The organism is Microcella sp. (assembly GCF_025808395.1).
Lineage (GTDB): Bacteria > Actinomycetota > Actinomycetes > Actinomycetales > Microbacteriaceae > Microcella.
In genome coordinates, this window is record NZ_CP075524.1 from 281638 (window position 1) to 339308 (window position 57671).

General features: G+C 68.1%; 51 protein-coding genes and 1 tRNA gene (2 of these 52 only partly in view). 37 read left to right on the forward strand and 15 right to left on the reverse strand.

Going from position 1 to position 57671, the window contains the following annotated elements:
• The 3 genes from KIT89_RS01445 to KIT89_RS01455 all read right to left on the reverse strand — a co-directional run.
• On the reverse strand, window positions 1-1270 hold the 5' portion of the coding sequence (locus KIT89_RS01445; protein ID WP_297602693.1) for a TPM domain-containing protein. It extends 749 nt beyond the left edge of the window; only the first 1270 of its 2019 coding nucleotides appear in the window; the start codon lies at window positions 1268-1270; its stop codon lies beyond the left edge, outside the window.
• 109 nt (window positions 1271-1379) lie between these two features.
• The gene (locus KIT89_RS01450) at window positions 1380-2138 is read right to left on the reverse strand and encodes a hypothetical protein (protein ID WP_297602694.1); all 759 of its coding nucleotides are present in this window, start codon (window positions 2136-2138) and stop codon (window positions 1380-1382) included.
• Window positions 2131-2652, reverse strand: coding sequence for a sigma-70 family RNA polymerase sigma factor (locus KIT89_RS01455; RefSeq protein ID WP_297602695.1), 522 nt, complete (start codon window positions 2650-2652; stop codon window positions 2131-2133). The genes KIT89_RS01450 and KIT89_RS01455 overlap by 8 nt, the downstream gene beginning before the upstream one ends.
• Before the next feature lie 230 nt (window positions 2653-2882).
• Between KIT89_RS01455 and KIT89_RS01460 the strand changes: the two genes are divergently transcribed.
• A complete protein-coding gene (locus tag KIT89_RS01460; RefSeq protein ID WP_297602696.1) occupies window positions 2883-3389 on the forward strand; it encodes a hypothetical protein in 507 nt (168 codons plus the stop codon).
• Between the two features lie 25 nt (window positions 3390-3414).
• Here KIT89_RS01460 and KIT89_RS01465 read toward each other — a convergent pair whose 3' ends face one another.
• Window positions 3415-5283 carry a phosphoenolpyruvate carboxykinase (GTP) gene (locus KIT89_RS01465; RefSeq protein ID WP_297602697.1) on the reverse strand — a complete coding sequence of 623 codons (1869 nt, stop codon included), beginning with the start codon at window positions 5281-5283 and terminating at the stop codon, window positions 3415-3417.
• A 140-nt stretch (window positions 5284-5423) separates the two neighbouring features.
• Here KIT89_RS01465 and KIT89_RS01470 point away from each other — a divergent pair, with 140 nt between their 5' ends.
• The gene (locus KIT89_RS01470; RefSeq protein WP_297602699.1) at window positions 5424-6866 is read left to right on the forward strand and encodes a helix-turn-helix domain-containing protein; all 1443 of its coding nucleotides are present in this window, start codon (window positions 5424-5426) and stop codon (window positions 6864-6866) included.
• A gap of 2 nt (window positions 6867-6868) precedes the next feature.
• Here KIT89_RS01470 and KIT89_RS01475 read toward each other — a convergent pair whose 3' ends face one another.
• Window positions 6869-8056 (reverse strand): RimK family alpha-L-glutamate ligase, encoded by a 1188-nt coding sequence (locus KIT89_RS01475; RefSeq protein WP_297603876.1) that lies wholly within the window; start codon window positions 8054-8056, stop codon window positions 6869-6871.
• A gap of 24 nt (window positions 8057-8080) precedes the next feature.
• Here KIT89_RS01475 and KIT89_RS01480 point away from each other — a divergent pair, with 24 nt between their 5' ends.
• The gene (locus KIT89_RS01480) at window positions 8081-8557 is read left to right on the forward strand and encodes a RimK/LysX family protein (RefSeq protein WP_297602700.1); all 477 of its coding nucleotides are present in this window, start codon (window positions 8081-8083) and stop codon (window positions 8555-8557) included.
• 15 nt (window positions 8558-8572) lie between these two features.
• Here KIT89_RS01480 and KIT89_RS01485 read toward each other — a convergent pair.
• Window positions 8573-8645, reverse strand: a tRNA-Arg gene (locus tag KIT89_RS01485).
• Between the two features lie 54 nt (window positions 8646-8699).
• Here KIT89_RS01485 and KIT89_RS01490 point away from each other — a divergent pair.
• The 3 genes from KIT89_RS01490 to KIT89_RS01500 are packed head-to-tail and all read left to right on the forward strand — an operon-like array spanning window position 8700 to window position 12044.
• Entirely contained in the window at window positions 8700-9521 is an 822-nt protein-coding gene (locus tag KIT89_RS01490; protein ID WP_297602702.1) for a transglutaminase family protein, read from the forward strand.
• A gap of 43 nt (window positions 9522-9564) precedes the next feature.
• The gene (gene argS, locus KIT89_RS01495; RefSeq protein ID WP_297602703.1) at window positions 9565-11223 is read left to right on the forward strand and encodes an arginine--tRNA ligase; all 1659 of its coding nucleotides are present in this window, start codon (window positions 9565-9567) and stop codon (window positions 11221-11223) included.
• A gap of 2 nt (window positions 11224-11225) precedes the next feature.
• A complete protein-coding gene (locus KIT89_RS01500; protein ID WP_297602705.1) occupies window positions 11226-12044 on the forward strand; it encodes a DUF2993 domain-containing protein in 819 nt (272 codons plus the stop codon).
• 7 nt (window positions 12045-12051) lie between these two features.
• Here the strand turns inward: KIT89_RS01500 and KIT89_RS01505 are convergent, their stop codons facing one another.
• Window positions 12052-13434: an MBL fold metallo-hydrolase gene (locus tag KIT89_RS01505; protein WP_297602706.1), complete on the reverse strand. Its 1383-nt coding sequence runs from the start codon at window positions 13432-13434 to the stop codon at window positions 12052-12054.
• Window positions 13435-13607: 173 nt separating this feature from the next.
• On the opposite strand from KIT89_RS01505, the gene lysA reads away from it, so the two are divergent.
• The 7 genes from lysA to prmC all read left to right on the forward strand — a co-directional run bounded on the left by lysA (window position 13608) and on the right by prmC (window position 22496).
• Window positions 13608-15029 (forward strand): diaminopimelate decarboxylase, encoded by a 1422-nt coding sequence (gene lysA, locus KIT89_RS01510; RefSeq protein ID WP_297603877.1) that lies wholly within the window; start codon window positions 13608-13610, stop codon window positions 15027-15029.
• Window positions 15026-16357, forward strand: a complete 1332-nt coding sequence (locus KIT89_RS01515; RefSeq protein WP_297602707.1) for a homoserine dehydrogenase — start codon at window positions 15026-15028, stop codon at window positions 16355-16357. Before lysA ends, KIT89_RS01515 begins: the two co-directional genes overlap by 4 nt.
• Window positions 16358-17440: a threonine synthase gene (thrC, locus tag KIT89_RS01520; protein WP_297602708.1), complete on the forward strand. Its 1083-nt coding sequence runs from the start codon at window positions 16358-16360 to the stop codon at window positions 17438-17440.
• A complete protein-coding gene (gene thrB / locus KIT89_RS01525) occupies window positions 17437-18399 on the forward strand; it encodes a homoserine kinase (RefSeq protein WP_297602710.1) in 963 nt (320 codons plus the stop codon). The genes thrC and thrB overlap by 4 nt, the downstream gene beginning before the upstream one ends.
• 172 nt (window positions 18400-18571) lie before the next feature.
• Window positions 18572-20524 carry a transcription termination factor Rho gene (gene rho / locus KIT89_RS01530; protein ID WP_297602711.1) on the forward strand — a complete coding sequence of 651 codons (1953 nt, stop codon included), beginning with the start codon at window positions 18572-18574 and terminating at the stop codon, window positions 20522-20524.
• 9 nt (window positions 20525-20533) lie between these two features.
• A complete protein-coding gene (gene prfA, locus KIT89_RS01535) occupies window positions 20534-21616 on the forward strand; it encodes a peptide chain release factor 1 (RefSeq protein WP_297602712.1) in 1083 nt (360 codons plus the stop codon).
• Between the two features lie 22 nt (window positions 21617-21638).
• On the forward strand, window positions 21639-22496 hold the full coding sequence (gene prmC / locus KIT89_RS01540; protein WP_297603878.1) for a peptide chain release factor N(5)-glutamine methyltransferase: 858 nt from the start codon (window positions 21639-21641) through the stop codon (window positions 22494-22496).
• A 28-nt stretch (window positions 22497-22524) separates the two neighbouring features.
• Here prmC and KIT89_RS01545 read toward each other — a convergent pair whose 3' ends face one another.
• Complete coding sequence (locus KIT89_RS01545) at window positions 22525-23148, reverse strand: HAD family hydrolase (protein WP_297602713.1); 624 nt, start codon at window positions 23146-23148, stop codon at window positions 22525-22527.
• A gap of 34 nt (window positions 23149-23182) precedes the next feature.
• On the opposite strand from KIT89_RS01545, the gene KIT89_RS01550 reads away from it, so the two are divergent.
• The 13 genes from KIT89_RS01550 to KIT89_RS01610 all read left to right on the forward strand — a co-directional run bounded on the left by KIT89_RS01550 (window position 23183) and on the right by KIT89_RS01610 (window position 33877).
• Window positions 23183-23860 (forward strand): L-threonylcarbamoyladenylate synthase, encoded by a 678-nt coding sequence (locus KIT89_RS01550; RefSeq protein WP_297602715.1) that lies wholly within the window; start codon window positions 23183-23185, stop codon window positions 23858-23860.
• A complete protein-coding gene (locus tag KIT89_RS01555; RefSeq protein WP_297602716.1) occupies window positions 23857-25095 on the forward strand; it encodes an MraY family glycosyltransferase in 1239 nt (412 codons plus the stop codon). Before KIT89_RS01550 ends, KIT89_RS01555 begins: the two co-directional genes overlap by 4 nt.
• Window positions 25092-25565: a hypothetical protein gene (locus KIT89_RS01560; protein ID WP_297602717.1), complete on the forward strand. Its 474-nt coding sequence runs from the start codon at window positions 25092-25094 to the stop codon at window positions 25563-25565. Before KIT89_RS01555 ends, KIT89_RS01560 begins: the two co-directional genes overlap by 4 nt.
• A 91-nt stretch (window positions 25566-25656) precedes the next feature.
• Window positions 25657-26499 carry a F0F1 ATP synthase subunit A gene (gene atpB / locus KIT89_RS01565; RefSeq protein WP_297602718.1) on the forward strand — a complete coding sequence of 281 codons (843 nt, stop codon included), beginning with the start codon at window positions 25657-25659 and terminating at the stop codon, window positions 26497-26499.
• Window positions 26500-26555: 56 nt separating this feature from the next.
• Complete coding sequence (gene atpE / locus KIT89_RS01570; RefSeq protein ID WP_297602719.1) at window positions 26556-26792, forward strand: ATP synthase F0 subunit C; 237 nt, start codon at window positions 26556-26558, stop codon at window positions 26790-26792.
• An 11-nt stretch (window positions 26793-26803) separates the two neighbouring features.
• A complete protein-coding gene (locus KIT89_RS01575) occupies window positions 26804-27361 on the forward strand; it encodes a F0F1 ATP synthase subunit B (RefSeq protein ID WP_297602720.1) in 558 nt (185 codons plus the stop codon).
• A 2-nt stretch (window positions 27362-27363) separates the two neighbouring features.
• Window positions 27364-28155 carry a F0F1 ATP synthase subunit delta gene (locus KIT89_RS01580; RefSeq protein WP_297602722.1) on the forward strand — a complete coding sequence of 264 codons (792 nt, stop codon included), beginning with the start codon at window positions 27364-27366 and terminating at the stop codon, window positions 28153-28155.
• A 60-nt stretch (window positions 28156-28215) separates the two neighbouring features.
• Window positions 28216-29850, forward strand: coding sequence for a F0F1 ATP synthase subunit alpha (atpA, locus tag KIT89_RS01585; RefSeq protein WP_297602724.1), 1635 nt, complete (start codon window positions 28216-28218; stop codon window positions 29848-29850).
• Between the two features lie 78 nt (window positions 29851-29928).
• Complete coding sequence (locus tag KIT89_RS01590; protein ID WP_297602725.1) at window positions 29929-30828, forward strand: F0F1 ATP synthase subunit gamma; 900 nt, start codon at window positions 29929-29931, stop codon at window positions 30826-30828.
• A 29-nt stretch (window positions 30829-30857) separates the two neighbouring features.
• Window positions 30858-32321 (forward strand): F0F1 ATP synthase subunit beta, encoded by a 1464-nt coding sequence (atpD, locus tag KIT89_RS01595; RefSeq protein WP_297602727.1) that lies wholly within the window; start codon window positions 30858-30860, stop codon window positions 32319-32321.
• Window positions 32322-32323: 2 nt separating this feature from the next.
• Window positions 32324-32584, forward strand: a complete 261-nt coding sequence (locus tag KIT89_RS01600) for a F0F1 ATP synthase subunit epsilon (protein ID WP_297602728.1) — start codon at window positions 32324-32326, stop codon at window positions 32582-32584.
• Between the two features lie 16 nt (window positions 32585-32600).
• A complete protein-coding gene (locus KIT89_RS01605) occupies window positions 32601-33110 on the forward strand; it encodes an AAA family ATPase (RefSeq protein WP_297602729.1) in 510 nt (169 codons plus the stop codon).
• Window positions 33110-33877 (forward strand): YaaA family protein, encoded by a 768-nt coding sequence (locus tag KIT89_RS01610; RefSeq protein WP_297602731.1) that lies wholly within the window; start codon window positions 33110-33112, stop codon window positions 33875-33877. Before KIT89_RS01605 ends, KIT89_RS01610 begins: the two co-directional genes overlap by 1 nt.
• 45 nt (window positions 33878-33922) lie before the next feature.
• Here KIT89_RS01610 and KIT89_RS01615 read toward each other — a convergent pair whose 3' ends face one another.
• A complete protein-coding gene (locus KIT89_RS01615) occupies window positions 33923-34510 on the reverse strand; it encodes a DNA-3-methyladenine glycosylase I (protein WP_297602732.1) in 588 nt (195 codons plus the stop codon).
• Window positions 34507-35010 (reverse strand): methylated-DNA--[protein]-cysteine S-methyltransferase, encoded by a 504-nt coding sequence (locus KIT89_RS01620; protein ID WP_297602733.1) that lies wholly within the window; start codon window positions 35008-35010, stop codon window positions 34507-34509. Before KIT89_RS01620 ends, KIT89_RS01615 begins: the two co-directional genes overlap by 4 nt.
• A gap of 93 nt (window positions 35011-35103) precedes the next feature.
• Here KIT89_RS01620 and KIT89_RS01625 point away from each other — a divergent pair, with 93 nt between their 5' ends.
• Window positions 35104-36084 carry an aldo/keto reductase gene (locus tag KIT89_RS01625; protein WP_297602735.1) on the forward strand — a complete coding sequence of 327 codons (981 nt, stop codon included), beginning with the start codon at window positions 35104-35106 and terminating at the stop codon, window positions 36082-36084.
• Here the strand turns inward: KIT89_RS01625 and KIT89_RS01630 are convergent.
• The 5 genes from KIT89_RS01630 to KIT89_RS01650 all read right to left on the reverse strand — a co-directional run bounded on the left by KIT89_RS01630 (window position 36081) and on the right by KIT89_RS01650 (window position 41153).
• On the reverse strand, window positions 36081-37130 hold the full coding sequence (locus tag KIT89_RS01630; protein ID WP_297602736.1) for a hypothetical protein: 1050 nt from the start codon (window positions 37128-37130) through the stop codon (window positions 36081-36083). The two genes, KIT89_RS01625 and KIT89_RS01630, sit on opposite strands and share 4 nt — an antisense overlap.
• A gap of 28 nt (window positions 37131-37158) precedes the next feature.
• The gene (locus tag KIT89_RS01635) at window positions 37159-37722 is read right to left on the reverse strand and encodes a TspO/MBR family protein (protein WP_297602737.1); all 564 of its coding nucleotides are present in this window, start codon (window positions 37720-37722) and stop codon (window positions 37159-37161) included.
• 112 nt (window positions 37723-37834) lie between these two features.
• Window positions 37835-39097: an FAD-binding oxidoreductase gene (locus KIT89_RS01640; RefSeq protein ID WP_297602738.1), complete on the reverse strand. Its 1263-nt coding sequence runs from the start codon at window positions 39095-39097 to the stop codon at window positions 37835-37837.
• 98 nt (window positions 39098-39195) lie between these two features.
• The gene (locus tag KIT89_RS01645) at window positions 39196-40617 is read right to left on the reverse strand and encodes an aspartate aminotransferase family protein (RefSeq protein WP_297602739.1); all 1422 of its coding nucleotides are present in this window, start codon (window positions 40615-40617) and stop codon (window positions 39196-39198) included.
• A 68-nt stretch (window positions 40618-40685) separates the two neighbouring features.
• Entirely contained in the window at window positions 40686-41153 is a 468-nt protein-coding gene (locus tag KIT89_RS01650) for an Lrp/AsnC family transcriptional regulator (protein WP_297602740.1), read from the reverse strand.
• A gap of 123 nt (window positions 41154-41276) precedes the next feature.
• Between KIT89_RS01650 and KIT89_RS01655 the strand changes: the two genes are divergently transcribed.
• The 10 genes from KIT89_RS01655 to KIT89_RS01700 all read left to right on the forward strand — a co-directional run.
• Window positions 41277-42713, forward strand: a complete 1437-nt coding sequence (locus KIT89_RS01655) for a gamma-aminobutyraldehyde dehydrogenase (protein ID WP_297602741.1) — start codon at window positions 41277-41279, stop codon at window positions 42711-42713.
• A 20-nt stretch (window positions 42714-42733) separates the two neighbouring features.
• Window positions 42734-43213, forward strand: a complete 480-nt coding sequence (locus KIT89_RS01660; RefSeq protein WP_297603879.1) for an FHA domain-containing protein — start codon at window positions 42734-42736, stop codon at window positions 43211-43213.
• Window positions 43214-43240: 27 nt separating this feature from the next.
• A complete protein-coding gene (locus tag KIT89_RS01665) occupies window positions 43241-44026 on the forward strand; it encodes a protein phosphatase 2C domain-containing protein (protein ID WP_297602742.1) in 786 nt (261 codons plus the stop codon).
• Window positions 44027-44076: 50 nt separating this feature from the next.
• Complete coding sequence (locus tag KIT89_RS01670; protein WP_297602743.1) at window positions 44077-45474, forward strand: serine/threonine-protein kinase; 1398 nt, start codon at window positions 44077-44079, stop codon at window positions 45472-45474.
• 4 nt (window positions 45475-45478) lie between these two features.
• A complete protein-coding gene (locus KIT89_RS01675; protein ID WP_297602744.1) occupies window positions 45479-51394 on the forward strand; it encodes an Ig-like domain-containing protein in 5916 nt (1971 codons plus the stop codon).
• A complete protein-coding gene (locus KIT89_RS01680) occupies window positions 51391-52359 on the forward strand; it encodes a MoxR family ATPase (protein ID WP_297602745.1) in 969 nt (322 codons plus the stop codon). Before KIT89_RS01675 ends, KIT89_RS01680 begins: the two co-directional genes overlap by 4 nt.
• Complete coding sequence (locus KIT89_RS01685) at window positions 52359-53756, forward strand: DUF58 domain-containing protein (RefSeq protein WP_297602746.1); 1398 nt, start codon at window positions 52359-52361, stop codon at window positions 53754-53756. Before KIT89_RS01680 ends, KIT89_RS01685 begins: the two co-directional genes overlap by 1 nt.
• Window positions 53750-56065, forward strand: coding sequence for a transglutaminase domain-containing protein (locus KIT89_RS01690; RefSeq protein WP_297602747.1), 2316 nt, complete (start codon window positions 53750-53752; stop codon window positions 56063-56065). The genes KIT89_RS01685 and KIT89_RS01690 overlap by 7 nt, the downstream gene beginning before the upstream one ends.
• Window positions 56062-56898: a zinc-ribbon domain-containing protein gene (locus KIT89_RS01695; protein WP_297602748.1), complete on the forward strand. Its 837-nt coding sequence runs from the start codon at window positions 56062-56064 to the stop codon at window positions 56896-56898. The genes KIT89_RS01690 and KIT89_RS01695 overlap by 4 nt, the downstream gene beginning before the upstream one ends.
• Before the next feature lie 95 nt (window positions 56899-56993).
• Window positions 56994-57671, forward strand: the beginning of a protein-coding gene (locus tag KIT89_RS01700) for an FtsK/SpoIIIE domain-containing protein (protein WP_297602749.1). Its footprint extends 1950 nt past the window's final position; 678 of the gene's 2628 nt are visible here — the first part of the coding sequence; the start codon lies at window positions 56994-56996; the stop codon falls past the right edge of the window.

Consider the following 57671-nt stretch of genomic DNA (forward strand, 5'->3'; position numbering starts at 1 on the left):
CGGCGAGTCGCCCTGCGGCCGCGGTCGACTGGGCGAGCTGGGTCAGGGCGAGCTGCGCCGCACGCACATCGATCGCCGCCTCGGCGGTCGACCCCGCCTGCTGCTTCTCGACCGCTTCGGCGAGCTCTGCATCGGCAAGCTCGAGCAGCCTCGCCGCCTGCGTGGGGCTGTCGGCCACGCTCGCGATCGCGGCAGGCGCATACTGCGTGCGCAGCCGAGTGACGATCGCTTCGGCGTCAGCGATGAGCGCGGGTGCCGCCTCGCGCTCACTGCGAGCGGCGGCGAGCGCTGCGGGCAGATCTTGCTCGACGTCGCGCAGCGCGTCGAAGGCTTCTTCTTGAGCTGCGAGCAGCTCGTCGGCCTTCTCGCACGCTGCCACGATGCTCAGCAGGCCCTCGCGCTTCTGCTCGTCGGTCTTCGGGTTCTCGTCGTCGAGTTCTCGACGGGTGCGAAACGCCGCGGTGACGAGCGCGCGCGCCTCGTTCAACGCCGAGCGGAAACCGGCCGTCGCCGCCTCGCCGAACTGCGCCTCGGCGAACCCCAGTTCTTGCTCGCTCGTCGTGAGCGCGTCATCGAGCTGCACGAGGCGTCGCGACGCGGTCTGGTCGAGCTCGGCGACCGATTGCGAGGCGACGTCGGCGATGACCGGGTTCTTCTTGCGCCGAGCGCGAGAGATGAAGAACCAGGCAGCGCCGACTCCGCCCACCCCGAGAGCGATCGGAAGAATCGGTATTCCGCCGCCGCTGGTCGCGCCACCCACACCCCCGCGCAGAGCGTCTGCGTACGCGACGATGCCGTCAGCCCAGCGGCTGTCACGAAGTGCAGGAATCAGTGCGTCGAACAGCGCATCGTCGAGTTCAGCATCCGTCGCCGGAAAATCGACCCCGACGCTGGTCGCGTACTCACGGTCGTCGATCGCGATCGCCAGCAGGGCATCGCGGTCTCCGAGTCCCGAGAGCTGGGCCGTCTCGTCGGCCCACGCCGAGGCGTCGAGGGTGCCCTCGAACCGGTCGACGATGACCACGAACAGTGGTGCGCCCTTCGCATCGAACAGCGCATCGAGCGCCGACTCGACCCGGGCCGTGCTTGACCCCAGCACGCCCGCGCTATCGAGCACGTAGGCGCCGCCCAGATCGAGGGGGCGATCGGCGTGCGCCGGGCCGGCACCCATGACCAATGTCGCCGCCGCGAGCGCGGCGGTCGCCGCCCACGCTGAGAGTGCGCGTCGCGCGCGGCCCGGCGAGGAAGATCGCGGTGCGCCAATCGCCATGGACAGACTCCCTCGTGCTCTCGGGTCGGTCGCGCGAGTGCACTCGACGCTCCGTGCCGCGATTCTAGCCATGCAGGGCCAACAGCGGGCGGGTCGATTCTCGATCGAGCTACTCGAGCCGCACGGTCTGCCGAGGCGACGTCAGACGCTGCTGGCTCGCGTCGTCGTCGACCATCACGCCGATCGTCGCCGACAGGTCGTATTCGCCCGGGGCGACGATCTGCAACCCGCTCGCGTTGAGTGGCCAGCCGTCTGAAGCGGGGTCGCAGACGACCGCCGCGAGCCGCACCGCGAAGTCGATGCTGTCTCCGGGCGCGAGTTGGCGGTCGATGGCCGCGCTGCCGATCAAGGGCGTGCGCCACAGCACGAGTCCGTTCTGCGACAGGGTCACGAACGGTGACATGTCGGCAGTGATGCGCACGGTCGACGAGCCGACGTTGAGCATGCGCACGTCGCCCGTGATCTCGCCGTCGACGATCACCGTCGTGGGGGCGAACCGAACTTCGAGAGTCAGCGGCGCCGATGTCTCGATGACATCGCCGAGCGGCTGCAGGCAGTCGTACTGCGCCACCCTCGAGTCGGGCAGCGAGCCGCCGTCGCTCTCGAGCGAGAACACGTCGTCGCCCGAGGCTTCATCTGCGGCTTCGCTGGCGGCAATCAGGTCGGGCGGCGAGGTCACGGCGGCGATGGATGCTCCTCCGATGCCGGCCGCGGCGACGACCACCACCGCACCGAGCGCCCACTGGCGCGGCTGACGCCGCGCACGGCTCGCACGAACCACCGCATCCACATCGATGTCGGCAGCCCGCGGGGCATTCGCTGCTGCATCGGCGCGCAGTGCGCGCCCGAGGTCGTCGAGACTAGACATGGTGCTCCCTTGCCGGTTCGGTGAGAGCCCGCGCCAGCTTCGCGAGTCCGTCGCTGAGGTAGCGCTTCACGGCGCCGGCGCTGATGCCGAGGTCGGCCGCGATGTCGTCGACCTTGTGGTCGCCGTAGTACCGCAGCACGACGCAGGCGCGTTCGCGCGGGCTCAGCGAGCCGAGTTCAGCCCTGAGATCGATGCGCTGATCGACGCGTGCGCTCGGCGACTCGATCGACTGCTCGGCCAGGTGCAGGTGCGCCGTCGACCGCCACCGACTCGCCTTGCGCCCTCGGTCGATGTGCGCCGACGCAATCGCGCGACGCACATAGGCCTCGGCGCGATCGATCTCGAAGCCGTTGCGCACGCGCCCGAAGGTGGCCACGAGCGCTGATTGCACGAGATCGGCGGCTTCGTCTCGATCGCCGCACAGCACGTAGGCGTAGCGCGCGAGAGCGTCGCCGCGCTCGGCGACGAGCGTCGCGAGCACGGCTTCCCACGCCGCCCGAGGTGCATCGGCCACGCGCCTCGCCCCATCCTGTCTCGAGTGATTCGTGTTGCTCTCACTCTCTCAGACGCACCGCTCGCGTGAAACGTTGGGGGCGCCTGTATCTTTCTCGCCCGAACACTGCCACGCTGTGCCCGTGCGTCGGTGCGTGTCGGCCGATGCCGACACCCCAAAAATAGGAGTCAACAATGGTAGGTCGAGTAAACGAACGTTCCGCGAACTGGCGGATTTTCGGTGGCGGAGCGATGCTTGCCGGTGCGGTGCTCTGGCTGATCGCACTCGTCGTCGCCGCTGCCGGTAGCGGCGGGGCCATCACCTCGTGGCTGACGATCCTCGGCTTCCTGTTGCTCGGAGCGAGCGGTTTCTTTCTGGCGTTCGGGCAGACAGGCTCCAATGGAGTCGTGGGTGGCTCGGTTCTGGGCAAGCTCGGCTTCGTCGCGTTCGGCGTCGGCTTCATTCTGCTGGCGCTTGTTCCGTTGCTGAGCGTCTTCGGCACCGCGCTTCCGGCAGAGACTGGCACTGTCGGCACCGTGCTCGTGGTGATCGGCGGCATCATCGGCGCCATCGTCACCTACCAGAAGGGTGTCGCGCGCGGCGCGGCACGGTGGTTCTTCTTCGTACCCGTCGCCATCTCGATCGTCTGGTTGTTCTCGGCACTCGGTTGGCTGGCCATCGGCGGCAACATCCTGGTGACACTGCTCGCGCTGGCCTTCGCCATCGCTGGCACGCTCTTCCTGCTTAACCGCAAGTAGCTATCGAGCGGTCTGCTGCCGGCGTTCAGTCGGCGGCAGACAGCCTCGAACGGAAGAGCTCGAGCTGTCGACTCAACTCGGGGGGCAGCCGATCACCGAACGATGCGAAGAACTTCTCGATGTCGTCGGCCTCGTGCGCGAACGCGGCCGGGTCGACCCGGAACAGTTCGGCGAGCGCGTGCTCGTCGAGGTCGAGGCCGTCGACGTTGAGGGCGCCCGGTGCGGGCAATGACCCCAGCGGCGAGTCGATCGCCGCGCGGGTGCCGTCGAGCCGCCCGACCATCCATTCGAGCACGCGGGCGTTGTCGCCGAACCCCGGCCACAAGAAGCTGCCGTCAGCGTCTTTGCGAAACCAGTTGACCTGGAAGACGCGGGGAACCCGAGCCGAGCGGCGCAGTCGTCGACCGAAGTCGAGCCAGTGCGCGAAGTAGTCGCCCATGTTGTAGCCGGCGAAGGGCAGCATCGCGAACGGGTCGCGGCGCAGCTCTCCGACGGTGCCCTCGGCGGCCGCCGTCTGCTCTGAAGCGATCGTGGCGCCCATGAAGACACCGTGATCCCAGTCGCGCGCCTCTACCACCAAGGGCACGTTGCTGGCTCGGCGGCCGCCGAAGATGATGGCGTCGATGACGACGCCGTCCGGGTCATCCCAGTCGTCCGCGATGCTCGGGCACTGTCGGGCTGACACGGTGAACCGTGAGTTGGGGTGTGCGGCGGGGCGCCCGCTGTCGGGGTTCCACGACTCGCCGCGCCAATCGGTGAGGTGGTCGGGAGCCTCGTCGGTCAGTCCCTCCCACCAGACGTCACCGTCGTCGGTGCGCGCGACATTCGTGAAGATCGTGTTGCCCCAGAGCGCGTCGACGGCGGTCGGGTTCGTCGTCACGCCGGTGCCGGGGGCGACCCCGAAGAACCCTGCCTCGGGGTTGATCGCGCGAAGTCGGCCGTCTGATCCGATCCACAACCAGGCGATGTCGTCGCCGATCGTCTCGACCTTCCACCCGGGAAGGCTCGGCGCCATCATGGCCATGTTGGTCTTGCCGCAGGCGCTCGGAAACGCGGCGGCGAAGTGGAACGAGCGCCCGGCGGGCGGGGTCACCTTGATGAGCAGCATGTGCTCGGCGAGCCAGCCTTCATCGCGTGCCATCACCGAGGCGATGCGCAAGGCGTAGGCCTTCTTCGCGAGAATGGCGTTGCCGCCGTAGGCAGAGCCGTATGACCAGATCTCGCGCGTCTCAGGAAACTGCACGATGTACTTCGTGTCGTTGCTGGGCCATGCCACGTCGTCGTCGCCGGGTGCGAGCGGTGCACCCACGCTGTGCACGGCCGGAACCCAGAATGCGCCTCGGGCGATCGCGTCGAGTGCAGCGTCGCCCATGCGGGTCATCGTGCCGATGCTCACGACGACGTACGGCGAGTCGGTCACCTGCACCCCGTAGCGCGCCATGGGCGACCCGATCGGGCCCATCGCGAATGGCACGACGTACATCGTGCGACCTCGCATGCTGCCGGCGAACACGGTGGCGAGCTCGTCGCGCATTTCGGCGGGGTCGCGCCAGTTGTTGGTCGGGCCGGCGTCGGCCTCGTTCTCAGAGCAGATGAATGTGCGGCTCTCGAGCCGAGCGACATCGCCTTCGGTCGAGCGGGCGAGAAACGAGTAGGGGCGCAGGTCAGGGTTGAGCTGCTCGATGGTGCCGTTGGCGACCAGCAACTGCAGCAGCTCGTGCCGCTCGCGAGTCGAGCCGTCGACCCAGTGGATGTCGGCGGGCTGCAGTCGATCGGCGAGATCGGCAACCCAGGCCGCGACCTCGGCGGGGTACGAGCGAGCTGACGTCGGAGTCGCGGCCGAGTCGTCGATGTCGTCGTTCAGTGTCGCGGGTCGTCTCTCGAGCAGCGTCATGGTCGTCTCCCGTTCGGTACCGTGGTCTGCGGCCGCACATCTCGAAGAATTGCGCCGTGTCTCCATTCTTGAGACCCTCAGCGGGTGTTTGAGGACTGATCGAGTGGAAAGAACCGCGGTTCTTTCGCTATGGTCAAGGCATGAGCGATCTCGTGACGCTGGGGCAGCGCATCCGGCACTTCCGAACGACCGCGGGCCTGACGCTCGACCAGTTGGGCGAGCGGGTCGGTGTGGCCGGCAGCCAGCTCTCGCTGATGGAGAACGGGCGACGCGAGCCCCGCGTCACGCTGTTGACCGCCATCGCCGACGAGCTGGGAGTGGCGCTGACCGACCTGCTCGACGCCGCCCCTCCCTCGCCCCGGGCGGCGCTCGAGATCGAACTCGAGAAGGCGCAGCGCGGAGCGCACTACGCGTCGCTGGGCCTGCCGGTCGTGCGCGCGGGTCGGTCAATGCCCGACGACGTGCTGACGTCGCTCGTCGGTCTGCATCGTGCACTGCACGAGCGCGAGCGTCAGGCGATCGCGACACCCGAAGAGGCGAGGCGCGCGAACACCGTGCAGCGCCTGCACATGCGCACCCTCGACAACTACATTCCCGAGCTCGAAGAGCTCGCTCAGCAGATCGTCACCGAGTCTGGACACGTGAGTGGTGCCTTGACGCACCGCGAAGTGGGCCTCATGGCCCAGAAGCTGGGGTTCGAGCTGGTCTACGTCAACGACCTGCCGCACTCGGCCCGATCAGTCACCGATCTCGACAACGGCCGCATCTACCTGCCGCCTGCGTCGATTCCGGGCGGGCACGGCTTGCGCTCGATGGCCCTGCAGGCGATCGCCCACCGCTTGCTGGGGCACGAGATTCCCACGAGCTACGCCGAGTTCTTGCATCAACGGCTCGAGATCAACTACTTCGCCGCAGCCTGCCTCATGCCTCGAGAGCAGTCGGTGGCGTTCTTGACCCAGGCGAAGAGCGAACGCAACATCGCTGTCGAAGACTTTCGCGACGCGTTCGGGGTCACGCATGAGGCGGCCGCGCTGCGGTTCACCAATCTGGCGACGAGCCACCTCGATCTGACCGTGCACTTCTTGCGCGTCGGCGGCGACGGCGCGGTCTACAAGGCATACGAGAACGACGGCTTGAGGCTGCCGGTCGACGTGACGGGCTCGACCGAGGGCCAGCTCGTGTGCCGTCGCTGGAGCGGCCGGGCCGCGTTCGCCCGCACGAACCGCACGACCGAGTACTACCAGTACACCGATACCCCTGAAGGAACCTTCTGGGAGTCGACGCAGATCGGCTCGGGCACGACCGACGAGTTCTCGATCACGGTCGGCGTTCCCTTCGCCGACTCGAAGTGGTTCCGCGGTCGTGACACTGTCAATCGGCACCGCTCGACCTGCCCAGACCCGGCGTGCTGCACGCGGCCAGACGGCGAACTGGCCAGTCGGTGGCGCGGCAAGGTCTGGACGAGCGCCAAGCTGCACGCGCACATCTTGTCGCCGCTGCCGAGCGGAACCTTTCCGGGCGTCGACGATCAAGAGCTGTACCGATTCTTGGATGCCCACGCGCAGTCGAGCGCAGACTCGTGAGGTCACTCGCTCGGTGTCGGCGACTTCGGCAGTCGTCGCACGCGGGCACGGCGTCGACGACTCGGAATCAGTGAGCGCATCTCTTCCATGTTGCCGAAGCACAGCAGTCGGTCTTCCGCCTGCAGCACCTGGCTCGTGCGCGGGTTCGGAATCACGGTCGTTCCTCGATTGAGGGTGAGCACGGTGATGTCGCGATCGAGCAGACCCGAGGTTCCGAGGGTGCTGCCGACGATGTCTGCGCCGGCGTGCACGAAGAGCTCGGCGACGCCGTAGCCGGTCGAGACGGCGAGGCGCTGGCGGACGTCGATGTCAGGAAACGCCACCTCGTTCGAGATGTAGTCGATGATCGCGCCAGCGACGTCGAGTTTCGTCGCCGTCTCGATTCCTTGCAGGCCGGGCGACGAGTTGACCTCCATGACGAGGGGCCCGTCGTCGCTCTCGAGCATGTCGACGCCCGCCACCCGCAGCCCCATGATGTGCGCTGATCGCACCGCGACGCGCGCGTAGTCAGCAGGCAGGTCGACGGCTTCGACGGTGCCGCCCCGGTGCACGTTCGAGCGGAACTCGTCACCCATGGCCGTGCGGCGCATGGCTGCGACGACTCGGTCGCCCACGACGAGGGCACGGATGTCTCGGCCTCGGCTCTCGGCGATGAAGCGCTGGATCAGCACGTTCTGGTTGGTCGAGTGCAGCGTCTCGATGATCGCTTCGGCCACCTTGACCTGGGGGGCGAGGATCACTCCGATGCCTTGCGTGCCCTCGAGCAGCTTGATGACGACGGGGGCGCCGCCCACCCGTTCGATGGCCGGTCGCACGTCGGCTCGGTTGCGCACGAAGGCGGTGGCGGGCATGGCGATGTTGTGCCGCGACAGAATCTGGGTCGCCCGCAGCTTGTCTCGAGCGTTGGTGATGCCGTTCGCAGTGTTGGGCGTGAAGACGTCCATCTGCTCGAACTGCCGCACGACGGCGGTGCCGAAGTAGGTGATCGAGCTGCCGATGCGCGGCAAGATGGCGTCGTAGCTCGAGAGCGGGCGGCCTCGAAAGTGCAGGTCGGGCTCGGGCCCGCTGAGGTCGATCGCGAACCGCAGGGTGTTGAGAACCTTCACCTGATGCCCGCGATCAAGAGCGGCAGCACGAAGGCGCTGGGTGGAGTACGCACGTGGTGCGCGCGAGAGAATGGCGAGTTTCATGAGGAGCCCTGCGATGATGGCGGAGTGAAAGAGCCTGCCCATCTAAGCACCATCGCGGGCTGGCGCGAATGGGTGAGCCTGCCCGATGCCGGAGTGCCCTGGATCAAGGCCAAGCTCGACACCGGAGCGCGGTCATCATCGCTGCACGCCTTCAACCTCGAAGTGATCGCCGACGGCGACGTCGAGCGGGTGCGTTTCTGGGTTCGGCCCTGGCAAGAGTCGGCAGACGACGCCGTGCAGGTCGAGTGCGAGATTCACGATCGACGACGGGTGCGCAGCTCGTCTGGACACACAGAAGAGCGCATCGTCGTCATTCTCGACATCAGGATGCTCGGCCGAACTGTGCCGGCCGAGGTCACGCTCACCAACCGCGACGCCATGGGCTTTCGCATGCTCATCGGCCGCCAAGCCCTGCGGCAGGGCTTCGTCGTCGACGTCGCGAAGTCATTCATCGGTGGCCGCGCGCCCAAAGAGGTGCGCCAGGCCAACCGCGGCCGCTAGAAACGGCATTGCCAGCGCCCCCGACAGGATTCGAACCTGCGACCCTCAGTACCGGAAACTGATGCTCTATCCCCTGAGCTACGGAGGCGGGTTCAGCCTAGCGGGTCTCGCGCACTCAGGAACCACCTGTCAGGCTGGCCGCATGGGGCCGTTGCGACGACAGGTGGAGTGCGAGCTCGAGGCGACGGTGCTCGAGTCGACGGGGGTGACGCTGTCGATCTCGGTGGCGAACGTCGACGGCCTCAGCATCGATGAGCACCTCGAGGTGACGCTCGACGGTGCCGCGATCTCGGTGAGTGAGGTGGCCGGGCCGACCTCGACGCGGTGGCACGTCGCCGACGTCTCGCCTGGTGCGCTCGTCGTGCGGTATCGAGCTGACGTGGTCGGTCGCGCGGCGCCCGCCGCTGTCACGCAGCGCGACCGCATCGAGTTTGTGCGGCCGAGCCGGTATGTGCAGAGCGACGAGCTGCTGGGCAGTCTGATCGACCCGGTGACCGTCGACAGCATCGTGCAGCTGCCGGCGGCAGAGCGGGTCGCCGCTGCGCGCGACTGGGTCGCCGAGCAGCTCGACTACGTCTCGGGTTCGACCGGGCCGACCGATGGGCTGCCCGAGGTCATCGAGACCGGAGAGGGCGTCTGCCGCGACTTTGCGCACCTCCTCGCCGGTCTGCTGCGCGCCACAGACCTGCCGGCTCGAGTGGTGTCGGTGTATGCGCCGCAACTCGACCCCATGGACTTCCACGCAGTGGTCGAGGCGGCCGTCAACGACACCTGGGTGCTGCTCGACGCCACGGGGCTCGCTCCGCGCCACGGCATGCTGCGCATCTCGACGGGCAGAGACGCCGCCGACAACGCTTTTCTCGTCAATGAGGGCTCGAGCCTCGAGTTGACGAGCCTCACGGTGCAGGCCTCGGCGAGCACAGAGCTCGCAGAAGACTCCACCGCCGTCGTGCACCTCGGGTGACGCTCGGCGAGCACGCACTCGGCCGCCGGTAGGGTTGACCCTCGTGAATCCCGACCAACTCGCCGCCGCTCTGCTCGCCGTCGTCGTCAGCGCGGTCGAGCGACGCGACCCTGCTGCGGCGGCGGCATTGACGGTCGGCGACATCGCGCTCGAGCGCCCGCGCAACCGTGACCACGGCGACTGGGCGACGTCGGTCGCGCTCAAGAACGCGAAGACCATCGGCATGGCACCGCGTGCGTTCGCCGACGAGCTCGTGCCGGGCATCCAGGCCATCGAGGGCGTCGCAGCGGTCGACGTCGCCGGGCCGGGCTTTCTCAATATCCGCCTCGACGCCGGGGCCGCTGGCGAGCTCGCGCGAATCATCCTCGAGGCCGGCGCTGGCTACGGCCACACCGCGACTCTCGCCGGGCAGACGATCAACCTCGAATTCGTCTCGGCCAACCCGACGGGCCCATTGCACATCGGGCACACCCGGTGGGCCGCGCTCGGCGACTCGCTCGCGCGAGTGCTGAAGGCCAGCGGCGCCGAGGTGGCCAGCGAGTTCTACATCAACGACGCTGGCACTCAGATGAACCTCTTCGGTGAGTCGGTGCTCGCCGCGGCCCTCGCAGAACCCGCGCCCGAAGGCGCATACCCCGGTCAATACATCGCCGACCTCGGCACGCGTGCCATCGAGAAGCGGCCAGACCTCGCGACCATGCCGCGCGATGAGGCGGTGGCCGTGGCGCGCGAGCTCGCCTACACCTGGCAGCTCAGCGAGATTCGCGAATCGCTCGCCGCCTTCAACGTGCACTTCGACGTGTGGTTCAGCGAGCGGCAGCTGCATGAACCCGAAGGGTCGAGCCCGATCGACCAGGCGGTCGATCGCCTGCGCGCGCAGGGCCACGTCTTCGACCTCGACGGCGCCATCTGGGTGCGCACGACCGATTTCGGTGACGACAAAGACAGGGTCATCAAGCGCGCCAATGGCGTCTACACCTACTTCGCCGCCGACGCGGCCTACTACCTGTCGAAGCGCGATCGAGGTTTCGGTCACACCATCTACCTGCTGGGTGCCGACCACCACGGCTACGTGCACCGCCTCAAGGCGCTCGCCGGGGCGGCGGGCGACGACCCGAACCGCGACATCGAGGTGCTCATCGGGCAGCTCGTCAGCATCAACGGGGCGCGCCTCAGCAAGCGCGCAGGCAACATCATCGAGCTGAACGACCTGCGCGCGTGGCTGGGCACAGACGCCCTGAGGTACTCGCTCGCGCGGTATCCGGCCGATTCGCCGCTCACCCTCGACCCTGAGCTGCTGCAGAAGCGCAGCAACGACAACCCCGTGTTCTACGTGCAGTACGCGCACGCGCGCACCCACCAGGTGGCGCGCAACGCCGCAGACTCGGGTGTCACGCGCGAGTCGTTCGCTGCCGAACTGCTCACCGATGAGACCGAGAGCGTGCTGCTCGGATCTCTCGCAGAGTTTCCGCGCATCGTCGCCCAGGCCGCAGAGCTGCGCGAACCGCACCGTGTGGCGCGCTACCTCGAGCAGCTCGCCGCGGCGTATCACAAGTGGTACGACACCTGCCGAGTCACGCCCCAGGGCGACGACCCCGTGAGCGAGACGCACTCCGCACGACTCTGGCTCAACGACGCCACCGGCCAGGTGCTGCGCAACGGGCTGACGCTCATCGGCGTCTCGGCGCCCGAGAGGATGTAGTCATGAGCGACGACGAGCAGGCCGAGCACGACACCACCCTCTACGTCGAGCAACCAGCGCCGCGTCGCCGCCGCACGGGCCTCATCGTGGGCCTCGTGCTCGTCGGGCTCGTCATCGTGCTCGCGATCGTCGCCGTCATCGCCGAGTCGCTCGCGCGGCAGCACGCCACCGCACTCATCGCCGACCAGGTTCGTCAGGCGCTGCAGCTCGAGCCAGAGCATCCCGTCGATGTCACGATCGAAGGCCCACCCGTGCTGCTGCAGGCGGCAGGGGGCCGACTCGAAGCGGTGCAGATCGAGGTGCCCAGGCTCGCCTTCGGCGAACTCGTCGGCGACCTCTCGCTGCGCGCCACCGGCACCCCGCTCGACGCGCAGCAGCCCACCGACACGCTGAGCGCCGTCTATCGTGTCGCCGAAGTCGACGTGGCGGCGCTCGCCGGGTTCTTCTCGGGCATCGTCGTCACCGACGTGCAGCTCGACAATCGCGAGGTGCAGTTTCAGACCGGTTTCGAGATCTTCGGCATCGGGTTCGAGATCGGGGTCGGGGTGACGCCGACGGTCGACAACGGCCAGCTCGCTTTCAGCCCCACGAGCCTCGTCATCAACGGGCAGCGCATCGAGGCGAGCGACCTGCAGAGTCAGTTCGGGCCGCTCGTCGCCCCCCTGCTCGCCACCCAGCGCGTGTGCGTGGCCCAATACCTGCCCGCGGCGCTCGAACTGACCGCGGTGCAGGTCGGCGACACGCAGATGCTCGTGGTGTTCACCGCCGCCGACGTCGCCCTGGGCGGCGAAGGCTTCTCGACTCGCGGCACCTGCGGCTAGGCGGCACCTATACCTCGAGCGTCTGACCCTGCTCCGCAACGATGACGTCGACACCCAGTTCGCGTTCGATGCGTAGCCTCAGTGCGTCTGCCGAGCCGGGCTCGCCATGGTTGAGGGCCACTCTCATGCCCGCCCGAACCCCCGGAGCCAGCCAGCGCAGAATGCCGTCTGCGTCTGCGTGCGCCGACATGCTCTGCAACTGCACGACCTCGGCGCGAATCGGCACATCACGCCCAAAGATGCGCAGTTCGTCTGCGCCAGCGACGAGTGCCCCGCCGCGCGTGCCGGGGGCTTGGTAGCCCGTCAGCAGAATTGCATTGCGCGGGTCGTCACCGTAGGCGGCGATGTGGTGCAGCACGCGGCCCCCGGTGAGCATCCCACTCGCCGAAATGATGATCATCGGGCCACCGCGCAGATTCAGCAGCTTCGAATCGTCGACCGAGCTCACGAGGGTCGCGGTCGAGTACATCTCTGAATAGTCGAGCTCATCGATGCGGTGCTCGTCTGGCCGAGCACGGTAGAGCGCCGTGGCATCGACAGCCATCGGACTGTTGAGAAAGATCGGCACCGCAGAGATCGCGTTGCGGCGACGCAATCTCGCGAGCAACAGCAGCAATGCCTGCGCACGCCCGACAGCGAAGGCAGGAATGATGACGACTCCGCCGCGTGCCGTGACGCGCGAGATCGCCTCACCGAGTTCGGTCTCAGGGTCGGCCTCGGGGTGCAGACGGTCACCGTAGGTCGACTCGGCGATGACCAGGTCGGCGGGCTCGAGAGGTGCGGGCGGGCGCATGAGCGGGTCGTCATCACGACCGAGGTCGCCAGAGAAGTGCACGGTGCGCCCGTGGCTGGTGATGCGCGCCTGCGCGGCCCCCAGAATGTGCCCGGCGCTGACGAATCGGCATGTGACGTCGACGCCAGCGTGCCCTGCACCGAGGTCGATCTCGGTGTCGAACGGTCGGGCGACCACCGATTCGAGGGCCCGCTCGGCGTCGGCGACCGTATACAGCGGCGTGGGCTTCTCATGCTTCGAGTAACGCTTGCGCTGTGCGAAGCGGGCCTCCTCTTCGAGCAAGTAGCCAGAGTCGGGCAGCAGCAGACCCAGCAGCTCGGCCGTGGCGGGCGTGCAGAACACTGGCCCGTGAAAGCCGTCGCGCACGAGCGCCGGAAGGTACCCAGAGTGGTCGAGGTGCGCATGCGTCAGCACGACAGCGTCGATGCTGTGGGGATCGACCGCGAAGGGTGCTCGATTGCGCAACCGCAATTGCTTGTATCCCTGAAAGAGTCCGCAGTCTACGAGCACTCGCCGGCCGTCGGCCTCGACGATGGTGCGAGAGCCGGTCACGGTTCCGACGGCTCCCCACAACTGCACGCGCATCGGCTCGCTCATGGCCACGACCCTTCTGGGGCACGACATCGAGCCCCGGTCGCCTCAGTCTGTCGTGCTGGCCGACTACTCACCAGGGTCGAGAGTCCTGACCCCTCTCGGTACACTGGGGGCGGCTTCAGGAACCAAGCCGGGTTCGCTCGCCTCACTCTGCTGTTGAGACCCGTGAGGTGCTTGTGCCTGTCAACCCGCTCGCCCCGTCGTGGCTCGGCGACCCCGCCGACGCGCACGACCTGGCGCCGCAGCTGTGGCCGTCATCGGCCAGGCGCGATGCTGCGGGGGCGCTCACCCTCGGGGGAGTCTCTGCCGGTCACCTCGCGGCGCGCTTCGGCACGCCCCTCTATGTGATCGATGAGCAGGATGCCCGCCACCGGGCTTCTCGAACACTCGCGGCCTTCAGCTCGGCCGCCGAGCGCCACGGCACGACGGCCACCGTCTACTACGCGGGCAAGGCCTTCCTGAGCGCTGAGGTCGCGCGCTGGATGACCTCGGCCGGGCTCAACATCGACGTGGCGAGCGGCGGAGAGCTCGCGGTGGCGCTCGCGGCCGGCACCGATCCCGCCCGCATCGGGCTGCACGGCAACAACAAGTCGGTCGCCGAGATCGACGCGGCTGTCGCCGCTGGGGTCGGCGCCATTGTCATCGACTCACTGCTCGAGATCGAGCGGGTGGCGACGGCCGCGCGCGCACACGGCCGAGTGCAAGCGGTGCGGCTGCGCATCAACTCGGGCGTGCACGCCCACACGCACGAGTATCTGGCCACGGCGCGCGAAGACCAGAAGTTCGGCATCCCGCTCACCGAGGCCCCCGCCGCTGTGGCGCAGATTCGCGCACATGACGAGTTGCGTTTTCTCGGGCTGCACTCGCACATCGGTTCGCAGATTCTCGTCGTCGACGGCTTTCTCGAGGCCGCACGGCGCTTGCTCGCACTGCACGCCGAACTGCTCGCGGGCGGTGACGTACCCGAGCTCAACCTCGGCGGCGGCTTCGGCATCGCCTACGTCGACAGCGACGAGGCGCCCGAGATCGAGCACATCGCCGACTCGCTCGTCGAGGCGGTCGACGCGGTGCGACGCGAGTTGGGCATCCCGATGCCGCACCTCGCGGTCGAGCCGGGGCGGTCGATCATCGGGCCAGCAGGCGTGACCCTGTACACGGTCGGCACGATCAAAGACGTCGTGGTGAACCTCGACGATGCCGAGCAGTCGGCGGTGCGTCGGTATGTCAGTGTCGACGGCGGCATGAGCGACAACGCACGCCCCGCGCTCTACGGCGCCGACTACAGCGTTCGGCTCGCAGGCCGGCTGTCGACAGTCGACCCGGTTCTCGTGCGCCTCGCCGGCAAGCACTGCGAGAGCGGCGACATCGTCGTGCAGGCCGACTACCTGCCGGGCGACATCGGCCCCGACGATCTTGTGGCCGTGCCAGCGACAGGCGCCTACTGCTTCTCGCTCGCGAGCAACTACAACTACCTCACTCGCCCCGCCGTTGTCGCAGTGCGCGACGGTGGTGCGCGCGTGATCGTGCACGGCGAGACGGTCGACGACCTGCTGCGCCGTGATGCCGTTCTGCATCCCACCCCCGAGGAGCCCCAGTGATCGAGTACCGCAATCTGCGCGTCGCCCTGCTCGGAGCCGGCAGTGTCGGCGCCCAAGTGGCCGACCAGCTGCTGACCCACCGCGATGAGCTCGCCGCCCGCATCGGCGCCGGCATCGAATTGGTCGGTGTCGCGGTGAGAGACGTGGATGCTCCGCGCGACACCACGATTCCGCGCGAGCTGCTCACCACCGATGCCGAGTCGCTCATTCTGGGGTCAGACATCGTCGTCGAACTCATGGGCGGTCTCGAGCCGGCACGCACGCTCATACTGCAGGCCCTCAACTCGGGCGCCGACGTCATCACCGCCAACAAGGCGCTGCTCGCCACCCACGGCCCCGAGCTCTTCGAGGCGGCCGAGCAGGTCGGTGCGCAGCTCTACTACGAGGCGGCCGTCGGGGGAGCGATTCCGATCATCCGCCCGCTGCGCGATTCGCTCGCCGGCGATCGCATCGAGCGCATCCTGGGCATCGTCAACGGCACCACCAACTTCATCCTCGACCTCATGGATGCCCGCGGCGAGACCATGGAGAACGCGCTCGCGATCGCCACCGAGCTCGGCTACGCAGAAGCCGACCCGACCGCAGACATCGGCGGCTACGACGCCGCGCAGAAGGCCGGCATTCTCGCGAGCCTCGCCTTCCACACCCTCGTGCCGGCCGACGCCGTCTACCGCGAGGGCATCACCGAGGTGACGCTCGAGCAGGTGGTCGCGGCGCGCAAGGCGGGCTACGTCGTCAAGCTGCTCGCGATCTGCGAACGCCTCACCGACCCCGTGACGGGTGTCGACGGCGTCAGCGCCCGCGTGCACCCGGCGCTCGTGCCCGAGTCGCACCCGCTCGCCGCCGTGCACGGCGCCAACAACGCTGTCTTCGTCGAAGCCGAGGCGGCGGGCCCGCTCATGTTCTACGGGGCGGGCGCCGGCGGAATCCAGACGGCCTCGGCCGTGCTCGGCGATGTCGTCTCGGCTGCGCGGCGACACGTCGTCGGCGGCCCGGGAGTCGCCGAGAGCACGCACGCCGACCTGCCCGTGCTGCCCATGAGCGCCGTCACCACCCGCTACCAGATCACCCTCGTCGTCGTCGACGAGCCGGGCGTGCTCGCGGGCATCGCGGCGCTCTTCCAGAACCACGGAGTCTCGGTCGAGACCGTGCAGCAGTCTGTGGCGAGTCGTGACGCTGCCGGGCAGCCGGAGGCCACCGACGCGGCTACCCTGGTGATCGGCACTCACGCAGCGTCGGAGGCCGACCTCGCCGCGACGGTTGCGGCACTGACCACCAGCAGCGTCGTTCACTCTGTGACGAGCGTGCTGCGAGTAGAAGGACTCTGAATGGCCACGCAATGGCGGGGACTCCTGCACGAATACGCCGACCGGCTCGACGTCACCGACGCCACCCCGATCATCACGCTGGGTGAGGGCGGCACGCCGCTCATTCCTGCGCGCTACCTCTCAGAGCGCACGGGAGCTCGCGTCTTCGTCAAGTTCGAAGGCATGAACCCGACCGGCTCGTTCAAAGACCGCGGCATGACCATGGCGATCTCGAAAGCGGTCGAGCACGGAGCCAAAGCGGTCATCTGCGCCTCGACCGGCAACACCTCGGCGTCGGCGGCCGCCTATGCGACTCATGCCGGCATCACCGCTGCCGTGCTCGTGCCGGAGGGCAAGATCGCGCTCGGCAAGCTCAGCCAGGCGATCGCCCACAAGGCCGAGCTCATTCAGATCGAGGGCAACTTCGACGACTGCCTCGATATCGCGCGCGACCTCTCGGCGAACTATCCAGTGCACCTCGTCAACTCGGTCAACCCCGATCGCATCGAGGGTCAGAAGACTGCGGCGTTCGAGATCGTCGAAGTGCTCGACGACGCACCCGACTTTCACATCGTGCCCGTCGGCAACGCCGGCAACTACACGGCATACCACCGCGGCTACCGCGAAGAGCTCACTCGCGGCGCGACCACCCGCATGCCCCGCATGCTCGGCTTTCAGGCCGCGGGCAGTGCGCCGATCGTGCTCGGCGAACCGGTCAAGAACCCCGACACGATCGCGAGCGCGATCCGCATCGGCAACCCCGCATCGTGGGAGCTCGCCCTGGCCGCTCGCGACGACTGCAACGGCTACTTCGGCGCCATCGACGACACCATGATTCTCGAGGCGCATCGCCTGCTCTCGCGCGAGGTCGGCATCTTCGTCGAGCCGGCCTCTGCCATCTCGGTAGCGGGTCTGCTCGAGCGCTCAGAGGCGGGAGCCATCCCCGCAGGCTCCACCGTCGTGCTCACCGTCACCGGCCACGGTCTGAAAGACCCGCAGTGGGCGCTCAAGGGCCCAGACGGGGTCGACGTGTCGCCCACGGTGGTGCCGGTCGACACCGCCGAGGTCGCGTCGGTGCTGGGTCTCACGAAGGCCGCGTCGTGAGCGGCCCTGCGACGGTCGACGAGCGACTCGCAGGTCGACGCGTGCACGTGAAGGTGCCGGCGACGACGGCCAACCTGGGGCCCGGTTTCGACACCCTCGGTCTCGCACTGTCGGTCTACGACGAGCTCGAGGTGAGCGTTCGCGACGAGCCGGGCGCCACGGTCGAGGTGCACGGCGTGGGCGAGGGCGAAGTGCCCACCGACGAGTCGAACCTGGTCGTTCGATCGATTCTGCACACCTTCGAGAAGTCGGGCGTCACGGCGCCTGGGCTGCACCTCATCGCCCACAACGTGATACCTCATGGGCGCGGCATGGGCTCGTCGGGGGCCGCGATCGTCGCCGGAGTCATGGCGGCGAAAGGTCTTCTCGACGGAATCGTCGATCTGGGGCCCGATGAGCTGCTCGCCCGCGCGACCGAGTTGGAAGGGCATCCTGATAACGTCGCCCCCGCCCTGTTCGGCGGGCTCACCATCGCCTGGGTCACCCCCGACGGCCCGCAGCACAAGCGGTTGACGGTGCACCGCGGAGTCTCACTGCTCGTCGCCGTGCCGCAGCAGAGCACCATGTCGACCGCTCTTGCTCGCTCACTGCAGCCCGAATCGGTGCCGCACCAAGACGCCATCTTCAACGTCTCGCGGTCGGCACTGCTCATCGCGGCGCTCATCCAGAGCCCCGAGCTGCTGCACGCCGCCACCGAAGACAAGCTGCACCAGAGCTATCGCGCGAGCGCGATGCCCGAGACCAACGCGCTCATCCAGGTGCTGCGTCAGCACGGGCTCGCCGCGGTCGTGTCGGGCGCCGGCCCCTCGGTGCTCGTGCTGTGCAGCGACCCCTCGCAGCGGTTGAGGGCAGCCGAACTCATCGAGCAGCACGCCACCACGCCGTGGCAGTCGCACATGCTCGCCGTCGATTTCAAGGGTGCTACAGTGGTCTCGCAACCGGCTGAGGTCGCGGCATAGCCCGAGATCTTCCCGGACATCACCAGCAGCCTGGCTGCTTCCCACCATCACTCGGCGCCACCGCGATCGACACCCTCATCGGTCTCTATCTGCACGGTGACCGCGAGCCGATTCAGAAGCATCGGGCCCCCTCCGCGACGTCTCTCGTGCGGAGCCGAAAGGAACGTATTCCGTGACTGACACCACCGACCGCGCTGCACGCGCGGCCATTCCCGCCGACCTCAGCACCCTCAAGCTCGCCGAGCTGCAGCAGCTCGCCACCGAGCTCGGCGTGCCTGGCGTCTCGAAACTTCGCAAGGGAGATCTTGTGAACGCCATCACCCAGAACACCAGCGCCGAGATCTCGGCCGACATCGAGATCGAGGGCACCGCCTCGCAGCGCGCCGACACCCTCGAGTCGCCGACCGCCGAGGTCGCCGCCGACGCTGCCGCCGAGACCGAGCCGGGGCCGCGCCGTCGCGGCTCGCGTCGCGTCACGAGCGACACCCTCACCCCGACGCCCGCGGCCGAGCAGGCTGCAGAGCAGGGCGGCAACGAGCAGAACGGCGCCGAGCAGAACAGTGCCGAGCACACCGGCGACGCGGCAACGACCGAGTCGCCGTCGGGCGACGACTCGACCACCGAGAACGACGCCGAGGGCTCGGCGAGCTCGGGCCGCAACCGCAGCCGCAACCGCAACCGTCGCGGCGGCGACCGAGCCGAATCGGCAGACAATGGCGGCGCGCAGAAGGCAGGCCAGCGCGGCAACCAGCAGGGTGCTGCGGCGTCGGGTCGAGGCAGCAGCCGTGCCGACTCCGCCGACGCTGCAGACGCCCCGACCGACAACCGTGCGAACGGCAACGGCAACCGCGGCCCGCAGAGCGAGCGTGCCGATCAAGACGCTGACGGCCGCAACCGCAACCGTGGCCGTGGCCGTGACCGCAAGCGCGGCCCGGGAGGCGACGAGATCGAACCCGAGATCAGCGACGATGACGTGCTGATTCCCGTGGCGGGCATCCTCGACGTTCTCGACAACTACGCCTTCGTGCGCACGACCGGCTACCTGCCCGGCCCGAGCGACGTCTACGTGTCACTCGGCCAGGTCAAGAAGTACGCCCTGCGCAAGGGCGACGCCGTGGTCGGAGCCATCCGCCAGCCGCGCGAGGGCGAAGGCCAGGGGCGCCAGAAGTACAACGCTCTCGTGCGCGTCGACTCGATCAACGGTCAGACGATCGACGAGGCGGGCGCTCGCGTCGAGTTCAGCAAGCTCACGCCGCTCTACCCGACCGAGCGCCTGCGGCTCGAGACCGAGCCGGGCACTCTCTCGACTCGCATCATCGACCTCGCGGCGCCCATCGGCAAGGGGCAGCGCGGGCTCATCGTGTCTCCTCCGAAGGCGGGCAAGACGCTCGTGCTGCAGGCCATCGCCGACGCGATCGCCAAGAACAACCCCGAAGTGCACCTCATGGTCGTGCTCGTCGACGAGCGACCCGAAGAGGTCACCGACATGCAGCGCTCGGTCAAGGGCGAGGTCATTGCCTCGACCTTCGACCGCCCTGCCGAAGACCACACGACGGTCGCCGAGCTCGCGATCGAGCGCGCCAAGCGCCTCGTCGAGCTCGGGCACGACGTCGTCGTGCTGCTCGACTCGATCACTCGACTGGGCCGCGCATACAACGTCTCGGCTCCGACGAGCGGGCGAGTGCTGTCAGGCGGTGTCGACTCGGCCGCGCTCTACCCGCCGAAGCGCTTCTTCGGCGCGGCGCGCAACATCGAAGACGGCGGTTCGCTGACGATTCTGGCGACGGCGCTCGTCGAGACCGGGTCGAAGATGGACGACGTGATCTTCGAAGAGTTCAAGGGCACCGGCAACATGGAGCTTCGGCTCTCGCGTCAGCTCGCCGACAAGCGCATCTTCCCTGCCGTCGACATCTCGGCGTCGGGCACTCGGCGTGAAGAGATGCTGCTCGGTGCAGATGAAGTGCGCGTGACGTGGCAACTGCGTCGAGCGCTCGCGAGCCTCGACACGCAGCAGGCGCTCGAGCTCGTGCTCGGCAAGCTGAAAGAGACTGCGTCGAACGTCGAGTTCTTGGTCGCGGTGCAGAAGTCGCTGCCGCAGGCCGGCGCCGCGCACTCCGACATCTGAGACTGACGCATGTTTGAGTCGGTCGACGCCCTCGTCGTCGAGCACGAAGCACTGCAAGAGCAGCTCGGCGACCCCGCCGTGCACGCCGATGCAGCGCGCGCCAAGAAGCTCAACCGACGCTATGCCGAGCTGAGTCAGATCGTGGCAGCGCATTCGCTCTGGCTGCAGGCCGCAGAAGACCTCGCCGCCGCTCGCGAGCTCGCGAAAGACGACGAGGCCTTCGCCGACGAGGTGCCCGCTCTCGAGCAGACCCTCACCGAACGGGCCGAGAAGCTGCGGCGACTGCTGATTCCGCGCGACCCAGACGACGGTCGCGACGTGATCATGGAGATCAAGGGAGGCGAGGGCGGCGAAGAGTCGGCCCTGTTCGCCGCAGATCTGCTGCGCATGTACAGCCACTACGCCGACTCGCGGGGCTGGAAGGTCGAGCTGCTCGACGCCACGCGCAGTGACATGGGGGGCTACAAAGACGTGCAGGTCGCCATCAAGGGCAGCTCGAGCGACCCCGCCGAAGGCCCGTGGGCGAGTCTGAAATACGAGGGCGGAGTGCACCGCGTGCAGCGCGTGCCGGCGACCGAGTCGCAGGGCCGCATCCACACGTCGACGACGGGCGTGCTCGTCTTTCCTGAGGTCGACGAGCCCGAAGAGGTCGACATCAATCAGAACGATCTGAAGATCGATGTCTATCGTTCGAGCGGCCCGGGCGGTCAGAGCGTCAACACCACAGATTCTGCCGTGCGCATCACCCACTTGCCGACGGGCATCGTCGTCGCGATGCAGAACGAGAAGAGCCAGCTGCAGAACCGCGAGGCGGCGATGCGCGTGCTGCGGGCGCGCATTCTCGCGAAGCAGCAAGAAGAGCGTGATGCGGTGGCGAGCGATGCTCGCAAGAGCCAGATTCGCGGCATGGACCGCTCTGAGCGCATCCGCACCTACAACTTTCCCGAGAACCGCATCGCCGATCACCGCACCGGGTACAAGGCCTACAACCTCGACTCGGTCATGAACGGCGCTCTCGGCCCCGTCGTCGAGTCGTGCATCCAGGCTGACGAAGAGGCGCGCCTCGACGCCCTCGGCGACACCGAGCTCTGAGCGGGCCGCCCCACTCGTGAGCATTCCCGACCTCGCAGCGCTGCGCGAGCACGCGATCCGCGTGCTCGGCGACGCGGCCGTGCCCACTCCCGAGGCTGACGCCGATCTGCTCATCGGGCATGCGCTCGGCATGAGCCGTGGTCAGGTGCAGGCGAAGGCGCTCGTCGGCTCGCCCGTCGATGCCGAGCAGGTGCTGCTCGTCACCGAGTACGTCGAGCGGCGTGCGACGCGCGAGCCCGCGCAGCACATCACCGGCCTCGCGCCGTTTCGCACGCTCGAGCTCGCCGTCGGGCCCGGAGTCTTCGTGCCGCGCCCCGAGACCGAGCTCGTCGTGCAATTCGCGATCGACGCGCTCGCCGCCGTCGCGAGCCCGCAACCGCTCGCGGTCGACCTCGGCAGCGGCAGCGGAGCGATGGCCCTCGCGATGGCCGTCGAGGTTCCGCACGCGCATGTCGTCGCCGTCGAGAACTCGCCGCAGGCCTTCACATGGACGACCCGCAACGTGCGCCGCTACGGCGACGGTCGTGTGCGGCTCGTCTTCGCCGATCTGGCGGATGCTCTTCCTGACCTCGACGGCACCGTCGACGTCGTCGCCTCCAACCCGCCCTACATTCCCGTGGGCGCTGTTCCGCGCGACCCCGAGGTGCGCCTCTTCGACCCCGAGCACGCGCTCTACGGGGGAGTCGACGGGCTCGACGCGGTGCGTGCCGTCACGGCCACAGCGCTGCGCTTGCTGCGGCCAGGCGGCACTCTCGTCATCGAGCACGGCGAGCTGCAGGCCGAGGCCATCGCGACCATCGTGCGCGACGCAGGCTTCACGGCGGTGGCCTCGCACCGCGACCTGCTCGGCCGCGACCGCGCGACGACCGCCACCCGCTGACTGCGAGGACCGGCGCCGAGGGACAACGTCAGGCGGCGCGAGTCTCTGCGGCGAAGGCCTCGATGGCCGCGAGCAGCGAGGCCTCGTCGGTGTAGAGGTGCCCCGTGATGCCGATCGACTCTGCCCCCGTCACGTTCTCGACGAGGTCGTCGGCGAAGAAGGTGTGCTCGGCCTCGGCGTCGTTGTGCGCGAGCACCCGTTCGAAGACGAGCGGTTCGGGCTTGCGGGCGCCGAAGGCGGCCGAAGCGTGCATGTTCTCGCGACCCATGATGGGCACGAGCTCTGGCGCCACCTCGTGCAGGTGCTCGTGAATGAGAATGCCGTTGTTGGTGAGCAGCGCCACCCGACCCAGTTCGGCGGCACGACGCACGGCATCGAGCGCCGCGGGCCGCGGCCTGGTCGCCTCGGCGCGAATGCGCACCCACTCGGCGCGCGTGATCGAGGCGCCGATCACGCCGGTCACGCGAGCCAAGTACTCGTCGGGGTCGCCGGGGTCGCCCGCCTCGGCCTTCCACTCCATGCCGCTCACCCACCAGCGGCGGCGCAGCTCGAGCAGGTCGTGCCCCGTGATGCCGGTGAGCGCCTCCATGCGATCGCGCCAGTGATAGTCGTAGAGCACGTCGTCCATGTCGAACACGAAGAGCAGGGTCACGCCCCTCAGTCTGCCCCAGTACGATGAACGCATCATGACCGCCGTGTACGACTGCTCTGTCGAGAGCGAGCTGCTCGAGGGTCTTCGGGCCGCACGCGGCGCCATCGGCCGCGGAGAACTCGTCGTGCTGCCCACCGACACCGTCTACGGCCTCGCGGCCGACGCCTTCCGCGCCGAAGCCGTGCAGCGCCTGCTCGATGCGAAAGAGCGCGGAAGAGATGCCCCGCCGCCCGTACTGATTCCGGGCATCCCGACCCTGGCGGCGCTCGCCGAGAACGTGCCCGAGGCCGTCGAGAAGCTCGTGAAAGAGTTCTGGCCGGGTGGGCTCACGGTGGTCGTCGAAGCGCGCGAGTCGCTCGCGTGGGATCTCGGCGAGACCCGGGGCACCGTCGCGCTGCGCATGCCAGACAACCGTCACGCACTGCACTTGCTCGCCGACACCGGCCCGCTCGCCGTCTCGAGCGCCAATATCAGCGGGATGCCCGCCGCACGCACCGCGGCTGACGCGCTCGCGATGCTCGGCGACCGGGTGTCGGTGTATCTCGACGGCGGCGAGGTCGGAGTCGAGGCGACACCCACCGCCGACCCCGGCTCGACGATCGTCGACGCCACGAGCCTGCATCTTCCCGACGGCAAGCTGCGCATCCTGCGCCAGGGGGTCATTCCGGCCGCAGCGATCGCGCGCGTCGTCGGCGCGGAGCTCGTGGCGTGACCTTCTACCTGCTGGTCGCGCTCATCGCCGCCCTGGTGAGCTTCGGCGCATCATGGGGCGTGCTGCGGCTCAGCCACCGCTTCAAGCTCTACCCGGGAATCCGCGAGCGCGATGTGCACACGATTCCGACGCCTCGGCTCGGCGGCATCGCGATCGTCGTGGGCATCGTCGTCGCCCTCGTGATCGCCTCGCAGATCAGCTGGTTCAGGCTCGTCTTCGCCGATCCTTTCCCGATCATCGCAATCGTCGCCGCCGCCGTGGTCATGCTCGTCATCGGGGTCATCGACGACCTCTGGGATCTCGACTGGATGACCAAGCTCGCCGGGCAGCTGCTCGTGGCGGGCTTTCTCGCCTGGTCGAGCCTGCAGATCGTGTCGCTGCCGATCGGGCCAGATTCTGGCATCACGATTCTCTCGCCGACGATGTCGCTCATCATCACGGTGCTCGCGGTCGTGCTCGTCATGAACGCGGTGAACTTCATCGACGGCCTCGACGGCCTCGTCGCGGGCGTGACGATCATCGCGGGCACGGTGTTCTTCATCTACAGCTACCTGCTGTCGATCGACACGGCGCAGACCGCCTTCAACCTGGCGTCGCTCGTCATGGCCGTGCTGCTGGGGGCGACGGCAGGATTCCTGCCGTTCAACTGGCACCCCGCGAAGATCTTCATGGGCGACGGGGGAGCCCTCGTGGTGGGCATGCTCATGGCGGTGTCGACGATCTCGGTGACGGGTCAGATCGACCCGGGCATCGACCGCAGCCAGCTCGTGCCGGCGTTCATTCCGCTCGTGCTGCCCTTCGCGGTGCTCGTCGTGCCGCTGCTCGATTTCGGCCTCGCGGTGCTGCGCCGACTGCGAGCGGGCAAGTCGCCGTTCACCGCCGACCGCAAGCACCTGCACCACCGGCTGCTCGACATGGGGCACTCGCACTTTCACGCCGTGCTCATCTTCTACGGCTGGACGGCGGTCGTCGCCGTCGGGGCGCTGCTGTTCTTGTTCATGGCATGGTGGTGGGCGCTCAGCGCCATGGTGCTCGGGCTCATCGCCTGCACGATCGTCACGCTCGCACCGCTCAGCCGCCGCAAGCGCATCGAGCGCGCGGCGCAGTCGGCGCCCGACTCTACGGGCGAGCTGGCCCGATTCGATCCTCTCGACGCCGCGGCGCCCGACGACATCGACGACGCCGAGCTCGACGACGCCGCGCTGACCGCACCCCAACCGGAGGAATCCCGATGACTCAGTCACCCTCGCGCCCCTCGAGCGCGGCGCCCGCCCTGCGCCTGTCGCTGATCTACGGCGGCGCCCTGACATTCGCCATCGCGATCATCGGCAGCGTGGTCGGGGCGCTCGTCGCCGACCTGCCAGGGCTGCTGAGCGCGCTCATCGGCGCCGGGATGGCGTTCGTGTTTCTCGGCCTGACCGCGGCGAGCATCCTCATCGCTGATCGGGTGACCGGCAGCGATCTGCTGTCTCCTGCCTACTTCGGCATCGTGATCGGATCGTGGGTGCTCAAGTTCATCGCGTTCCTCGCCCTCGTCATCACGCTGCGCGATGCGCCATTCGTGCAGCCGACGGTGCTCTTCATTACGCTCGTCGTCGCCGTCGTCGGTGGGCTCGTGACCGACATCATCGCAGTCAGCCGATCGCGCGTGCCCTACGTGAGCGACGTGCGGCTGCCGAGCAAAGATGAGATTCCCGACCTCTGATCTCGAGCAGCCGCGGTTCATCGGCACCCCGTTCTGTTGGTAGGGTGGAGGTACCGCCGCCGATCGCCGCGAAACTTTCTCGTTCGCCCCGATGCTGGAGACTCCCCTGAGCGCTGCTGCCCTGATCCCCATCCTCGCTCTTGCGACGGTTCCCACCTCTGACGCCCCCGAATTCAAGGGGCCGTCGATTCTCGACTTCTTCCCTCCCGCGATCTTCTTCGAGGGCAGCCAGTTCTTCGAGATGAACCGCATCATGCTGCTGCGCCTGGTCATCGTGGCGGTCATCTTCTTGATGTTCTACCTCGGCACGCGCAAGATGCAGCTCATCCCCGGCCGCTTCCAGGGAACCATCGAGCTCGGCCTCGAGTTCGTGCGCAAGAGCATCGTCGAAGACCTGCTCGGCAAGAAAGACGGGCAGCGTTTCCTGCCGCTGATCACCACGATCTTCTTCCTCGTGCTGTTCATGAACATCACGGGCATCGTTCCCGGCATCAACATCGCCGGAACCTCGGTGGTCGGCCTTCCGCTCGTGCTCGCCGTCGCGGCCTACATCGCGTTCGTCTGGGCAGGCCTGCGCAAGCACCCGTGGACCTTCTTGCGCAACGCGCTCTTCCCGCCCGGCGTGCCGTGGCCGCTCTACGTCATCGTCACGCCGATCGAGTTCATCTCGCTGTTCATCCTGCGGCCCGTGACGCTCACACTTCGTCTGCTCATGAACATGATCGTGGGCCACCTGCTGCTCGTGCTGTTCTTCTCGGCGACGGCCTTCTTCATGGTCGAGCTGGGCGGCTGGTGGATCGCCGCGAGCGCCGTGACCCTGGCCTTCGGCACCGCATTCACGTTCTTCGAGATTCTCATCGCCGTGCTGCAGGCCTACATCTTCGCCCTCTTGACCACTGTCTACATCCAGCTCGCGCTGGCAGACGAGCACTAACGACCCTCCGAGCGCGCACCCGCACGCTCGGTTTCGATACGGAAGGAAACACCCTCGTGGACGCAAACACGGTTCTCGCCGAGATCAACGGCAACATCGCAACCGTCGGTTACGGCCTCTCAGCCATCGGTGCCGGTATCGGCGTCGGCCTGGTCGTCGGCAAGACGATCGAATCGGTCGCGCGCCAGCCTGAACTGCAGGGCCGCCTCACGGTGCTCATGTACATCGGTATCGCCTTCACCGAAGCCCTCGCGTTCATCGGTATCGCGACGTACTTCATCTTCACCAACTAAGAGAGCCCCTCATGCTCGCAGAGCTCATTGTCGCCGCTGACGAAGCGCCGAACCCGCTGATTCCGGCGTGGTACGACATCGTCTACTCGCTGGTCCCGTTCATTCTCGTCCTGCTGCTGTTCTGGCGCGTCGTGCTGCCCCGCATGCAGCGAGTGCTCGACGAGCGTGCCGCACTCATCGAGGGCGGCATCGAGAAGGCCGAGTCGGCTCAGGCCGAGGCGAAGGCCGCGCTCGAGGAGTACAACAAGCTACTCGCCGAGGGCCGGGCCGAAGCGGCCAAGATTCGTGAACAGGCTCGCGCCGAGGGCGGCGTCATCCTGGCCGAGCTCAAAGAGCAGGCGCAGGCCGAGGCAGCCCGCATCACCGCGACCGCTCAACAGCAGATCGAGGCCGAGCGCCAGGCGGCGCTCGTCTCGCTGCGCGCAGAGGTCGGTTCGCTCGCACTCGACCTCGCGAGCGGCGTGATCGGCGAATCGCTCAGCGATGACAAGCGCGCGACCTCGCTCGTCGACCGCTTCTTGGCAGACCTCGAGAACGACTCGGCGCGCTCGACGAAGGCGGTCAAGTAGCGATGGGTTCTGCAACGCGCAGCGCTCTCGACTCGGCGCGCACCGCTCTCTCCGCCGCGAAGGGTGTCACCCTCGCCACCGGTGAAGAGCTGCTCGCCGCCGCGAGAACGATCGGCGGCTCTCCGCAGCTGCTGAGTGCGCTGTCGAACCCGTCGAGTGACGCGAAGGGCACCACGACCCTCATCGACACCGTGTTCGCTGAGCTCTCGAAGCCCGCTCGCGATCTGCTGCACGGCATGGTGGCGAGCCGCTGGTCGAGCGGCAACGACCTGCTGGCAGGCATCGAAGAGATCGGCATCAGGGCCATCGCCGCGTCGGCGCCGGCATCGAGCACGATCGAGGCAGAACTGTTCGAATTCGGCCGTGCCGTGACGTCGGATGCTGAGCTCGAGCTCGCCATCGGCAGCAAGCGCGGCGCGGCAGAGTCGAAGCTCGCGCTCGTGACCGAGCTGCTCGGCCGCAAGGCCTCGGCTGAGGCGCTCGCGATCGCCGGCCACCTCGTGCAACAGCCGCGCGGTCGCCGCATCGGTGAGCTCGTGCGCGGCGCCGCGAGCACGGTCGCCGACACCGCCGGCAAGGGCATCGCGACGGTGACCGTCGCCGCCCCGCTCTCGGCGGCGCAGCGCAAGAACGTGTCAGAGACCATCACGAGCCGCTATGGCCGTGAGCACGTCATCAACCAGATCGTCGACCCCGCCCTCGTGGGCGGCGTGCGCGTGCAGGTCGGCGACGAAGTCACCGACGGCAGCATCGCCGCACGATTGACCGAACTGAAGCTTCAGCTGGCCGGCTAGGCACAGCGCACCACACACCAGCCGAGGGCCGGCACGGCACTCGAACGAAAAGGGAAGAACATGGCAGAACTCACGATCAGCCCGGACGAGATCCGCGATGCGCTGAAGAACTTCGCGAAGTCGTACGCGCCCGGCAAGGCCGCGGCGACCGAGGTCGGCCACGTCATCGACGCCGCCGACGGCATCGCCCACGTCGAGGGCCTGCCCGGCGTCATGGCGAACGAGCTCATCCGCTTCGCCGACGGCACGCTGGGCCTCGCGCAGAACCTCGACGAGAACGAGATCGGTGTCGTCGTGCTCGGCGAGTTCACGGGCATCGTCGAGGGCATGGAGGTCACGCGCACGGGCGAGGTGCTCTCGGTGCCCGTCGGCGACGGCTACCTCGGCCGCGTCGTCGACCCGCTCGGAGCCCCCATCGACGGCCTCGGCGAGATCGCCAGCGAGGGCCGTCGTGCGCTCGAGCTGCAGGCGCCCGGCGTGATGCAGCGCAAGAGCGTGCACGAGCCGCTGCAGACCGGCATCAAGGCCATCGACGCGATGATTCCCGTCGGTCGCGGCCAGCGTCAGCTCATCATCGGCGACCGCCAGACCGGCAAGACCGCCATCGCGATCGACACGATCATCAACCAGAAGGCCAATTGGCAGTCGGGCGACGTCTCGAAGCAGGTGCGCTGCATCTACGTCGCCATCGGCCAGAAGGGCTCGACGATCGCCGCGGTCAAGGGCGCGCTCGAAGAGGCCGGCGCCATGGAGTACACGACCATCGTCGCCGCCCCGGCATCTGACCCCGCAGGCTTCAAGTACCTCGCCCCCTACACCGGGTCGGCCATCGGCCAGCACTGGATGTACGGCGGCAAGCACGTGCTCATCATCTTCGACGACCTCTCGAAGCAGGCCGAGGCCTACCGCGCCGTCTCGCTGCTGCTGCGCCGCCCGCCGGGTCGCGAGGCCTACCCGGGTGACGTCTTCTACTTGCACTCGCGTCTGCTCGAGCGCTGCGCCAAGCTCTCGGATGAGCTCGGCGCCGGCTCGATGACGGGTCTGCCGATCATCGAGACCAAGGCCAACGACGTCTCGGCCTACATTCCCACCAACGTGATCTCGATCACCGACGGCCAGATCTTCCTGCAGTCCGACCTCTTCAACGCCAATCAGCGCCCCGCCGTCGACGTGGGCATCTCGGTGTCGCGCGTCGGTGGTGACGCACAGGTGAAGAGCATCAAGAAGGTGTCGGGAACCCTGAAGCTCGAGCTCGCGCAGTACCGCTCGCTCGAAGCGTTCGCGATGTTCGCGAGCGACCTCGACGCCGCGAGCCGACGTCAGCTCGCGCGCGGTGCCCGACTGACCGAGCTGCTCAAGCAGCCTCAGTACTCGCCGTACCCGGTCGAAGAGCAGGTCGTCTCGATCTGGGCAGGAACAAAAGGCAAGCTCGACACGATCGATGTCGACGACGTTCTGCGTTTCGAAGGCGAGCTGCTCGAGCACTTGCGCCGCAACACGAGCATTCTCACCACGCTGCGCGACTCGAACGTGCTCGATGACGCGACAGAGGCCGAGCTCGAGAAGGCCGTCGACGCCTTCGTCGTCGCCTTCCAGGGCGGCGAAGAGGGCGGCGTGCACGCCGGCAACGAGCAGTTCGACGCCACTGAGGTCGAAGACATCAACCAGGAGAAGATCGTTCGGCGCAAGAAGTGAGGCGGGCGCGCTGAGCGCGCCCCATCCACTCGCCCAGAACGTTCACGACAGCACCGACCAAGAAACGGAAACCAGCACATGGGAGCGCAACTTCGGGTCTACCGGCAGAAGATTCGTTCTGCCCAGACGACCAAGAAGATCACGCGCGCGATGGAGCTCATCTCCGCCTCGCGGATTCAGAAGGCGCAAGCGCGCATGGCGGCCTCGGGGCCGTACGCTCGCGCCGTGACGCGAGCGGTCTCGGCCGTCGCGACGTACTCGAACGTCGATCACGTGCTGACCACTGAGCGCGAGAACCCGACGCGAGCCGCCGTCGTCGTCTTCACCTCAGACCGAGGCCTCGCGGGTGCCTTCAGCTCGCAGGCGATTCGCGAGGCGAACGAGTTGCGCACGCGACTCGAAGACGAGGGTCGCGAGGTCGTGAACTACGTCGTCGGCCGCAAAGCGGTGTCGTACTACGCATTCCGCCGCCGCGCCGTCGAGAAGCAGTGGACGGGCAACACCGACCAGCCCGAGTTCGCGACGGCGAAAGAGATCGCCGACACCCTCGTCGAGGCCTTCGTTCGCGGTGGTGCCGAGGGGGGTGTCGACGAGATTCACATCGTCTACAACCGCTTCGTCAGCCTCGTCACCCAGACTCCCGAGATCGTGCGCGTGCTGCCGCTCGAGGTCGTCGACGGTGTCGACGAGCCCGGAGACACCGAGGTTCTGCCGCTCTACGAGTTCGAGCCCGAGGTCGATCAGGTGCTCGACTCGCTCTTGCCGGTCTACATCGAGAGCCGAATCTTCAACGCCATGCTGCAGTCGGCTGCGTCAGAGCACGCCGCGCGCCAGAAGGCGATGAAGTCGGCCAGCGACAACGCCGACAAGCTGATTCTCGACTACACCCGACTGGCGAACAACGCTCGCCAGGCCGAGATCACTCAACAGATTTCTGAGATCGTGGGCGGCGCAGACGCCCTCAGCTCAGCCAAGTAAGCACAGTTCTGACGACAGGAAGAAAAACAATGGCTACCTCAACCAAGACGAAGCCCGCCGCCACGGCAGCGACCGCCGGCGTGGGCCGCATCGCTCGCGTGACCGGCCCGGTCGTCGACATCGAGTTTCCGCACGACGCCATCCCCGGCATCTACAACGCGCTCTCGACGACGGTGACGATCGGCGACCAGAAGACCGAGCTCATCCTCGAGGTCGCGCAGCACCTCGGCGACGACCTCGTGCGCGCCATCGCCCTGAAGCCCACCGACGGTCTCGTGCGCGGTCAAGAGGTTCGCGACTCGGGCTCGCCCATCACGGTGCCGGTCGGCGACGTGACCAAGGGCAAGGTCTTCAACGTGACGGGCGACGTGCTCAACGCCGCACCTGGCGAGAAGATCGAGGTCAGCGAGCGGTGGCCGATCCACCGCAAGCCCCCGGCCTTCGACCAGTTGGAGTCGAAGACGCAGCTCTTCGAGACCGGCATCAAGGTCATCGACCTGCTGACGCCCTACGTGCAGGGTGGAAAGATCGGCCTCTTCGGTGGTGCCGGTGTCGGCAAGACCGTGCTCATCCAAGAGATGATCCAGCGCGTGGCGCAAGACCACGGCGGTGTGTCGGTGTTCGCCGGTGTCGGTGAGCGCACCCGTGAAGGAAACGACCTCATTCACGAGATGGAAGAGGCGGGAGTCTTCGACAAGACCGCGCTGGTCTTCGGTCAGATGGACGAGCCGCCGGGAACCCGTCTTCGTGTGGCGCTGTCGGCGCTCACGATGGCCGAGTACTTCCGCGACGTGCAGAACCAAGACGTGCTGCTCTTCATCGACAACATCTTCCGGTTCACGCAGGCCGGCTCTGAGGTGTCGACGCTGCTCGGCCGCATGCCCTCCGCCGTGGGCTACCAGCCGAACCTCGCCGACGAGATGGGTGTGCTGCAAGAGCGCATCACCTCGACCCGTGGCCACTCGATCACCTCGCTGCAGGCCATCTACGTGCCCGCCGACGACTACACCGACCCGGCACCCGCGACGACCTTCGCGCACCTCGACGCGACGACCGAGCTCAGCCGTGAGATCGCGTCGAAGGGTCTCTACCCGGCCGTCGACCCGCTCACCTCGACGAGCCGCATCCTCGACCCGCTGTACATCGGCGACGACCACTACCGCGTGGCGACGACGGTGAAGCAGATCTTGCAGAAGAACAAAGAACTGCAAGAGATCATCGCCATCCTCGGTGTCGACGAGCTCAGCGAAGAAGACAAGATCACGGTGTCGCGCGCGCGCCGCATTCAGCAGTTCCTCTCGCAGAACACCTACATGGCCAAGAAGTTCACGGGCGTCGAGGGTTCGACGGTTCCGCTGAAAGAGACCATCGAGTCGTTCGACGCGATCGCCAAGGGTGAGTTCGACCACGTGGCAGAGCAGGCCTTCTTCAACGTGGGCCCGATCAGCGACGTCGAAGAGCGCTGGGCGCAGATTCAGAAAGAGAACGACTGATCATGGCCGAACTCAGGGTCAGCGTCGTGTCTGCCGACCGCGAGGTGTGGTCGGGCGTCGCGAAGCAGATCGTCGCGCGCACGACCGAGGGTGAGATTGGCATTCTGCCGGGCCACGAACCGGTGCTCGGCATTCTGAGTTCGGGTGAAGTGCGCATCACCCCGACCGAGGGTGCTGTCATCGTCGCGCAGGCCGAAGACGGTTTTCTGTCGGTCGAGAACGACACGGTGACGATCGTGGCGGGCGCCGCCGCGCTGGTCTAGCACTGTGCTCGTCGCGATGGCGGGCTTGCCGGGCTCGGGCAAGAGCACGGTCGCCGAAGCACTCGCGCGAGAGATCGGGGTGCCCGTCGTCTCGGTCGACCCACTCGAGTCGGCGATTCTTCGCGCCGGAATCGGTGCCGACCAGCCGACCGGCCTCGCGGCCTATCTCGTCGCCGAGACGATCGCCGACGCCGTGCTGCGCTCTGGCCAGGGCGTCATCGTCGACGCCGTCAATGCGGTCTCCCCGGCGCGCGACCAGTGGGTGCTGCTCGGTGAGAGGCTGGGCGTCGACGTGCGGTTCGTCGAGACCATCTGCAGCGATCGGCTGCTGCACCGCCGCCGTCTCGAAGAGCGTCGTCGCGATCTGCTGCACATCGCCGAACCGACGTGGCACGCTGTCGAGCAGAGCCTCGACGAGTATGCGGCCTGGTCGGGCCTGGCAGAGGCTCGCCCGCGGCTGACTCTCGACACGGTCGAGCCGGTGCCCGAGCTCGTCGACCGCATCGTCGCGTTCCTTCGCGACTGATGCAGATTCTGCTGCCCCCGTCTGAGACCAAGCGCGACGGCGGATGGGGCCCTGCGCTCGATCTCGACACTTTGTCGCACCCCGAGCTCTCGACGGCCCGTCGCGAGGTGCTCGATGCCGTTCGAGCGCTCTCGCCCGATGAGGCGGCCGCTGCACGCGCGCTCAAGCTCGGCGCCAAGGCCGCCGCTGTCGAGATCGCGCGCAACCGAGAGCTCGAGAGCAGCCAGACTATGCCGGCGATCGAGCGCTACACCGGCGTGCTGTTCGACGCGCTGGCCGTGCAGGAATGGCAGCGGGATGCTCGCCGGCGAGCATCCCGTCACCTCATGGTGCACTCGGCCCTGTTCGGGCTCGTGGCGGCCGACGATCTGATTCCTGCGTACCGCCTGTCGCACGACAGTCGGCTGCCCGGAGTGAGATTGAGGTCGCACTGGGCGCAGCTCAACGCCGCAGTGCTGCGGAGTCTCGACGGGCCGCTCATCGATCTTCGGTCGGCGGGCTATGCCTCGCTCGGGCCGTTGCCCGACCGCGATGATGCAGTCACGGTGCGGGTCGTCGCTGTCGGCGACGACGGCGTCGCACGCGCTCTCAACCACTTCAACAAGAAGGGCAAGGGCGAGTTCGTGCGCGCGCTGCTCTCGGCCGGCCCGCTGCCGTCGTCGATCGATGCGGTGTGCCGAGTGTCGACCGAGCTCGGCTGGCCCTTGCGTCAGTGCGCAGCTCGTGAGCTCGAGCTCGTCGTGCCCGGAGTGCTGCCGCCCCGCTGAGCCGGGCCGTGCTGCCGCCCCGCCCAGCGGGCCGGGCGACTGCGGCTACCGGGCGCGCCAGCAGCCGACGACGTGGTCGTCGACGAGCCCCGCCGACTGCATGAGCGCGTAGGCGGTGGTCGGGCCGACGAAGCGCAGACCGCGCTGCTTGAGCGCAGACGCCAGCGCGCGCGACTCCGCCGTCTGAGCGGGCACGTCGGCGAGTGCGGCCAGCCGCTCGCGACGCGGCGCTGGCTGATGCGACCAGATGAGCGCGTCGAGGCCGCCGGGGTCGACGCTGAGCCACTCGGTCAGCACTCGCGCGTTGGCGAGGGTCGCGGTGATCTTCGCGCGGTTGCGGATGATGCCCTCATCGCTCATGAGCCGCGTGACATCGCCGTCGTCGTAGGCGGCGATGCGCGCCCAGTCGAACGCATGGAAGGCACGACGAAACCCGTCGCGTCGCCGCAAGATGGTGATCCACGACAGGCCGCTCTGAAAGGCCTCGAGCGTCAGCTTCTCGAACAGGGGGCGGTCGCCTCGCAGCTCGACGCCCCACTCGTCATCGTGATAGGCCGCGTACACCGGGTCAGCACCGACCCACGCGCATCGCGCGACGCCGTCGTCGGCCACGCGAATCGATGCCACCGTCATCGGTGGGGGATGCCCTCATGGTCGAGCAGCCACACTTTCGTGACGACGCCGTCGCCGGCGCTGTAGCCGGTGATGCGCGCGTCGCTCGCGAGCACACGATGGCAGGGCACGAGCAGAGGCACGGGATTCGCACCGACGGCGCCGCCCACCGCGCGGCCCGCGGTCGGTCGGCCGGTCGCGCGGCCGAGCTCGCCGTACCCGCGCACATCGCCGAAAGGGATGGCTTGCAGCTGCCGCCAGATGTCGAGCTGAAACGGCGTGCCGATGAGTCGCACCGGCACGGTGAAGTCGGTGCGCCGACCGGCGAAGTACTGCGCGAGCTCTGTCGCAGTGCGCCGCAGCACCGGGGTGGGCGAGTCTGGTGCGCCGTCGGTCGTCAGCCGGCCCTGGGTGGCGATCTCGAGCCGCGTGACCGCATCACCGTCGCTGTGCAGGGCGATGCGACCGATCGGCGAGTCGATCGTGAGCAGGCCGGGTGCGGGTGCTGAGCGGGGTGTCATGCACCGAGGCTAACGCGAGCGAGCATCCGGGCACTGGCGGTTTTCAGACATGGGGATGGCGAACGCTCGGCGGAGTCGGGGGAGGATAGGAGCATGACGACTATGCCGCTTCGACACCTCGGCCGTTCTGACCTGCTCGTGAGCGCGGTCGGCCTCGGGTGCAACAACTTCGGCCGACCGGGCGCGGCCACCGAAGAGCAGGCAGGAACGTCGAGAGTGCTGCACGCTGCCATCGATCACGGCATCACGCTGCTCGACACGGCAGAGATGTACGGCTACAGCCACGGGCGCAGCGAGACGCTCATGGGGGCTGCCCTCGTGGGTCGGCGCGACCAGGTCGTGCTCGCGACGAAGTTCGGCCACGTCGAGGCGAAGAACCCCGACCTTCCTGACGTGCCGCACGGCTCTCGCGCCTACATCCGCGCCTCGGTCGAGGGCTCGCTGCGCCGGCTGCGCACCGACTACATCGATCTCTACCAGCTGCACACCCCCGACCCCCAGACCCCCGTCGACGAGACGCTCGCCGCCCTGCACGAGCTCGTCGACGCCGGCTATGTGCGATACCTCGGCCACTCGAACTTCAGCGCGACGCAGCTGCTCGAGGCTGAGGCAGCCGCGACCGCGGCGCAGCATCCCCGATTCATCTCGGCCCAGAACGAATACAGCCTCATCGTGCGAGACGCCGATGACGACCTGATTCCGGCCGCAGAACGCTCCGGGGTCGGCCTGCTGCCCTACTTTCCGCTGCACAACGGCCTGCTCACGGGCAAGTTCACGAGGGCGGGCGGCCCGGCCGACACCCGCATCATGCGGCAGCGCCCGCACGTGGTCGACGAGGCCCCGTGGGATGCCCTCGAGGGCTACGCCGATTTCTGCGCAGATCGCGGCATCGGGATGCTCGAGGCGACCATCGGCTGGCTGCTGAGCCGCCCTGCCATGGGTTCGGTGATCGCCGGGGCGACGAGTGTCGAGCAGGTCGCGCAGAACGCTGCGGCCGCGTCGGCCTGGCAGCCTGACGCCGACGAGCTGGCGCTCATCGACGAGCTCTTTCCGCCTGGTGCTGCCGAGCGCTAGTCGATCGACTCGATCGGCTGCGGGTCGATGTTGAGGTCGCGGTTGAGTGCCGCCGCCTGCTCGTTGAGCGCGGTGAACTCGTCGAGCAGCGCGTTGTAGGTGTCGATGAGGGCGTTGGTGGCATCGATGCGCGCGTTCAGATCGGCCTGTCGAGCGATGAGCGCGTCGCGGTCTCGCTGGAAGGCCGACTGGCTTGTGTAGCCGCCAGGGCGGTCAGCGCGTGCGTTGAACGCGGCGATGTCGGCCTCGAGCTGAGCGGCGACCAGCTCGGCCTGCTGCTGATCGGCTTCGATCTGCACGACGAGCGCCTCGAGTTCTGCACCGAGTCGCTGCAGCTCGGCTTCGAGCTCGACGAAGATCGCGTCGATGCCCTGCCACAGGGTGACGACGACGCTGCGGTCGTCGAAGTACTCGGCATAGTGCTGCTCGAGCTCCTCAGGCAGCTCGGCGATCTCGGTGCCGAGAATGGCGTAGAGCTCGGGCACGCGCGACCGCGGGTCGAATGCCTCGTACGAGGCGATGCGGTCGACCAGCTCGTGGTCGGGGCCGAGCTCGGCGAAGGTGCGCTCGAGCGGTTCTTCGAGCGCGGCCTTCTCGTCGGCGCTCAAGCGGTCCCAGGCCGCGTGCAGCATCTCGTGCGCCGCGACGACCACCTCGAAGTCGGCGAGGTCGGGGTTGGTGATGTCGTAGATGAAGATGCGCGCGTCGGCGAACGTGAAGCACCCGAGCACTCCGATGCCTGGTTCGTCGCGCGAGCAGTAGAGATCGAAGCTCTCGGCCGGCACCAGTTCGGGCTTGCTCGCGAGAAAGACGAAGGCGCCGCGCTCGCTCATCGCGGCGCGGTCGATGTAGCCGGCGACGGCGGGGCTGGGCTCGAAGCGATGCACGGTGATCGCGTCGCCCACGAGGCGCGGGTTCGCGGCCGCCCACCCGGCACCGGCGAGCACGGCCGACTGCGCCACGATGCTGACGGCCGCCAGGGCGACGAGCAGTGCACGCCCGATGCGTGCGGCACGACGGCGCGGCGGGGCCTCGAGGTCGGTCACGTTTCCACGGTAGCGCGCGGCAGGTGCCTCAGCGTGCCAACACCGCGATGGCCGCGTTGAGGGTCGTCGCGAAGAGAGTCCAGAACCAATACGGAATCAGCAGCGCGGCGGCCAACTTGCTCACATCGCCGAAGCGGATGATGGCGGCGAGGATGGCGAAGTTGAGCACGACGATGAGCCCGAGCGCGAACCAGACCCCTGGGGCGCCGATGAGCGACCCGAGGCCGAAGAATGCCGGGGTCCAGATCGCGTTGAGCACGAGCTGCACGACGTAGGCCTTGAGTGCTCGCGTGCGCTCGAGCGAAGCCGGTGCCTTCCAGATCAGCCAGGCGGCGATGGCCATGGCGAGGTAGAGCACCGTCCAGACCGGCCCGAACACCGCATTGGGCGGGTTCCACATGGGTTTCGGAGTCTCGGCGTACCAGCCGTCGATCGCCGACGCGGAGGTGATCGAGCCGAACGCGGCGACGGCGGCGACGATCGCGATGAACGCGACGAGCGCCAACGCCGAATGGCTGCGCGCGCGTGGCGCGGTGGGTGCTGTCGACGAGCCGGCGGTCGACCGGTCTGCTGCCGCGCCACTCGTCGTCATCGCACCTCCCTCGCGCGTGAGCGACGCTAGACGGCTTTGCTCCGAGCCTCCTGCGTGTCGACTGCACGTCGGCTCGCCGGCAGCCGAGTCGCCGACCGGCGGGTGACCGTGCTCAGTGCCCGGTGAGCGGCGCCATCGCTCGAGCCACGAGCGACGGCCGGCGGGTGATGCGCTGCTCGGCGTCGGCGGCGGTCATGGCGAGCAGGCCGGCGTTGGCGCCGATGAACCGCAGGGGCTCGGGCTCCCACGACGGCGATCGGTGGCCGACCCAGGGCAGCCTCGTGAGGTCGGTCTCGTGCCCCGTGATGAGGTCGGCGAGGGTGCGCCCGGCGAGGTTGGTGGTCGACAGGCCGTCGCCGACGTACCCTCCCGCAGAGCCGATGCCCGACTGCGGGTCGTAGGTGACGCTCGCGTGCCAGTCGCGCGGCACGCCGAGCGGCCCGCCCCACCGGTGCTCGATCTCGAGGTCGGGCAGTGCGGCGAAGAGGTCGTGCAGGGTCGCCTCGAGGTGGCGGAACACGCGGTCGACTCGGTCGTAGTCTGGGCTGATCGTGCTGCCCCAGTGGTATCGGGCGCCTCGTCCTCCGAAGGCGATGCGGTCGTCGGCTGTGCGCTGACCGTAGATGGTCAGGTTGCGGCCGTCTGAGAAGGTCTGGCCGTGCTCGATGCCGAGCTCGCTCCAGATCTGTGCGTCGAGTGGCTGCGTCGCGATCATGAGCGAGTAGAGCGGCAGCACGCGTCGACGGGTCTGGGCGACCGTGGCCGAGTAGCCTTCGAGCGCCACGACGATGTGCCGCGCGCGCACGCGTCCGCGATCGGTCTCGACGACGCCGGGCTGCCAGCGCAGCACGGTCGTCGATTCGTGGATGCTCGCGCCACGCTCTTCCACGACCCTGGCCAGTCCGCGCACGAGCTTGGCCGGGTGCAGTCGCGCACAGGCCAGCGTGTAGACCGCCCCCCGGGCGTCCCTCGCGCGAACCCGATCGGCCTGCCACAGCTCGAGCGCATCGACACCGTAGCTCTGGGCGCTGTCGACCTCGCGCTGCGCGGCACGCCACTGAACCTCGTCTCGCGCGTAGACGATCGTGCCGCCGCGCACGTAGTCGCAGTCGATGCCGGCCTCTGCCGCTGCTCGGCCCACTTCGTCGACGGTGTCGACCATGGCGCGGCGCATCGCGAGGGCCGCTTCGCGGCCGTGCCGCTTCTCGAGTGCCGCCGTCGACGCCGGAAAGAGCGCGCTGCACCAGCCGCCGTTGCGACCCGAGGCGCCGAAGCCGGCGATCTCTTTCTCGAGCACGACGATCGACAGGGCGGGGTCTCGCTTCTGCAGCTCGTAGGCCGTCCAGAGTCCGGTGAGCCCGCCGCCGATGATCACGACGTCCGCGTCGAGGTCGCCGGGCAGGGCGGGGCGCGGCGTCAGATCATCAGCGATCGACGCGTGCCAGTAGCTCAGATCGCGGTAGTCGCTCGCGTTCAGAGCAGTGTTCCAGCCTCGGTCAGCACGCTGCGAAGAATCGCTTCGATCTCGTCGAATTCGGCAGGCCCGATCGTCAGCGGGGGAGCGAGCTGGATCACGGGGTCTCCGCGGTCGTCGGCACGGCAGTAGAGCCCGGCGTCGAACAGCGCCTTCGAGAGGAACCCGCGCAGCAGCCGCTCTGACTCGTCCTCGTTGAAGGTCTCGCGCGTCTCTTTGTTCTTCACGAGCTCGATGCCGAAGAAGTAGCCCTCGCCGCGCACGTCGCCGACGATCGGCAGGTCTTTCAACCGCTCGAGGGCGGCACGGAACTTCGGGGAGTTCTCGCGCACGTGCTCGAGAATGCCCTCTTCTTCCATGATGTCGAGGTTCTCGAGCGCGACCGCGGCCGACACCGGATGCCCGGCGAAGGTGTAGCCGTGGTAGAACGCGGTCTGCCCGTGCTTGAACGGTTCGTACAGTCGGTCGCTCACGATCATCGCGCCGAGCGGGGAGTAGCCGCTCGTGAGGCCCTTCGCCGAGGTGATGATGTCAGGCACGTAGCCGAGGGCTGTGCAGGCGAACATCTCGCCGATGCGGCCGTAGGCGCAGATGACTTCGTCGCTCACGAGCAGCACGTCGTACTGGTCGCAGATCTCGCGCACGCGCTGGAAGTACCCGGGAGGAGGCGGGAAGCAGCCGCCCGAGTTCTGCACGGGCTCGAGAAACACGGCGGCGACAGTGTCGGGGCCTTCGAAGAGGATGGCCTCTTCGATGCGGTTCGCGGCCCACTGGCCGAACTCTTCGAGCGAGCCGGTGAAGCCCATCTCGGCGGCGCGATAGTAGTTGGTGTTCGGAACACGGAACCCGCCGGGGGTGAGCGGCTCGAACATCTCTTTCATGCCGGGAATTCCGGTGATGGCCAGCGCACCCTGCGGAGTGCCGTGGTAGGCGATCGCGCGTGAGATCACCTTGTGCTTCATGGGCTTGCCGGTGAGCTTGAAGTACTGCTTCGCGAGCTTCCAGGCAGACTCGACCGCCTCGCCGCCACCAGTGGTGAAGAACACGCGGTTGAGGTCGCCGGGGGCGTAGTCGGCCAAGCGGTCGGCAAGCTCGATCGCGGTCGGGTGAGCGTATGACCAGAGCGGGAAGAACGCGAGTTCTTCTGCCTGCTTGCGCGCCGCCTCGGCGAGTCGCTCGCGCCCGTGGCCCACCTGCACGACGAAGAGCCCCGAGAGCCCGTCGATGTACTTCTTGCCGTGCGAGTCGTAGACGTGGTGGCCCTCGCCGCGCACGATGATCGGCACGCCGTTGCCCGCCTCCATGCCCGATTGACGTGCGAAGTGCATCCAGAGGTGGTCTTTCGCCTTCTGCTGCAGGTCGGCCTCGGTGGCGGCGTCGAGCGCGGCCCCTGCCGGTGCGATGGTGGTGTCGATCGTCATGTCGCTGTGCTCTCTCATGTGAGGGGTCGTGTGGTTCTCGGTCGTGGTGGGCGTCGTCGCGGGCGGGCTCATCGGGTTCCCCAGTTGTAGAACTGCTTCTGCAGTCTCAGGTAGACGAAGGTCTCGGTCGACTGCACGCCCGCGATCGTGCGTATCTGCTTGTTCAGCAGATCGATGAGGTCGTCGTCGTTCTCGCACACGACCTCGGCCAGAATGTCGAAGCTGCCTGCCGTGAGCACGACGTAGTCGACCGCGCGAATCTGGCTGAGCTTCTCGGCCACGTGCGCGGTGTCTCCGACCACCCGCACGCCGATCATCGCTTGCCGGTAGAAGCCGAGCTGCATCGGATCAGTCACCGCGACCACCTGCATGACGCCGGCCTCGGTGAGCTTCTGCACGCGCTGCCGCACCGCCGCTTCGCTCAGACCGACCGCCTTGCCGATCTCGGCGTACGATCGGCGACCGTCGGTCTGCAACTGCTCGACGATGGCCTTCGACACGTCGTCGAGGTGAATCGGCTTGGATCGAGAGGCCATGGCCCGATTCTGTCAGCCCCGCGCGGCATTCACAAGTGAATCCGCAGAGAACGGTGGCTCAGAACGACGAAATCAGTCGTCAGAGGTTGGTCTGACGGAAGGATGCCGCGATACAGTGGAGAGATGAGCACTCCGATTCTGCACAATGTGATCGACGGCGAGGTCGTGGCGAGTTCGGCCGAGACCCACCTCGACCTGATCGACCCGGCGACCGAGCAGGTCTATGCCCGCTCGCCGATCAGCACAGAGGCCGAGATCGACGCCGCCTACGGCGCTGCTGAGAGGGCGTTCGGCACCTGGGGGCGCACGACTCCCGCTGAACGGCAGCTCGCGCTGTTCCGCCTTGCCGACGCGATGGCGGAGCACGCCGAAGAGTTCGCCGACCTCGAATCGCACGACACCGGCAAGCCGCGAGCCACGCTCGTGGCCGACGAGATCGACCAGTCTGTCGATCAGCTGCGCTTCTTCGCCGGCGCCGCGCGCGACCTCGAGGGGCGCTCGGCGGGAGAGTACCTCGCCGACCACACCTCATTCGTGCGACGCGAGCCCATCGGGGTCATCGGGCAGGTGACGCCCTGGAACTACCCGCTCAACATGGCGATCTGGAAGATCGCCCCCGCGATCGCCGCGGGCAACACCGTCGTGCTCAAACCCTCAGACACCACCCCGCAGTCGACCGTTCGTCTCGCCGAGCTCGCGGCGGGCATCCTGCCCCCTGGAGTGCTCAATGTGGTGCTCGGAGACCGCACGACGGGCGCGGCGCTGCTGCAGCACCCCACCCCGCAGATGGTCGCGATCACCGGGTCGGTGCGCGCGGGCATGGAGGTCGCGAAGGCAGCGGCGAGCGACCTGAAGCGCGTGCACCTCGAGCTCGGCGGCAAGGCGCCCGCAATCGTGTTCGCCGACACCGACCCCGAGAAGGTGGCCGAAGGGCTCGTGCTCGCGGCCTTCTTCAACGCAGGGCAAGACTGCACAGCGGCAACTCGCGTCATCGTGCACGAATCGGTGCATGACGACGTCGTGGCCGCTCTCGTCGCACGCGCTCGCTCTCACGCGCGCACCGGCGCGCCCCGAGAAGACGGCGTCTTCTACGGGCCCCTCAACAACGCGCACCAGCTCGAGCGAGTGGCCGGGTTCATCGACCGGCTGCCGAGTCACGCCGAGATCGTCACCGGCGGAACTCGGCAGGGCGATGTCGGCTACTTCTGGCCGGCGACGATCGTCACCGGCATGCGGCAAGACGACGAAGCGGTGCAGGAAGAGATCTTCGGGCCCGTGCTCACGGTGCAACGCTTCAGCACAGACGAGGAGGCGCTCGCGCTGGCCAATGGAGTGAGGTATGCGCTCGCCGCATCGGTGTGGACGCGCGACCACGGACGCGCCATGCGGTTCAGCCGCGATCTCGACTTCGGGTGCGTCTGGATCAACACCCACATCCCCTTCGTGAGCGACATGCCGCACGGTGGTTTCAAGCACTCCGGCTACGGCAAAGACCTCTCGCACTACGGCTTCGACGACTACACCCGTATCAAGCACGTCATGTCGTACCTCGGCGACTGACAGCAGCGGGGGCACTCGTGATGCACGACACCGGCGATCTCGACGACACCATCATTCGTCTCATCGAGCCGACCGTGCTGTCGCGAGCCGCTCGGCCAGCGTCGCTTCCGCCCGTGGCCGAGCCCGAGCCCGACCCGAGCGTCGCCTGGTCGGTGAGCGTGCGGGGCTCGAGCGCGGTGGTGCCGCTCGATCGACCCGTCGACATCGGGCGGCGGCCAGAACCGCCGCGAGTGCCCGAGCGGCTTCCGGCTCGGCGTGTCGTCATTCCGGCAGAATTCGGCGAGGTGTCGGCGCGTCACGTGCGTGTCGAGCAGGTCGGAGACACGATCGTGGTGCACGATCTCGGGTCGACCAACGGAGTGACCGTACACTGGGCAGGGGGGGCTTCACGTCGATTGCGTCGCGGCGAATCGTGCGCGGTGCTCCCCGACGCCGTCATCGAACTCTGCGACGGCGTGCAGCTCGAGTTCATCGCGTCACCCCATGCAGAGGGGGCGTGACACCGCCATCGACCACCGGAGCCCACCGTGACCGCCCTCGGCCGCAGCAGCGTACGCCACACCGTCACGCTTCCTGATCGCAGCGATGCGGTCGAGCTGTCGTGGCACGGCGTCACCCACACCGGGTACCGCCGCACGGTGAATGAAGACAGCTATCTCGCCGATGTGCCGCTCTTCGCGATCGCAGACGGCATGGGCGGCCATTCGCACGGCGATCGCGCGAGCGATGCGGTCGTCCGTCGACTGCAGGCGGCCGTCGACGGCGAGTTCATCGAACCGGCCGCGATCGTCGAAGCACTGCACAGGGCGACGGCAGACATCCACGAGCTCGACGACGACGAGCTCGGCATCGGCACCACGGTCACCGGCGTGGGGTTGTCGCTCGTCGACGGTCGACCGGTTGTGAGCGTCTTCAACGTCGGCGACTCGCGCGTGTACCGATTCGTCGGCAACGACCTCGAGCAGGTCACCGTCGACCACTCCATCGTGCAAGAGATGGTCGATGCCGGCCAGCTGACGGCAGAGCAGGCCGAAGACCATCCAGAGTCGAACGTCATCACGCGGGCCGTCGGCTTCTCGCTCGAACCCGACATCGACATGAGCCAGCTCGAACTGCGCGCAGGCATGCGACTGCTGCTGTGCTCAGACGGGTTGACGAAAGAGGTTCCGCTGCAGCGCCTCAGGCTGCACCTCGCCGCGCGGCTGAGTGCGCGCGAGACGGCGAACGCCCTCGTCGATGCCGCGCTCGCTCAAGGCGGCCGCGACAACATCACCGTCATCGTCATCGACGTTGTGCGGGCTCCGGGCGACTGAACCGCCGCACTCTCTACACTGAGACGACACGTGCGGGAAGGGGGATCTCCATGGCCGGTCGACGACCATCAGAGCCACCCATCCTGCCCGGATTCAGTCACGTGCGCCTGCTCGGAAGCGGCGGATTCGCCGACGTGTTCCTCTACGAGCAGAACATGCCACGTCGCCAGGTCGCCGTGAAGGTGCTGCTCGCCGACGTGGTCACCGAGCATGTTCGCCAGATGTTCCAGGTCGAAGCGAACCTCATGGCGCAGCTGTCATCGCATCCCGGGATTCTCACGGTGTACCAGGCGAGCATCTCGGCAGACGGACGACCCTATCTCGTAATGGAGCTGTGCTCGGCGCAGCTGAGTGCGCGCTATCGCACAGAGCGCATTCCCGTGACCGACGTGCTGCGCATCGGCGTGCAGATCGGCAGCGCCATCGAGACCGCGCATCGCAGCGGCGTGCTGCATCGCGACGTGAAGCCCTCGAACATTCTCATGACGGCCTACGGGCACCCCGTGCTGAGCGACTTCGGCATCGCCTCGACCCTCAGCGCAGCGACCAGTGCTGACACGATCGGCATGTCGATTCCGTGGTCGGCGCCCGAGGTGCTGCTCGACGACACGGCGGGCACCGTGCAGAGCGAGGTCTGGTCTCTCGCCGCAACCGTGTACACGCTGCTCGCCGGCCGCTCGCCGTTCGAGGTGACCGACGGGTCGAACAGTGCCGACGACCTCATCGCGCGCATCTCACGCGCGCGAGTGCCAGCGCTCGGCCGGGACGACGTGCCGGCGTCGCTCGAGGCGGTGCTGACGCGAGCTCTCAGTCGAGACCCGGCGAAGCGACAGCAGTCGGTGCTCGAGCTCGTGCGCGATCTGCAGCGCGTCGAAGCTGAACTGGGCGTCGTCGCCACTCAGGCAGACGTGGCCATGGACGACTGGGCGCTCGCCACCATGGCTGATCCCGCCGACCGCACCATCGTGCGGGCGGCGCCCCACAAGGCGGTGGGCGCGTCGCCCGACCGACGCCGACGGCGTCGTGCCCTCGTCGAGGCCGCTGACACGGGCTCAGAGCCCACGAGCACCGTGAACCGCGCAACGCAGCGCCGCACGCGCGTGATGGCTGCGATTCTCGTGCTGGTGTCGCTCGTCATCATCGCCCTCGGGGCCACAGCGACCTTCGTCGCCATTCAGGGCGGAGACAGAGAGCTGCCCAGGGTCTCGAACATCGAGGCCGTGCTCGACGGGCCGACGGTGGTGTTCACCTGGGCAGACCCCGGCCTGAGCGAGTCTGATTCGTACCAGGTTCGACTCGCCGACGGCACCGAGGCGTTTCAGCGTTCGAACGAGTTCGTCGTCGCTGCGCCCCCCGGCGAGCGGGTGTGCGTGACCGTGCGTGTTGTGCGCGAAGGCAGGCTGGGTGCCGCCAGTGGCGAGCGCTGCGTCGAGGCGCCGGGAGAGTGACATCGTGATTCGCCGCTGGGTCGACCGCCATCGCTCGACTGCCGCCACCGCTGTCAGCGGCACCGTGATCGCTGCGGTCGTCGCGGCTGTGGCCATCGTCTCGACCGGCTTCGAGGCTCAGCGGCTCGACCTCAACGACGGTGCTGTGTGGGTCGTCAACGGCGACGTGCAGTCGATCGGGCGGGCCAATCTGCAGATCGGCGCGCTCGACACCGTGGTCGCCGGCGAAGGGTCGAGCCTGAGGGTCGTGCAGCGCGGCTCAGACGTCATCGTCGTCGATGAGTCGAACTCCACGGCAGAGATCCTCGATGTGGCACGAGCCACTGTCGCCGAGTCGATCGCGCTGCCGCCTGAGTCGCCGACGGTTCTGCTGGCCTCTGCGTCGGTCGTGGTGCACACGCAGGCGACGGGTGAGACGTGGATCACTCCACGGTCTCTGTTCGCCGACTTCGACGCGGCCACCGTCGCCGCGTTCCAATTCGGGCCCAGAAGCGTCGTGAGTGCCTCCGACGAGCTCGGCGTCGTCGCAGCATCGCCCGAGGTCGGAGAGGTCTATCTCATCGCGCCAGACCGCACAGATCGTGTCGAGTCGACGTGGCAGATCGATGTGTCGTCGAGCGCCCGACTGCAGGTCTCGATCGCCGATGGACGGTGGGTCGTGCTCGAGGCCGCCACTCGACTGCTGCACGTCGAGACCGGCGTGATCGATCTCTCTTCGGTCATCCCACCCGGAGCGGATGCCGTGCTGGCAGAGGCGAGCGACGACGCGCGAACGGTGCTCGTCGCCCACCGCGGAGGGCTCGTCGAGGTCGCACTCGACACCGCGAGCATCACAGAGCTCGTCGTCGATCGACAGGGCGCAGCTGCGCGGCCCGTCGTCGTCGACGAGTGCGCTTTCGCGGCGTGGACAGACGGGGTCGCATGGCGACGGTGCGCTGATGAGACCGTGCAGCTCGGGCTCGAGCAGGTGTCGGTCAGCAGCGACCTCACGATGGCCGTTCGCGACGACCGGGTCGTGCTGAACGACCGCGTGGGCGGCGCCGCGTGGGCAGTGCAGGCGGATGGTGCGCTCATCGACAACTGGGATGAGCTCATCACCGAGGAAGAAGACGAGCGCGAGGAGCAGCTCGAGCAGCTCGACACCCCGCCCGAGCTCGAGCGCACCCAGCTGCCGCCGATCGCGGTCGACGACGACTTCGGAGCGAGACCTGGCCGCGCCACATCGCTGCCGGTGCTGCTGAACGACACCGACCCGAACGGTGACGTGCTCAAGATCAGCGAGTTCGAGCAGATCGATGCTCGAGTCGGCAGGCTCGATCTCATCAACAACGCGCAGCTCTTGCAGGTGACGCTCGAGCCTGCCGCGGCGGGAGTGATCGAGTTCGGCTACACGATCACCGACGGTCGCGGTGGCTCGGATTCGGCCGTCGTTCGAGTCACGGTTCGCGCCCCGGGCGAGAACTCGCCACCTGTGCAGGTGCGCACGAGCAAGACGACGGTGGCCCAGGGAGGCACCGCGACCGCGGCCGTGCTCGCCGACTGGGTCGACCCTGACGGTGATCCCATCTATGTGGTCGACGCCTCGATGCCGCCCCCCGACGTGGTCACGTATCGGCCAGATGGCCGCGTGACGGTCTCAGAGAACGGCGGGGCAGGAGAACTGCGCACGGTCGCCATTACCGTCACCGACGGCACTGCCAGCAGCGTCGGCGAGCTCGCCGTGACAGTGCGACCCGTGGGGCAGACGCCCATCATCGCCGAGCCCTTCATCGTGCTCGCCTACGCCGGTCAAGAAGTGCGCGTCGAGCCCCTGCTGCACGTGCGAGGTGGCAGCGGCACCATCCGGCTCTCGGCGGTGCCAGACAAGAGCGGGGCGACGATCAGACCGAGTCTCGACCGCGGAGTCTTCAGGTTCTCGAGCAACGAGGTGCGAACGCACTATCTCGAATACGTCGTGACCGACGGGTCGACGACGGCGACCGGGGTGATCCGAATCGACGTCTCGGCGCCACCCGCTGCCGGCGCCGCACCCATCACCGTGCCCAAGACGGCATTCGTGCGCACTCTCAGCAATGCCACTGTCGCGGTCGCCACCGCCGACATCGACCCGGGGGGCGGAGTGCTCGTGGTCACGGGAGTCGTGGGCGTCTCGCCCGGCAGCGGCATCCGTGCCGAGGTGATCGACCAGAGAGACATCCGCATCACCCTGACGCGGCCCATCAACGGCCCCCAGTCAGTCGACTACCGCATCAGCAACGGTGCGGCAGAGTCGACCGGAACCATCACCGTCATCGAGATTCCGCGCCCAGACCGGCTGCAGCCTCCGGTCGCTGTCGACGATGCGATCACTGTGCGCGTCGGCGACGCTGTCAGTATTCCGGTTCTGGCGAACGACGAGCACCCTGACGACGAACCCCTGACCCTCAACCCGACGCTCGTGCAAGGGCTTTCGGGAGCATCGGGGCTGCTCTTCGTCGCAGGCGATCGCTTGCGATACCTCGCACCAGACACCCCGGGCGACTTCACCGCCGTCTACGAGGTGCTCGGCCCCTTCGGTCAAGAGCGCGCGCAGGCCACCGTGCGCATCAGCGTTCGCGAAGTGAACGAGGCCACCAACCAGCCCCCCGTGCCGCGCACGGTCGTCGCGCGCGTGATCGCCGGCGACACGGTGCGCATCGCGATCCCCGTCGACGGCATGGACCCAGACGGCGACTCGGTGCAGGTCATCGGTCAAGAGTCGAGCCCGCTGAAGGGTTCGGTCGTCGACTCCGGCCTCGACTACATCGACTACCGGGCAGGCAGCTACGCCGCCGGCACCGACGAGTTTCGATACACCGTGGTCGACGCGCTCGGGGCCCGGGCGTCAGGGCTCGTGCGCGTGGGCATCAGCGCTCGACTCGAGGGTGCGCGAAACCCGGTGGCCAACGATGATCAGGTTCTTATTAGGCCCGGGTTCACGGTGCTCGTGCCGGTGCTCGACAATGACACCGACCCTGATGGCTCTGCACTCACGGTCACCGCCGTCGAGGCCAACGACGCAAGCGTCGTGGCAGAAGTGGTCGACGCTCGCTTCGTGCGCGTCACCCCGCCGTCGACGGCCGGGCAGTACGGATTGGTGTACTCGATCGAGAACGAGTTCGGCGGGGGCTCGCAGGCGTTCATCACGGTCACCGTGAGCCCAGACGCGCCGCTCTCCGCTCCGGTCGCGCGCGACACGGTGCTGTCGCTGGCTGACATCATCGACCGTGACGAGGTGGCGGTCGACGTGCTCGCACGGGTGTTCTTCGCCGAAGGAGACGTGAGCGAGCTCGGGTTGCAGCTCGTGCCCGGCTACGAATCGGGGGCCACCGTTCTCAGTGATCGCCGAGTGCGCGTCGTCATCGATGAACGGCGGCAGATCATCCCGTTCCAGGTGGTGCACCCAGCCGACCCGTCCGTGAGATCCACCGCGTTCATCTGGGTTCCCGGCACCGACGACGCCCTGCCGCAACTCGACCGTCGGGCTCCGCGCATCACCGTGGTGAGCGAGCAGACGATCACGATCGATATCAACGACTACGTCGTGGCAGTGGGCGGGGCGCCCGTCAGGCTGACCGACACGGCGACGGTGAGCGCCACCCAGTCTGACGGCTCCGCGCTCGTGGTGAACGAGAGCACCCTGCGGTTCAGATCTGCCGACCTCTACTTCGGGCCGGCGTCTATGACGTTCGAGGTCACCGACGGAGCCACCGCGAACGACCCGGCAGGCCGGGTGGCGACCATCGTGCTGCCCATCGAGGTGACACCTCGCGAGAACCAACCGCCCGCCTTCATCGGAGCGAGTCTCGAACTCGAACCAGGGCAAGAGCGGGTGCTCGACCTCGTGCGGGTGACGGCGTATCCGTACCCCGATGATCTCAACGAGCTGGCCTACACGATCGTCGACGGCCCGACGCCGGGTCTCGTCGTCGAACTCTCTGGTCAGACCTTGCGCGTGAGCGTGCCCCCCAGCACACCGCGCGGGTCGACGACGGGCGTCACCCTCGGCGTGAGAGACGACGCAGCGCCAGGCACCCCGGGGCGCATCCAGGTCGCCGTCGTCGCGTCGACCCGCCCTCTCGCTCGGCCCGCTCCCGATTCGGTCATCGCGCCGCGCGGGCAGTCGACGACGATCCGCGTGCTCGACAACGACCAGGCGACGAATCCCTTTCCCGGGCAGCCCTTGAGGGTCGTCGCGGTGCGGGGCATCGATCAAGGTGCGCTGCCCGCGGGAGTCAGTGTCGTGCCGAGCGCCGATGGTCAGACCCTCGTGGCCACGATCGGGGCCAACGCGGCAGCGGTCGACACGAACCTCGAGTACCAGGTTGCCGATGCCACGAACGATCCCGAGCGCTACGTCTGGGGATCGATACGCATCTCGGTGCAGGATGTGCCTGATCCGGTCACGAACCTGCGGGTGCAGTCGTTCGCCGATCGAAGCCTCACGGTCGCGTGGTCTCCCGGAGCCTCCAACAACGCTGCGATCGAGCGATTCGAGGTGACGCTCACGCGAGTCAGCACGGGATCGACGGCGACCACCGTGTGCTCGAATTCGCCGTGCACGGTCTCGACACCGGGCAACGGGCCAGACAACCGTGTGCGAGTGAGCGTGGTGGCGGTGAACGCGCAGGGAGTGTCGCCGGCGACCACGATCGCCGACCCGGTCTGGAGCGACCTCGTGCCCCCGGCGCCGACCATCATCGGGGTGTCACCCCTCGACGGGGGCCTGCGCATCGGGTGGACCAAGCCCGCGCAAGACAGCACGGCAAGCCCCATCCGCAGCTATCGGGTCACCGTCGGCAGCGTCTCGCGCACTCAGTCGGTCGCAGCCGACGACCCGGTCGGCACCACCTACTGGCTGAACGTGATCGATGTCGGGGCGCTGTCGAACGGCACGTCGTACACGGTGACGGTGAGTGCCCGCAACGACTCGTTCGACCCCCTCACCAACTGGAACTCGGCGACCACCACGGGGGTGCCAGCAGGTGCGCCGCTCATCATCTCGACTCCGACCGCTGTGGGCTCGACTGCCGAAACAGGCTCGAGCGAGAACTCGGTGAGCGTTGGATGGGAGGGTGCCTTCGCGAACAACGGGCGGTCGATTCAGGCCTACTACGTCTGGATCGGCAGCGGAGGGTCACCGCCCGCCTGCACCGTGAGCGGGGTCGAGGCGGGAGCACCGGTGCACTCGCAGCCCTCGGGCACCTCGTCGTACCCGTCATCGACCACATCGGCGGTGTTCGGCGGGCTTGCCGTCAACACCACCTATCGCGTCGTCGTCTACGCCTTCAACGGTCAGGGGTGCACCGCCAGTGCCGAAGTGACCGCGACGCCTCGCCCACGGCCGACCGTGGTCACCGCCATCACGACGACGGCCGCCGAACCGAACGGTGCTGGCCGCTGGGACTTCAGGCTCACCGGCGTCACGACAGCGGGTGGCGACGCCGTCGATCTCGTGCAGTACCAGTTGCGCGACGCTGCAACGTCGTCGCCGATCGGTGACGCCTCGGGGGTCGCGGCCATGCCGCGAGCCCTGACTGCAGGCACCGCGCACTACGCGCGTGACCTCGTCGTCGAGGTGCGCGGGTGCCGACAGTATGAGCAGTTGCTCTGCGGCGGCTGGTCTGCTCCGTTCGTTCTCGGCGTCGCCGTGCTCATCGATCCGACCGTGACGATCACCAATCTGGGCACCATCCCCAGCGATCGAAGCGTCGAGATCGCGTGGTCGGCGATCGACCAGGGCGCATACAGCTCGGTGACATACCTCTGCACGGGCGGAACGGTCGACGGAGACCCGGCGGTATCGCCGTGCATCATCACCGCATCGCCACCCGACGACCCGCGCCTCGTGGTGACGGTCGCCGTCGGTTCATCCACCTACACCCGGGAGTACAGACCGTGACTATGACCCCTGAGCAGGCCGCCTGGTTCGCTGGCGTCGTCGACCGTATCGTCGCCAACGTCGAACAGGTCGTGCTGGGCAAGTCGTACGTGATCCGCCTCAGTCTCACGGCGCTGCTGAGCGAGGGGCACCTGCTGCTCGAAGACGTTCCCGGCACGGGCAAGACCTCGATGGCGCGCGCTCTCGCCCAGAGCATCAAGGGCACCACGACTCGAGTGCAGTTCACCCCCGATCTGCTGCCCGGTGACATCACCGGCATGACGGTCTACGACCAGCGAACCGGCGAATTCGAGTTTCACCCTGGCCCGGTCTTCGCCACGGTCGTGCTCGCCGACGAGATCAACCGCGCCAGCCCGAAGACCCAGTCTGCGCTGCTCGAGGTCATGGAAGAAGGAAACGTGACGATCGACGGCGTGACGCACCCCGTGACGGCACCGTTTCTCGTGATCGCCACGCAGAACCCCATCGAGCAGGCGGGAACCTATCGGCTGCCAGAAGCACAGCTCGACCGGTTTCTCATGAAAACGGCGATCGGCTATCCAGATCACGCGGCGACGGTGCGCATTCTCGACGGCGCTGGCGGTGCTCGTGCCGCCGTCGTCGAGCCGGTCATCGAGCTCGACGTCGTTCGCGAGATGATCGCTGTTGCTCGCACGGTGCATGTCGACCCTGTTGTCACCGACTACATCGCCCGGCTCGTCGATGCCAGCCGCTCGCACCCCGACGTGCGACTCGGAGCAAGCGTGCGCGGGGCGCTCGCGCTCATCCGCTGTGCGAAGACCTTCGCCGCCATCCAGGGCCGGCACTACGTCGTGCCTGACGACGTGAAGGCACTCGCCGAGCCGGTGCTCGCTCATCGACTCAACCTCGACCCCGAGTCTGAGTTCGACGGTGTGACACCGGGTGCGGTCATCGCCCAGATCCTGGTCGAGACACCGCCGCCGAGCGACCGGGTCGCCGTGTGATGAGCCCCGCCTCCGGGCGGTCAGTGCGCGCGACGACGGCCGAGCACCCGCGACGACCAGCCGACGAGACGACGATCGCCTCGACGGTCACCACGGCCCGCACACGAATCGTCGGCGAACGCTCGGGCTGGGCAGCGGATGCCCTCGTCGTCTCCGTGCGTGCGGCACGCACGCTGCGTGACCTGCTCGTCGCATCGATGCGCTCAGCCTCTGAGGTCATCACGGCGCTGGGCTGGTCGGTGCTCGCGATCGTTCCGCTCTCGCTCATCGCCGGATACTCGTGGGGATGGACCGAGCTCATCGTGCTCGGAGTCATCGGCGCCACGCTCAGCATCGTGGCAGTCGTGTACCTCGCGGGCCGCACTCGCGTCTCGGTGATCGTGCACCCTCCGCCCAGTCGCATCGCCGTGGGCGACTCGGCGGCCGCACGACTCGAGGTCAGCAACCCGACGCGCCGGCGATCGTTCGCCCACGTCGTCGAAGTTCCGGTGGGCGCAGGAGTGGCCACCCTTCACGTGCCGGGCCTGGCGGCGGGTGCGGGCATCGAGCTCGACGTGACCGTGCCCACCGACCGGCGCGGCAGAATCACCCTCGGCCCGGTGCGCACGGTGCGCGCCGACCCGATCGGGCTCGTTCGGCGCGAGCTGGTGCTGACCGGGGCGAGCGAGATCATCGTGCACCCCCGCACCATCGACATCCCCTCGACCTCGACCGGTCTCGTGCGCGACCTGGAAGGGCAGGCGACGCGCGATCTCACTCCGAGCGACCTCGCATTCCACGCCATTCGCGAATACGTCGCCGGCGACGACCGGCGGCACATCCATTGGAAGTCGACCGCGAAGACCGGCGCACTCATGGTGCGCCAGTTCGAAGAGACCCGACGCAGCCGCATCGTGATCGCACTGGGCATCGCGAGCGTCGACTTCGGCTCTGATGCCGAGTTCGAACTCGCAGTGAGCGTCACGGGAAGCCTGGGTGCGCGTGCGATCAAAGATGCGCGCGAGCTCGCGGTCGTCGTCAGCGCCGTCACCCCAGACTTCGCCAAGCGCACCGTCGTCGCCCTGCGCGCGCTCTCGACCCTGACCCCGCTCAGGTTGCTCGATGACCTCGCGGTCGTCGAGCACGGCCCGGCCGCTCTCGGCATTCTCGATGTCGCACGATTGGCGGGTGAGAGCACTCGCGGCCTCTCAGTGGCGCTGCTCGTCGTGGGCTCGACAGTGACGCCCGCCCGATTGCGCAGCGCCGCCGCGGGTCTGCCTCCCTCGGTCGAGGTGGTCGTGCTGCAGTGCGACCCCGAGCGCATTCCGGGTCGTCGACGGTTGGGCCCGTTCTCGGTCGTCACGATCGGCTCACTCGGTGATCTGCGTCGTGCGATGCAGGGGGCCGACACGTGGTGAGAGCATCCGGCACCGCCCAGAAGCCGATGCAGCGGCCCGCAGTGATCGCGACCGCCAGCGCGTTCACCGTGGCTTCCTGGTCGGTCATCGCCCTCGTGCTGTGGCCGATCTACCTCGACCGCTCGTTCGTCGTGCTCGCCGCAGTGTCGATCACGCTGGCCGTCGCGCTCGCGATCTGGACGACGATCGCGCGCTGGCCGGCGTGGGGAGTGATGGCCGCGGCCGTCGCCATCTTCACCGTCATAGGGGTGCCATTGGCCGTGCCGTCGCGCACCGTCTACGGAGTGCTGCCCGAACCGAGCGGACTGCTCGACCTCTTCGCCGGAGTCGCACTCGGGTGGAGGCAGCTGGTCACCATCGATCTGCCGGTCGGCAACTATCAAGCACTGCTGGTGCCCGCTCTCGTCATGCTCTTCGTCGGACCCCTGCTGACCCTGAGCATCGCGCTGCGCACGCGAGCCGGCGAACTCTCGGCGCTTGTTCCGCTCATCGCCTTCCCCTGGGCGATCGCGCTCGGTGCCGAACGAGTGGCACTGCCGATCTCGACCGCGATCGTGTTCGCGGCGGTGCTGCTCATGTGGATGGCGGTGTGGCGTCGGCATCGGCACGCCGACTCGACGACGACGCTGCCGTCGACGGCGTGGCGAGACCCGCGCGCGCGCGGAGTGCGCACTGTCGCGGCCGCGCTCGCTCTCGTGCTCGTCGCAGGAGGCACGGGAGCCGCCGTGGTGGCGGCACTGCCGCCGCCGGCAGACCGCACTGTGCTGCGCACCATCGTCGAACGCCCCTTCGAACCGCTCGAGCAGCCCAGCCCGCTGTCGGCCTACCGGGCGTCGTTCGAGCCTGAGGTCGCAGAGCAGGTGGCGCTGACCGTCGAAGGGGCACCGCTCGGAGCCCGCATCAGGCTCGCGGCACTCGACAGCTACGACGGAGTGGTCTTCGCGGTGGGCAGTGATCAGGTCGACAGCGCATCAGGGCGGTTCGTGCGCATCCCGACGGTGCGTGATCTCAGCGGATCGATCGGCGAGCGGGCCGCAGTGTCGGTACAGCTCGCCCGAGAGACCGGCGTCTGGCTGCCGATGGTGGGCGAGTTCGCCGCGATCGAGTTTCTGGGTGCCCAGGCTGCCGATGAGCGCGATCGATTCGTGTTCAACGCAGTGACCGGCACGGCGGCTCTTGTCGGCGGCACGTCGCCCGGCATCGAATACCGTCTCGAGGTCGTCATGCCGTCGACCTCGGCCCGACCGCTTGCTGACGCCGTGCCGGGCGAGGCCGCGGTGCCCGGCATCGTGGCTGTTCCCGAGTCGCTGCGCGACTGGCTCGACGCGGTCGCGGCTGACGCCGAGACGCCGGGCGAGCGACTGAGCGCTGCGCTCGAGGGATTGGCGCGCGACGGCTACCTGAGTCACGGCGTGAGCGACGACGAAGCACCGAGTCGGGCCGGTCACTCGATCGATCGTCTCGATGAGCTGCTCACGCGCCGCCCGATGGTGGGCGATGCCGAGCAGTATGCCGCCGCTGCCGCGCTCATCGCCCGCGAGATCGGGTTTCCGTCGAGAGTGGTGCTCGGCTACGGCCCCCTCGAGCAGTCAGGCACGGTCGCGCTGCTCGAGAACGAGCTGACGGCGTGGATCGAAGTGTCGACGGCGGCCGACGGATGGGTCGCGATCGATGTCGTGCCCGAACGACGCGAGCTGCCCCCTGCCGAGCCAGAAGACCCCGTGCCGGTGTCGCGGCCGCAGAATGCGCCGCAGCCCCCGGTCGACGACCCACCGGCGCTCGAAGAGCTCGCACCGCCCGAGATCGAGCAGGCCGATGACCCTGCGCTCTCGCCGTTCTGGCAGGCGGTGCTCGCGATCATCACCGTCGCGGGATGGGTGCTGCTGGTGGCGGGGCTCATCGCAGCGCCCCTCATCGCTGTCGCCGTGGCCAAGGCGCTGCGGCGGCGTCGCCGACGCAATGCCGCCGACCCCGCGGTGCGCATTCTCGGTGGATGGAGCGATGTCACCGACCATGCGCGCGACCTTCGGATCGCTCTGCCGACCGCCGCGACGCGCACCGAAATCGCTGTGGCGCTCGGGCGCCCCGCTGCGCTCGTGCTCGCGAGAGTGACCGATCGGGCGGTGTACGCGCCCGAAGAACCCACATCGCACGAAGCCGAGCGAGTGTGGGCGGCCTCTGACGCGGTGCGGGCATCCCTCACCGACGGCCTGCCCCGCCGCGAGCGCTGGCGGGCCGCGATCTCGCCCAGGTCGCTGCGTCGATATCCTGAACAGAGGCGAGCGACGATGGGGGGCCGAAGTCGATGACCTGCCAGCACTGCGGGGCAGACCTGCCGCCGATCGCCATGTTCTGCGGCGAGTGCGGACGCTCAGTGACGGCGGCGGTGATCGCCCCCGTCGTCGTCGACAGGCCCGTGCCGCCCGTCACGGCGCAGCTGGACCCGGTCACGGAGCCGGAGCAGCAACCAGAGCCGGAGCCGGAGCCGCAACCAGAGCCTGAGGCGGAGCCGCAACCAGAGCCTGAGCCCGAGCCTGAGTCTGCACAGCCCGCGCGAGCGGCAACCGGCAGCGCAGTGCCCGGCAGCGCAGTGCCCGGCAGCGCGGTGCCCGACGGCGCAGTAAGCGACACCGCAGCAGCGTGCGACGCGTGCGGCACTGCGGCGCTCGCCGACGATCTGTACTGCGCCGAGTGCGGGCAGCCGCTCGGCGGAGACACGCGAGTGATCGACCCGCTGCCAGCACCGCTGCCGCTCGATCTGCCGACGATCGAGGTCGACACCGAGAGCACGCGGCTCGTGCCTCGACACCCAGCAGGGGCGCCTTTCGTGCTGCAATTCAGCACGGGCGAGAGCTACACGGTGCTCGGCTCCGGGCTCGCTGGTCGCAATCCGCGCCCCGAGCCGGGGGAGTACGTCGACCATCTGGTCACGATCGTCGACCCGGGGCGCTCTGTCTCGAAGACCCATCTCGAGTTCGGTCAGGCCGACGGGGTGTTCTGGGTGTGCGACCGACACTCCGGCAACGGATCTGTGGTTCGCGAACCCGGCCGAGAACCACGGCAGTGCGAGCCTGGTCGCCGATACCCCGTGGTTCGGGGCACCCGCATCGACCTCGGCGAGCAGCACGTCATCGTCACCTAGACCCTCCCTCCCCACCACTCGATCGAGCGCGAGTGCTCACAGGTGCGAGAGCGACGTCGAGCTCGACCGCGAGACCGTGCTGAGATCGTCGCGCCATGCGACTGCCCCCTCTGCCCGAGCCGCCGCGCCCCGCAGCGCGCGCACCCTTCCCGCTGGTCGCCGTCGTGGCGCCGGTGGTGGCAGCCGTTGTCATCGGCCTCGTGGTGGGCTCGCCCTTCATGCTGATGTTCGCCGCGCTCGGGCCGATCATCGCCATCGCCTCGTTGCTCGATGCGCGCCGCGCGGGTCGACGGCACGTGAGGGCCGAGCGCGAGCGCTTCGACCGAGAGTGCCAGCTCTTCGAGGTCGAGATCGACCGAGCGCACCACGCCGAACGAGTGGCACTCGACGAGCGGCATCCGCTCATCGATCTCAGCGATCGCGAACGGCGGGCGCGCTCGCCTCTGCGTATCGGCACCGCGGCGGGGCCGAGCGCGATCGCCGCTGACATCTCGCGACCCTACGGCGAGTCTGACGACGACGAGCGGCGTCGACGGATGCTCGCTCGAGCCGCCGTCAATCCTCAGCTTGCCGTGATGATCGATCGGGGGCCGATCGTGCTCGTCGGCGAAGGGCTCGTGGCTGACGCTCTGGCGCGGCGGTGGAGTCGCGAGCCGGGTGTCCGCATCGAACGGCGGGGTGCCGTCGAGACGTCGCCGGGCGACGCCGCAGTCATCACCGTTCGTTCGGCAACGGCTCTCGACCTTCAGGTGCCAGGGGCCGCGGTGCGTCGA

What these genes read in the sequence shown, in the direction of transcription:
- KIT89_RS01450 (WP_297602694.1), bottom strand. Translation starts at nt 2,138, where the DNA reads ATGTCTAGTCTCGACGACCTCGGGCGCGCACTGCGCGCCGATGCAGCA.
- KIT89_RS01460 (WP_297602696.1), top strand. Translation starts at nt 2,883, where the DNA reads ATGCTTGCCGGTGCGGTGCTCTGGCTGATCGCACTCGTCGTCGCCGCT.
- KIT89_RS01465 (WP_297602697.1), bottom strand. Translation starts at nt 5,283, where the DNA reads ATGACGCTGCTCGAGAGACGACCCGCGACACTGAACGACGACATCGAC.
- KIT89_RS01470 (WP_297602699.1), top strand. Translation starts at nt 5,424, where the DNA reads ATGAGCGATCTCGTGACGCTGGGGCAGCGCATCCGGCACTTCCGAACG.
- KIT89_RS01475 (WP_297603876.1), bottom strand. Translation starts at nt 8,056, where the DNA reads ATGAAACTCGCCATTCTCTCGCGCGCACCACGTGCGTACTCCACCCAG.
- KIT89_RS01490 (WP_297602702.1), top strand. Translation starts at nt 8,700, where the DNA reads ATGGGGCCGTTGCGACGACAGGTGGAGTGCGAGCTCGAGGCGACGGTG.
- KIT89_RS01500 (WP_297602705.1), top strand. Translation starts at nt 11,226, where the DNA reads ATGAGCGACGACGAGCAGGCCGAGCACGACACCACCCTCTACGTCGAG.
- KIT89_RS01505 (WP_297602706.1), bottom strand. Translation starts at nt 13,434, where the DNA reads ATGAGCGAGCCGATGCGCGTGCAGTTGTGGGGAGCCGTCGGAACCGTG.
- thrC (WP_297602708.1), top strand. Translation starts at nt 16,358, where the DNA reads ATGGCCACGCAATGGCGGGGACTCCTGCACGAATACGCCGACCGGCTC.
- prfA (WP_297602712.1), top strand. Translation starts at nt 20,534, where the DNA reads ATGTTTGAGTCGGTCGACGCCCTCGTCGTCGAGCACGAAGCACTGCAA.
- KIT89_RS01550 (WP_297602715.1), top strand. Translation starts at nt 23,183, where the DNA reads ATGACCGCCGTGTACGACTGCTCTGTCGAGAGCGAGCTGCTCGAGGGT.
- KIT89_RS01560 (WP_297602717.1), top strand. Translation starts at nt 25,092, where the DNA reads ATGACTCAGTCACCCTCGCGCCCCTCGAGCGCGGCGCCCGCCCTGCGC.
- atpB (WP_297602718.1), top strand. Translation starts at nt 25,657, where the DNA reads ATGCTGGAGACTCCCCTGAGCGCTGCTGCCCTGATCCCCATCCTCGCT.
- KIT89_RS01575 (WP_297602720.1), top strand. Translation starts at nt 26,804, where the DNA reads ATGCTCGCAGAGCTCATTGTCGCCGCTGACGAAGCGCCGAACCCGCTG.
- KIT89_RS01580 (WP_297602722.1), top strand. Translation starts at nt 27,364, where the DNA reads ATGGGTTCTGCAACGCGCAGCGCTCTCGACTCGGCGCGCACCGCTCTC.
- atpA (WP_297602724.1), top strand. Translation starts at nt 28,216, where the DNA reads ATGGCAGAACTCACGATCAGCCCGGACGAGATCCGCGATGCGCTGAAG.
- KIT89_RS01590 (WP_297602725.1), top strand. Translation starts at nt 29,929, where the DNA reads ATGGGAGCGCAACTTCGGGTCTACCGGCAGAAGATTCGTTCTGCCCAG.
- atpD (WP_297602727.1), top strand. Translation starts at nt 30,858, where the DNA reads ATGGCTACCTCAACCAAGACGAAGCCCGCCGCCACGGCAGCGACCGCC.
- KIT89_RS01600 (WP_297602728.1), top strand. Translation starts at nt 32,324, where the DNA reads ATGGCCGAACTCAGGGTCAGCGTCGTGTCTGCCGACCGCGAGGTGTGG.
- KIT89_RS01605 (WP_297602729.1), top strand. Translation starts at nt 32,601, where the DNA reads ATGGCGGGCTTGCCGGGCTCGGGCAAGAGCACGGTCGCCGAAGCACTC.
- KIT89_RS01610 (WP_297602731.1), top strand. Translation starts at nt 33,110, where the DNA reads ATGCAGATTCTGCTGCCCCCGTCTGAGACCAAGCGCGACGGCGGATGG.
- KIT89_RS01615 (WP_297602732.1), bottom strand. Translation starts at nt 34,510, where the DNA reads ATGACGGTGGCATCGATTCGCGTGGCCGACGACGGCGTCGCGCGATGC.
- KIT89_RS01620 (WP_297602733.1), bottom strand. Translation starts at nt 35,010, where the DNA reads ATGACACCCCGCTCAGCACCCGCACCCGGCCTGCTCACGATCGACTCG.
- KIT89_RS01625 (WP_297602735.1), top strand. Translation starts at nt 35,104, where the DNA reads ATGACGACTATGCCGCTTCGACACCTCGGCCGTTCTGACCTGCTCGTG.
- KIT89_RS01635 (WP_297602737.1), bottom strand. Translation starts at nt 37,722, where the DNA reads ATGACGACGAGTGGCGCGGCAGCAGACCGGTCGACCGCCGGCTCGTCG.
- KIT89_RS01645 (WP_297602739.1), bottom strand. Translation starts at nt 40,617, where the DNA reads ATGACGATCGACACCACCATCGCACCGGCAGGGGCCGCGCTCGACGCC.
- KIT89_RS01650 (WP_297602740.1), bottom strand. Translation starts at nt 41,153, where the DNA reads ATGGCCTCTCGATCCAAGCCGATTCACCTCGACGACGTGTCGAAGGCC.
- KIT89_RS01655 (WP_297602741.1), top strand. Translation starts at nt 41,277, where the DNA reads ATGAGCACTCCGATTCTGCACAATGTGATCGACGGCGAGGTCGTGGCG.
- KIT89_RS01660 (WP_297603879.1), top strand. Translation starts at nt 42,734, where the DNA reads ATGCACGACACCGGCGATCTCGACGACACCATCATTCGTCTCATCGAG.
- KIT89_RS01670 (WP_297602743.1), top strand. Translation starts at nt 44,077, where the DNA reads ATGGCCGGTCGACGACCATCAGAGCCACCCATCCTGCCCGGATTCAGT.
- KIT89_RS01685 (WP_297602746.1), top strand. Translation starts at nt 52,359, where the DNA reads ATGAGCCCCGCCTCCGGGCGGTCAGTGCGCGCGACGACGGCCGAGCAC.
- KIT89_RS01695 (WP_297602748.1), top strand. Translation starts at nt 56,062, where the DNA reads ATGACCTGCCAGCACTGCGGGGCAGACCTGCCGCCGATCGCCATGTTC.